Source organism: Paraburkholderia phymatum (assembly GCF_040965635.1).
Lineage (GTDB): Bacteria > Pseudomonadota > Gammaproteobacteria > Burkholderiales > Burkholderiaceae > Paraburkholderia > Paraburkholderia phymatum_B.
On the sequence record NZ_JBFRCH010000027.1, the window covers coordinates 1 to 57,671 of the forward strand.

A 57,671-nucleotide genomic window follows, 5' to 3' on the forward strand; every position below is an offset into this window, starting at 1 on the left:
TCTGGCAGACAAGAGACTCTCCCTTGGGCGTCGTTTGTGCAAGATGCCTGAGGGAGATCCCCTCCGCTACATCACGCAAGCTGCTCAAAACGCCCCGAATTCCCATCGATTTACGTGCTCACGCTCACCATGCCATCTTCGCTGAATCGCTTCTTCATTGTCGTTCCTTTTGGGAACGAACTCTACATTGTTATCGAACTAAGCGCGTGGAGCAGGTCGGCTACGGGAGCTCCCGGTTCGTCCAGCTCCGGCCACTCGGGATTCGCGGCGAGCGCCGTTTGCGACGATTCGTACTCACACTTTCAATGACGGCATTTTCTTAACTCGCGCTTTAATCAAATCCGTCATCGAACGCGGCGGCCGCTTCCCGTCGTTCGCGGCTGTCACTTCCAGATATGGGGACACGTGCTCGAGGTGCGTGTGTCAAGCGAACGACCTTGTGCTACCAGACGGCTCGCGAACGTTCGGCGCCCACTGTGCTGCTGCGTCCGGCACAGAGGCCAGCGGCACGGAACAGACCGGTGACGTACTTTGAAGGCTGTCGGCAGCAAGGTATTCGACCGTCTCACCATCGACGTTGACCCGGCCTTAACGGTCAGTTCGAATGCGCCGCCTTTCCGTGTGACGATCAGCCGAGTTTCGGACAGCACGCCGCGATACTCCCGGCGATCCAAACCAGCACCGGCACCGCGTTCGTAGCGCCATTCAACATAGCGATCGAACGCGGCAATGGGCGCTCGTGCGAGAGGTAGATACACCGGGGCGGCAGCCCTTCGCGATCGAGCCTCGCAAGCTGACCTCTTCGCTCGCGCCCCGATCGGGCGAGTACATCGCGCACTTCGAGTGCAATTTCGGTGACTCGCATCCGGATTCAAAGAAAAGGTGACGTCCAGGCTGATCGGGCCTTGACCAGCTATTTGCGCAGCGTTATTGACAGTAGGCTCCGATGCGGCGGGTCCTGAGATCACGTCTCGAGAAAGCGGTCTTATCGAACTCGAGTCCCAAAACGACCCGTTTCACAAATTGTGCCTTCGCGAGCACATTATCAGCGTGGCCCGCCATCTCCCCTTTGAAACGTGATGCAGCTTGTGACGATCAGGAACTTGCATCTGCTAGATCTCATGCGATCCTGAGCTGTCTCTGCGCCGAAACGCATGTAGAGAGCCAGTCGCCTCTTCTGCGCGTCGTTGGCAAGCGGACATCCAAAACCTACATCACCGACAATTTCATGATCCATCAAGACAACAGAAACCTGTGGCGCGTGTTCGTCAACGAATGCAAGGAACTCCTCCTCGAGTACTTCATGCCGGTCATCGGCTTGGCAAAGTGGGTAATGCGCTCCTGGCGTAAGTGAACCTCAGAAAAATTCACGGAGTCTGAAATGAAATCCAGTCGCTTTACGCTAGCAAACGGCCGAGTGGTCATCAAGCTCGTCACTGATTCCGGCATTACCGGCTATGTCGATACATGCATTCCGCCCGAAGTGATGGAGGCATGGCACCGGCGGCTTTCTGCGAGCCTGCGACGCTCGATCTACCGGTCCCGCCGCGCCCTCCGACAAGGGCGTCAACGCCGGCGAATCGCTGTGCGCCGACGCATTCGCCGTCCACGTCGGTGCCGGCGGTTGAGACTATGCGCGAGTCGACTTCCGCTCGTCCCGCGACGATAGAGGAGCAGCGTTTGCGCCGCAAGCATGTGCTTCTAAATCTGTTCCGGCGCCGCCGCCGGGATGCGTTTCCTCTTCCACTGTCCCAACGGAGTACTCAATGCACGACGATCCGCATTCCAGATCCCTGTTCGACTTCGTCCACCCAGACCATGCATGGCTTCCTCGCTCCGTCAGACGGTTCTGGAATGGCGTCGGCCTCCTCCTATTCTTCGCGCCACCATTCATGGGTTGCACGTCTGGCCTGGGGGTGGTCCTGGGACTATCGAGACTTGAGGAAATCTGTCCAGCGTTGGCACAGGGCATGGCCCTCGGCGTAATTGCACTCGTCAAGGTGTGCGCCATTGCGTTCGCCAGTCTCTTTGTTACTGCGGATATCTACGGGCGTCATGAGCTTGCCCACCTTATCCGCGAGGACATTTACGAGATGATAGAAGAACACATCGTGCCCTTGTTCCGCTAGCCGACTACGACGTTGCCACGACCAGTTCCGTCCATGGTCTTTTCATAAGTTTTCGCGCGAAGTCGCGTGTGGTGACGCATGCTGCATGCATCACCTTATTGATGCTTTCCACATCGACCAATGCCGACATCTGGCTCACAGCCCGTTCCGCACTTCTGTCTGGCTGCTGAGGCTACATGTCGGCGTTGGCAGGCGCCGCGTCGCAATCCGCGAACTGAAATGCAGTCGGCGGCGCCCCTCCTCCGCACAGGCGCAGCCAGCCTGACCTGCCCTCCTTGCGGGGACAACGATCTCTCGACCGTGCGTAATCCGTCAGCTTTAGCCTCAACGCCATGTACGGCGTTGTTGAAGTGAAGGCATGGCTGACCGGCATAGCCCCCGACATTCTCAATTCTCAGGGGCCACACTTGTCCGGCGACGGGAAAAGGTGCCGAAACGTCGTACGACCTTCGGTCAGGACAGGATCAGATGGGCACCGTGGCTGCCTGCCTTCGTGGAGCGCAGCGGGCAGTCACCCCATACATAACCGCTGTTCCCAAACAGCCAACGCTGCGTCGAATCCGAAGCCGACTTGTGTTCTGCAAAACGCGTGAGAGCATGGTTTTGAGCCTGCGAACGAACCACTGAGGTCGTGTAGATCGCAGCCCGAAATAAAAAATCCCGAGGTGCACAATGCGCGAAATTTTCCGCTATTTCTTCGATGTCTTTTTCTGGGTTCCGGCCGTTCTGCTCGCTGTGACGCTGGCTCATTCATTCGACGTGAACGGCTATCACATGAGCACGCAGACGAGCCAGTCACTGCTGGCGATCACGCTGGTTGCGGCGTGGGCGATCTGGGCGCGCCGACGCGATAGCTGGATCTGGACGCAGGTTGTATTCGGTGTGCTCAGCCTCGGCTTGCTGCGCCTGATGTTCGCGTTCAACCAGTACAGCATGTACGGCACGATCATCTGGGGCCTCGCGTTTCTTGGCATGGTCTACCAGCACCGGAAGATGCAGCGGGTCGGCACGGGTTACCCGACGTCGCCGCAGGTTGCGACCGCTACGGCGACCGCGCAAGGCCAGGCTCCGCGTCAGGAACAGCCGAAGGCACCGGCATCCGACTACGATCACAAGGTGCAGGCCGCGCGCTTTACGTTCAACCACATCGTCGGCATGGCGGATACCAAACGTCGCCTGCTTGGCGCGGCGCAGGAGATCATTGGCGGCGTGGCGTCGGAGCGCAATGGCGTAATCCTCTTTGGGGAACCCGGCAATGGCAAGACGCTGTTTTCGGAGGCGCTTGCTGGCGAGTTGGGCATTCCGTTCTTTTCGATCGCGTACGGCGATGTTGCGTCGCCCTGGATCAACGAGACGCCGATGAAGGTCAAGGCTGCGTTTGACCGGGCCCGGCGTGCTGGTGTGTGTGTATTCTTCATCGACGAGTTCGACTCGTTCGTGAAGTCGCGTGACAGCCGGTCGGCTCACTCGATGGACCAGGACCTGACGAACGTGATCCTGACCGAAGTGGTGTCGCTGCGTGGTTCGCGTGTGGTGCTGGTTGCGGCCACTAATTATCTCGAGAAGCTTGACGCCGCGAGCATTCGTGAAGGTCGCTTCGACTACAAGATTGAAGTGCCCTCACCGGACCTCGAAGCGCGTGAGGCGATCCTGCGTAAGTCGATCGGTGATGCACTGGGTTTCGCAGCGGTGGACGGCAACGTGGTCGCAAGCCTTGCCGATCGATGGGAAGGCTTCAGCGCGAGCCGGCTGGCGAAGGTTGGTGCAGAACTCAAGACCATGCGGCGCGACGGTCAGATCGGCCAGGGCAAGGTGTCGTTCGACAACGGCATGCTCGCGATGCGCCAGATGGTTGGTCGCAAGGGCAAGCTGCCGGAAAAGGTGCTGGCGATCGACGACATCATCATGCCGTTGCAGTCGCGTGACGCCCTGAAAGATCTGGCGTTCAAGATGAAGAACATCGCGAGCCTCGAAAAGATCGGTGGCCGGGTTCCGGCAGGCCTGGTGTTCATGGGCCCGCCGGGCACCGGCAAGACGGCTGCGGCAATGGCACTGGCCAAGGCGAGCGAGTGGGCGTTCCTCAAGACAACGGGGGCCGAGATCCTGTCGGACCCGGCCTCGTGGGACAAGCTGGTTCGAGAAGCAAAGGACATTCGTCCGGTCGTGGTGTTTCTGGATGAAGCTGACGATATCCTCTGCGATCGTCGCGTCTCCGCCCACGGCACGATCACGAACAAGCTGCTCACGACGCTCGACGGTGGCGGCGGCCGCGTGCGCGATATCATCTACGTGGCCGCGACGAACCACTTTGACCGGATCGATCCGGCGGCGGTGCGCGGTGGTCGATTCGATGAGAAGATTGTCTTCGACGTGCCGTCGGCAGACGATGTGCAACGGTACGCGAGGAAGAGGCTCACCGCCCTCGCTGGCAGGGAATTCCGGATTCTCCCTACGACGCTAGACACGCTCGCACTGGTTCTGTCCGGCCGCTCGATCGCCGACGCGGATGCCCTTGTTCAGAAAACCCTCGACTCGGCGGCGGTGCGCGCACTGCGGGAGCGGATCGCGGAAATCCGCCCAGACGACGTCGAAGCAGCGGCACGCACGGTGTTCGCCGTTGGGCCCTGACAGAGGTTGCAAACACGCGCGAGCAAGTCTTTGCCTTTCCTTGATGTCTACGGCCTATCGAGTTCAGAGGCATCGTATTACAAGATCGTCGCCCGCCGCCGGTGCGAGAACCTGATGGGTGGTCAACGCAGGCTCATCGACCAGAAACAAGCGGCCCTTTCGAGTCGGCAGAGGCGCGGGCAGTAAATCGTCGCTCGCGCGTCTCCCCTGGCATCTGCACTGTGCGAGGTTTTCCGGCGCATCCCGCATCTTGAACCGACCCTCATACGTTATTCTAAATTATGATTTCTCTCGGCCATGTGAATTAACATGGCCATCTGAAAACATGGCCATGTTATGTGAGGCCGGATTCAGGTGCAAGCGGCATGAAGTGACACTCTCGTGCCGTCTCGCGCGAGCAGCCAGCCACCTTCGCGGCCGCTGCTCGCGGGCCACGCGCCGCCTTCATGATTTCCGACGGCCGAATCGCGCGCCGAGTTCACAGGCGCGTCTCGCGTTCAACGCTCAACGTACCGGACAGGTATGCCTTCCCTTCCTGATGCCGCAGCCACCCGCAGAGCCGATCGCCCGACGCCGTGGACCGCGGCGACACCCATTAGCGCGCCGGTGTAGCGGCGAAGGTTTTGGCCGGTGGGGAGAAGTCGGAGGCGGCATAGCCGCCAGAGGGTTCTCCCCATCGGCGGCGCCGAGCCGGCCGGGCTCTACGACGGCTGATCGAATAAGAAAGCGATCAGCTACATGTCTGGAACCCGCATTACCGACCAACAGGTCGCCTCTACATGTCCAACCGCAAACATCTCACGCAGGAGATCGCCGCCGCCAAGGCCGGCATCTGTGTCGGCGCCGCCCGGCGCATAGAACGGGACACCGTACTGCCATCACAGAAACCGCGTCGTTACTGGCGTTCCCGTCCCTATCCCTTCGCCGACGTCCGGGATACTGACTGAAGTCGTTCCGATGCTCGCGAACGCTCCGCCACTTCAGGCGGTCACGATCCTGCGCAAGCTGCAGGGCGATCATCCCTGATGCAAGACATTGGAACGGGATGGCAGCGCGCGCAGTGTGCCCCGCGCGCCGCTGCGCGTTTCCGCTCAGAAGTCTGCCGTGCTACGGGTGAGCGCCGGCACAGGTCCGCGCGTATCCGACTCGATCACGGTACGCTTTTGCGCGCGGCGCTCGTCAAACGCGGAACCCTCCGCACCGCCAGCGGACTTGTTCCGGTCGCTGGCGCCGTTGGACGAACCCGCAACCTTCTCCGCTTCCGCGGCCCCTGCCTTCTTCTCTTCGGCCTTTGCCCTCTCCTCCGCGGACGTCGTCTCGAGATCGTCCGGATGCTTCCGGCCTGCCGGCGCATTCTTGTAATACGCACCAGGCAGACCAGAATCTGCCGACGTCGTGCGCACGGTGCCCGAGCGGGCCTGATTCGTCGGGAGACTCGCGCCGGTCGCTTCACGTGCGTCCGAGACCGGTTCGCTGACGGTGCGTTGCGGCTCAACTTGCGCATCGCTTCCGTTCACGACCGTTTCCACATCAACGGCAGCCGCTCCCAGCTGCGCCGCAGCTTCATCATCGGCTTTCTTGACGTTCTTCGGCGTCGGCCCGAAATAGCTGGCTGTGACCTGAACGCGACTATGCCCGAGGCGCTCGCTCACGCGCCTCTTCCGATTCCTCATTTCGTCGGCGTCGAATTCATCCCCCTTGCCGCCCAATGTCGTCGGGACAAAACCCTCAAAGAGCGCGCAGTTTTCTGCTTACTCCGCACGCAGGCCGTGTCCGCACACGGAGCAATTGGCCTTCGAAATGCCCAGCTTGCCCATGTGGTAGTCGTAGCGTTTTAAGTTCCGTTCGAGGTCCGCGTTGAGGCCCCGGATAGTTTTTTTCCATCCCAGGCGATCGCGTTTGCCGATGTGCTGCTTCACGTAATCCAGCACCACGTACTGAAACTGGAACTCAATGTGGATCGTGCGCTGTTTCCCGCCCTTCGCCCCGCCATAGACGATGATCGCGTTGTGCCCAAGATCACGCTGATCGCTAACCCACGGTTGAAAGCTGACCGCTTCCTTTTTGCGAAGCCCGAACGCGAGTTGCATCGCGATCACCATCCCGAATCGGTTATCAATCTCAAACGCCTCCCGCATTTTGGCTTCGACGTCGATACCGTTCGCGCTCCAGGACTTCGTTGTGTCGGCCACGGCCGTAACCTTCACACGTTCTGGACTCGCATCCGGGAGGTAGTACTGCAACGGTTTCACGAGGTTCGGCTTGCCGACCCACCGGGAGAACTTCCGCAGCACCGAAATTTCATTGCGCATCCGTCGCTGGCGCCTTGTTCTCCGTGTACCAGTATTGCGCCAGCAGTTTGATGTGAGCCTCCGCGAGATTGCGGGGATGAATCGGCCGGTTGAGCTTGTGGTGCAGCGTCCCGAAGATGGCGAACAGCACTTGCGCGTTTAGCTCCATCGTCCGGTGCGAGGCCTGCCTGTTGTTCGCGCGCTTGTGGACGTTCGCATCTATGATCTCTTGCAACTCCGCCTTCCAGCCCTTCGGCTGATCACCGCTCCTGCTGTTCGTGTCACTGGAGCGTTCGTCGAAACCACGTCCGTTCTTCGCCATACTGTTTCTTCCATAATGTGAAATGCAGCGCCGGTGCGTAGGTATGCACTGGCCGGGTATCTGGCGCATGCGCTCGTACCCAAGCATCGAAACTAGCCATTCACCACTATCCGATCTCGCAGTCGGTCGTAGTTCGGCGCGCCTGTCGCAGCACACCCGGGAGAAGGCAGACAAACAGACAAACTCCTGCATATCACATCGTGAAAAAGTCGCATAGTCGTAAAAATGTGCGATTCCGAGTGGGAAGCTGACCTGACGCTAACCACCAAGCCCGGCCCTTACGGTTACCGGGTTACCTAGCACGTGACCGTAGCTAGGCGCGGGCCCTTTAAGGGGAGCCAACCTGTGCGCGTCCATCCTCGCGGTGAGGACGGTTCTGAGATAGCGCACTTATCTCCAGGGATTAACTCTCTCGCCCTGACAGGCGAGCGAAGCCCTACCACGATCCCGCTGACGCGAAGAATCCATGGCTCGTCGGGATGACGAACAGCTTCAGTTTTTTGGTCGGTTCAGGCTGGGAATTCGGCTGCACGTATGTGTGCATTAAGGCGCCGAAACCTTCCCGCTCAGCCGCACTCGTCAAGGGTTTGCGCCTTGCCTCTGTACGGAAATGTGTCCTGAAACCGCTAGGTCGAAAAAAAAACGCCGCGAGGGCGTGATCCTACTTTTTGCGCGGATGGCTCCGCGTGATATCTGTGAAACGGGCGCCTCGTGCGAGTACGAGACTTTGCTACTGCCGCAGCGGCGGCACGGTTGAATCTGATGGGCAGCAGTAAATCACATGTCCACGATGCTTGCAAGCGGAGACTTCTTCGCCCTCGAAAATGCAGAGCCTCGCGATTTCAGAGGCTGTATTTGCCGAGCGCGGAGTCGATTCACCGCAAGACGAATAATCCTCACCACTCAGATTTGTAAAGTTGCTTCGTGTCACACTTAAGTTGTCGATGTCACACCTTAAGTTGTCGATGTCACACCTTAAGTTGTCGATGTCACGTCTTACGTTGCTTGCTGTCACGTCTTAAGTTGCTTCCGCTTGCACTTCTACCTTGTTCGTTCATCGCCAGATCACCTGCTCCATCAACGCTGAGCGCCGAATGTCGCGCCAACATCCCGGTCTTTCGACCGCCACATTGCTCCAGAGGCAGCGAAAATTCCCTGACGGCTCGTTGCCAAATGTCCCGCCTTGAGTTGCTCGATGTCACGCCTTAAGTTGCTCGATGTCACGCCTTAAGTTGCTCGATGTCACGCCTTAGGTTGCTCGTTGTCACACCTTATGTTGCGCGACCTCGCGTGAAGCAACGAGTGCGCGATGTTGTCGTGTGACATCGCACCGTTGGCAGCGCGTGGTTGACCTGCCCCCGCCAAACAGGGCCAACCGGAACCTGGTAAAGTTCGTTTTCGGAGAGGAAGACGAACATGAAGAAGCGCTTCTCGGAAGAACAAATCATTGGGTTCCTGAAGGAGGCTGAGGCCGGCATGCCGGTCAAGGAGCTCTGCAGGAAGCATGGTTTCAGTGACGCCTCGTTCTATACGTGGCGGGCGAAGTTCGGCGGCATGGAAGTCTCGGAAGCGCGTCGGCTGAAGGGTCTGGAGGCAGAGAACGCGCGGCTGAAGAAGTTGCTGGCCGAAGCGATGCTCGACATGGAAGCGTTGAAGGTGGTCGTGAAGGGAAAGCCCTGAGCCCGCAAGCCAAACGTGAGGCAGTGGCGGCGATTCGGCAGAAAGTCGATATCTCCGAACGTCGCGCCTGCCGGCTTGTCGGGCTTTCACGCAGCGTGCTGCATTACGATGCAAAACCGGACCACGGGAACGAGGCGCTGACCGCGCGTTTGGTAGAACTGGCTTATGAACGACGCCGCTTCGGATACCGGCGACTGCATGCGCTGGTGAAGCGAGAAGGAATCCACGCAAATCATAAGCGTGTGCATCGTCTTTATCGTGAGGCCGGGCTCGCAGTGCGGCGCCGTCGTCGGCGACACGGCGTGATGATTGAGCGTGAGCAGCTGTCTTTGCCCGCAGCCGCCAACGAGGTCTGGTCAATGGATTTCGTCATGGATGCTTTGTCGAACGGGCGGCGGCTGAAGTGTCTGACCATCGTCGACGACTTCACGAAGGAATCCGTCGATATCGTCGCCGACCACAGCATCTCGGGCCGGTACGTCACCCGGGTGCTTGACCGTGCAGCGCGCTTCAGGGGTTATCCGAAAGCGATACGGACTGACCAGGGGCCGGAATTCACCAGCCGTGCGCTCGACCAGTGGGCGTATGCGAATGGCGTGACCTTGAAATTGATTCAGCCGGGCAAACCGACGCAGAATGCTTATATCGAGTCATTCAATGGCAGGTTTCGCGATGAATGCCTGAACGAGCACTGGTTCAAAACGCTCGCCTACGCCCGGACAATCATTGCAGCATGGCGTCAGGACTACAACGAGCAAAGGCCGCACAGCGCATTGAACTATCTTTCGCCAGCCGCATTCGCTGTAATGCAACGCGCAACAACGGTGGCTCCTGCCGCCCAGGAGCAGGCTTGAATGGGACTTTGCTAGAACCCTATTGGCACTGTCGAAGGGGGCAGGTCATGGTCAAAAATGGCTGCAGCGCTTCTCTTTACTGAAAGAAGTCTCGGATGGATGAGAAAGATCAATTCCTAGCAAGATTGCGCGGCGCCCGCAAACAACGTAATCGCGTCCTACGACCACACACTCAGTTAATAACTGAGCTGCGCGACGGCCGAGATTTTAGTTATGCCGAGATCGCTGCTTGGCTCGCTGAGAAAGAGAAAGTCTCAGTCACCCGATACGCCGTGGAGAAGCATTACAAGCGAGCGGCCGCCCGCCGGCGCGGCGCGACCAGCGCAACGGCTACAGTGCCCCAGTCACTTAGCCAGCACCCGCACCGACCGGGACTTCAGGAGGAAGACCACGGTCAGGAAGTTGCGTTGCCAGACTCTCCACTCGCACCGGAGCGGGCCGTCACCAAGTGCGGAGATGGTCAGCAGTTGCTCCCGACCGAGTCAGGCAAGGACCCGACTCATGTTTCCTCGCAGATCCCACTACCGACCTCCGCAGCATCCCCGTCGGGACCGCCGCAACCTGTTAGACCCGTAGACCGTTTTGCGACTTCGTTCGACGATGAGCTCGACGTCACCACCCCGGAATTCATAGCCGCAAGAGCGGCGGTACGACGAGGGCAATAAGCCTCACCGTGTTATCACTTACTAAAGGAAGCAACATGACTGAAAATCTCCTGGTCGCAAATAAGGCGGGTACGCTCGGAAAATCTACCATCGCCTCCATCGTGATCGCCCCTCGATTTGGTTGTGACGAGGTTATCGCGATTGAGACGGAGAACGCTGCTGGTACGCGATACGCAGAGAAGGTTAAGCATTTCACCGCTGATCTCTATAGCGACTACGCGGCCCATGTGATGGAAACCAACGACGCGGGCCGTCGTACGGTAACGGACCTTGGGTCTTCCAACTACGTGAGGTTCGTGGACAACTTGCGGTTGGCAGGCGGGATTGCCCTGATCGACTACCTCGTCGTCATCACGGATACACAGGAACGTTCGCAAACGGATGCCGTAGAAACCATCCGGGCCTTCTATAACTATGGACTGGATCCCTCAAAGGTCCGCGTTGTCCTCAACAAGGCGTCCCTCCCGAGTCCGACGATGCCGATCGAGCGACAATACGATACGTTGTTTGCCGCGGCTCGCGTCGACCCGCGCATCAAGCTCAACGCCAACTGCTGGATGCCCTCGTTGTCGATTTACGACCATATGGTCTTCAACGGAATCCGCTGGCACGAGCTCATGGCCGACACAACGGACCACGCTGCTGCTTTGAGGGCAACGATTGCAGACGGTGCGACGCTCGAACGGGCAAAAACTGTCGCCTTCCGCCTCGCGCGGATGGGAAGGGACGCAGCCATTAACTTTGCCGATCGGCTCTACGCCGAACTGAGCATTGGCGACCCCGTGCAACTCCTCAAGAACACCCCGAAGGTCGACAATCCTCCGGCGACGGCACCGGCCGACACGAAGAGCGACACGAGTCGGCCGAACACCGCGGAAAAGGCTCCCACCGTCAAGGCTTGACATGTTCCAGGACCACTACGCATTCCTGGCGATCTTCGACGATCTCCCTAAGACCCGTGATGAGTTGAAGGCGATTGAGTCTTCGATCGCCGCGAAGGCTAAGAGCGTTGAGCAATCGGCGGACAGGATTGACGGAGCGGTCCGGCAATGGCACGCCGGGCTCAAGGAACTCGGCACGCAACTCGGGCGCGACGTACATGACAACGGGTACGCCGCGCTCGAGAAGTACGTGGATGATATTCAAGAGACATCGATCTCAGAACTGCGAGAGATCGCGAGCTCCGCGGTGGCAGAAATTCGGCAGATCACATCGACAGCAGCGACCGAGTGGCGCGCGCTTTCCAACAATCAGCAGGAGACATTGCACCGCCAACTGAAAGATATAGCGGCGGCTGCAAATGGGCTCCCCCCTCTCCCACCGCGCCCGATCGCAGCATCACCTTTCGGTAACTGCGCGTATTTTGCGAAGCTGACGCTCGTTCGCGTGCGCCGTTTCTGTATCGAAGCGAAGTCCTTCGCCACCCTTGTCCTGGCGGTCGCCTCCACGACTGCGGCTGTCGCATTGGGTTTTGATCGCGGTGCAGCTCGCGTACGGCCCGATTTCCTTGTCATCCTTAACCTTCCGTTGATGCACTGGCGGTCAGTACATTGACCGTCGTCATCTCCATGTCTAGGTTGAGCGCGCCCCGGAACGCTCGCATCAACGTGCCGGCGCCAGGCTGAACCACCGAGCCTCTTCTACGCTCCGCTGCCAGCACGAACCCAACCGAGATGCGTCCGTCGCGCACTCCTTGTCACACACTCATCCTTCCAACGCTCGCACCCTCAACAGATCGCAGAGGATCCGGCGCCCTTGCCCTTCTCTCCCGCGCCTTCGCGAAGCCTACCGCGAACGTCCGCACGCTCAATCGATCGATAGAGTCCTCACACATTTTCAGAAACTGAATGCTATATTGCCCCGTGTTCATTCGAGTCCGCCTATGCGAACAGCTTTTTGAGTGAATGCCGGCCCCTTGCGATGAGCGAAGCGGAAAACGCACCGCCGAGCGTTCGGCATGAAGTCTCAGGATCCTCTCCGATCCGTCTATTTGGGATGTCGCCCCTCAACGAGGCACAGGCGCATCCAGCAATCCCCATCTAGGTTTTTCGTGTGCATGGTCTCGTGCGTGCGCTGGGTCGACAATGCGCTCTGCGGAACGCGTCGTCTCACGCTGAGACGAAATCGACAGCAAAAACCTTTGATTTGAAACGAAAACATAGGATTGGATTCGATCCATCCGCAGGTTTTTTTGTCGCTTTCCTATCGGATTTTCATCTGGCCCGCATTGCGCAGATCAAATCTTCTAAAAATTTCAGCTTTTCGCTAAATTCCACCGGAATTGTTCGCCTCTTTTGAAATCCGAGTGGGTGGTTTTGCGGGTCAAGGGCGGGCGTGAGCCCGGCGTAGCGAACCCTTGAGGCGCCTTGAATCGACAAGCTGGGGCATGGCTGATTGCGGCAGAATGCAGCAACCAGCCATGCAAGACGAAGCGAACAATGACCAATCAACTCTTTGAATCCGCCTTGGGAATCAGGGCTCCGTGGTATGTGCAAGGCGTCGACTTTGATACGGCCAAACGACAGCTGACGATTGCTGTGGACTTTGTCGCTGGCAGTCGCTTTGGCTACCTTGGGCTCGCCGGCGAGCACGCAGTGCATGACACGCAAATCAAGCGGCTGCGCCACCTGAATTTCTTCCAGCACGAGTGTTATCTGGAAGTGCGGGTGCCGCGAGTGCGCTTGCCGGATGGCTCGGTACGGCTGGTCGAGCCGGAATGGGTCGGCCAACTCGACGGTTTCACGTTGCTGTTCGAAGCGCTGGTGCTGATGCTGGCGCAGCAGATGCCGTTTGCCGCCGTGGCGCGCATCGTCAATCTGTCGTGGCACCGAGTGCATGCCATCTGCTCGCGCTATGTGGAACCCGCGCTGGCGTCGGCGAACCTGTCTGACGTGAGCTCGGTCGCCATTGATGAGACCTCGTACCGGCGAGGCCACGAGTATCTGACGCTGGTCGCCGATAGGCAGGCTCGGCGCGTCGTGTTTGAGAGCTTTGCAGCCTACCTTGGCAAGCACCACGGCATGCCTGAGCAAGTCACCTCCGTGAGCATCGACATGTCGCCCGCGTTCGTCAAAGGCGTGGGCGAACATCTGCCCAATGCGCGAGTGACGTTCGACAAGTTTCACATCGTCGCCCATGCGTCCAAGGCGCTTGATACGGTGCGTCGCCAACAACAGAAAGCCGACCCGGAACTCAAAGGGATGCGCTGGACGCTGCTCAAGGACGCCAACAAATTGAACCTTGCGCAATTGACCGACCTCGAGGCGCTGCTCAGGCAGTACACCACCAAGCGAACGGCCCGAGCCTGGTTGTATCGCGAGCAGTTGCGCGAGATTCTCGAACGCAAGCAAATTCATGTCGTCTCTGAGATGTTGCAGCAGTGGTGCACCAACGTCATGCGTTCGAAAGTCGAACCTATGAAGGACGTCGCACGGTTGATTCGTCGACACTTCGACGGCATCGTTGCGTGGACTCAGACTCGACAGACCAACGGCTTCATCGAAGCCATCAACGGCTTGTTTCAGGCCGCCAAGCGCAAGGCGCGTGGCTATACGCGCTTCGAAACCATGCGAACCGTGCTGTTTCTTATCGCGGGCAAACTCGACTTCTCCGCATTCAACTCGCATGCCCGCTGACGGCCGGGCCGTTACCCACTGCATTTTCAAAAGAGCCAATTGTTCCGATAGTAGCTGCATGCGCCGCGCGCCCACCCGCCCGCCGCGAGACCTTACCTGTTGTTTGTTGTTTTTGATGCAGATCGGATAGAGGTGGCTAATCTGGATCGCAATACCCCAATGTGTTCGAGGAGCGTTACCTGTCCACAGCCGTTGAAGTCATCAGCACTTCTGATATTGCGTCGTACCTCCCGCTTCCGAAGGACATCGCTCGTTTGAGGCGCGACCATATGCGAGATCGAAGTCGCGGCTGAAGGCGATCGTCTGACTGCAGATGCTACCAACGCCGACACCGCGAATGCATGGCTATGGAGCGATTCAGATATATTACGTGCGAGCGTTTGCCTTGGGCTTGTTGCGCAGGAACACGAACTGGTAGAAGGAGAATGACAGATCTTTGTGGTCTAGCACGTCACTATCGCGGATCGTGTCCTGATTAAGCTTCAGTCGCTTGATAGCCAGCTTACCCGCCGCCGAAGTGATGAAAGCACGCATGAGGTCCTTCTGGGTTTTTCCTTCGGCTTCTTCGTAGATGTCTCGACCGCTCTGAGCTTCTTCCACGGCTTTTGTCTTCGTACGTTCTTCGGCTGCGGCGGCGCTCGCTGCCACAGAAGCGATTGCCTGCTCCTTCACTGTGGCTTCTAATTGTGCCTGCTCATTTTTCTTTTCAAGCACTTTCTTCATGCGACGCTCGGCCTCGGAAAGCTTGTAGCCCTCAGTGATCGCTTTCATCAGGTAGCCAGAAGGGCTCTTCTTTATTTGCGCGCCGTCGATCTTGGCCCGCGTGTATTCGATTGCGTTAAGGATGCGTTCGTCCGACCATATCGCTCTGTTCTGGGATATTGCGTTGAACTGCTTCTCGGTGAAGCCGAATTCGTTCTTTAGTGTCGTGTAGATCTCCTGCGCGCCGAGCAAGCTTGCGCGAACCGCGTCGGCACCCGCCTTACGGGAGAGTCTGAAACGGATGCGGTCAATTTTTTTAGACTTCGGACTTTCCGTTCGCGTCTCGTAACTCAATTCGATGTCTGACACTTCGTTGATTTGCTTCACAGCGGGCTCGAGGCTATCCCGCTTGAAATACTTGAAGACTGTGGCAGTAGAGCCCGCCTTACCGGGCCAACTGCGAACGATGTCAATCTCAAACCAGTCCGTGATGCCGTCCGCCAGATACGCTATGGCATGGTCATAAATAGCGCGTGCATAGGTCAGCGTGAACGCTGACGTAATGCGGAGACTCAACCAGTGGGACTTCTCCGGGTCCTTGATGTGACGAATAAGTGGCTGCGGCACCTCAAACGTTATGCGGCCCTTATCAATACCGACGATTCCGAGAAGTTGTACAGAAACCCATTTCTCGTTTTCAGGAGAAGTGCTACCCGGCGGAGTCGCTAACACTTGGATCAAGGCCTTTTGGGCTTCAGAGACGACTGCCCGTAGGTGCTTGTAGTTGTAGCTGTCGTAACGCATGAGCCAGCGAAAGTAGCTTAGCTCGACATCGTAGTACTTAGGCGTCGTTGACTCTTGCGCGACGATGAAGTGGGCGGCATCAAGAAGCCTGCGGGCCGTAACTCCCACATCAGTCACGTCTACGAAAACGTTGTTTCGTTGATAGCCAATTTCTTTGGTCGACTTGTGAATCGGCGTGTCGGACGCCAACATCTCCTCGAACAGTTCGAGCGACAACTGCCGGGATGTTGCGCGCGTCGTTACGTCTTTTGACATCGAGGCCCTCAGTCATGGTCAGCCGCGCAGACTCTATCACGTGTAGGTGAGATGTCAAAACAATAAGTCTCACCATCAGATGTGGCCGAGTTCAACAATTTGGCTCACCCACCGCGCGTCACTCCCATTCAACAATTTCCCTCACCTTCTGCCAAGGTTTTACTGCAGCCGCGCTCGCTGCCGTTGGTTTGTATTTTTAAGTTCTTAAAATACCAACCCACCTACATACAGGGACTGACAGATCACCATTAAAACAAGCAGTTATCTGAGCAAAGGTGAACTTTTTTGTGCCTAAGGTGAGACCTTTTCGTCGACGACGGTGAGGGAAAATCGTCTGTGAAGGTGAAGCGTTTACCAGCCGAAGGTGGGGGGTTTTGTTGCGGTTGGAATCATGGTGAGAAAAATTGTTGAACACCCGCAAATTGACGGAGAGCCATGCTGGACGGCTATTCGGGCGTGCTCGGGGCTGTTTGTAGGTGAGCTTTTTTGTTGCATATGGGGAAGACGAACTGGTGTGGACGGAGCCGCCACGCTTGTGGGAATGTTTCTGCCGAAACGACGACGCTCTACAAGGTGAGAAGAATTGTGGCCCCTCCTGCATGATTCTCAACAGTGGTGGTGATGAGGGTGGTGAGACATTTTGTTGAGCGCTCACTGTGCAGGAGTCCATGGTGAGCCAAATTGTTGGCGATGATGGGTACGCGGATCGCAGCATGACTACTTTCCGACCGCGCCCGCCAAGTGCTTCACCGATAGTGATTCAGATCGAAGCATGAGTCTGGTCCTGACCGTCCCGCTTTCAACAAAAACTCTCACCCACTATGACTGGTAGTGGCTTTCGGCATCAACAATTTTGCTCACCATGGCCTAGCTGCGGCACGAGTTCGAAGTTAGGATTTTCCGCACTTCCGGCTAAATATATCCCATATTGTGAAACGCGTGCCCGATTTTCGCTTCAATTCGAGCGAATTCCGATGTTTCCGGAAGAAATTACGTTAAGTTGCTAGTGCAGTTTTGCGTTTTTCTAGTATTCTACGGTTCGTCACGATTTCGGATGAAACCTTAAAATCATGTCCAAAGCTGAATTCCCGACGATAACGCGAAGAGTGACTTTAGGTGAACTCGCGGGTTTTTCGGAGACGCTCAATGCGCTCACGGAAGATTTACGGAATAGCATTCTGACGCCGAAGCCGAGGAAATCGGCTCCGATCTTTACGACAGCGGAGGTTGCGGAACTTTGTGGGCTAGACCGCACGAAGGTCCACTATCAGGCAACGAGAGAAGGGACGAATCTGCCTTCGGGGGAGGCCGCCGGTACAGGCCGCAGCCGGATCTTTACGTTGGCCGAAGCGCGGATTTACGTGCAGCAGCTATCCGAAATATACCAGTCCCCCTTGGTTACTGGGTCAAGGGACGCGGACGGGAAGGTGCTCTTGGTCGCGAACTTCAAGGGTGGCTCGACGAAAACGACGACATCGATGTGTCTTGCACAGGGACTGTCGCTTCGGGGACGAAAAGTTTTAGCCATCGACCTGGACCCACAGGCCTCCCTTTCCGAGTTGTGTGGGTTATATGCGGAAAAAGAAGTTGACGAAGACTCGACAGTATTGCCGTTTATCTACGATCAGACGATTGAAGGCGGCCTGTCGTCGTTTATCAAGCCTACATACTGGGATGGTTTGGATGTAATCGCTGCACATCCGTCGCTATTCAGTGCGGAGTTCTACATTCCGTCGATGCTTAAAGCGAAGCCCAGCTATCAATTTTGGGCAATCCTGCGCGAAGGTCTGGAACCGCTGCGCAAGGAGTACGACTACATCATTATCGACACGGCCCCCTCATTGTCATACCTGACGCTGAATGCGTTGATGGCTGCCGATTCGATGGTGATGCCTCTCGTTCCCGAAAGCCTCGATTTCATTAGCTCCGTGTCCTTCTGGGGACTCTTCTCTGACATCGCGAGAAATTTCATGGAGAAGGAGGCCAATAAGGCCTACGACTTCATTTCCGTCATCCTTTCCAAGGTCGACAACGGACCGACCTCGTCTGCGTCCGTCGTTCGCCCGTGGACGCAGCGCGCATATGGCGATTGGCTGACCACAACCGAGATTCCGGCAAGTTCGGCGATGAGCAGCGGTGCGCTTGCGCTTTCCACAGTGTTCGACCTCAGTAAAAAGGACGCAAGTTCAAAGACGGTTGAGCGGGTTCGCCAGCCGCTAAGGGAGTACTGCAAGTGGATCGATGACATGTACGTCGAACAATGGAGGCACGCATAATGAATATCCGTGCTCGAATGGCACAACAGACAGCTAATCTCCGCGCTGCCTCAGACTTCCCGAAAGACGACGTCGAGGCATCAAGGCAGGGCAACGACAAACCAAAGACTGGCCCGGGGATGGCGGCCGCCTTAGCCGCAGCTCAGATCAAGATCCAGGAACTAGAATCGCGCGGAGCTCAGTCGATGCTACTGGTGGCGGAGATCGTCCCAAACCCTTGGCAGCCCCGCCGAGTTTTCTCTGACGCGAAATTGTCTGAGCTGGCGGAGTCAATCCGCGAGGCAGGTTTGCTTCAACCAATCGTTGTTCGACGTGTTGAAGCCGGTTATCAGATTGTCGCGGGCGAACGCCGTTGGCGCGCTCATAAGCTGCTTGGCCTCGAGGAAATTAAGGCGTTGGTCGTTGATTGTACGGACCAAGACATGGCTGTGCTTGCACTCGTGGAAAACGTGAGCCGAGACGATCTGTCTGATTACGAGATTTCCGTGTCGATTAGACGATCAGAGAAGGAGTTCCCTAATCGTAAGCGGTTGGCCGAAGCGCTGGGCATGAGTCGGCGCGGATTGTACAAGTATCTCGCGTTCGGGAGCCTTCCAGACTTCATTACCACCGACCTCGATATAACGCCTACCCTGCTCGGGGGAAACGCTGCGGACTCAATTCTCAACGTGCTGAAAAAGCACGGTGACAACGGAATAGCCGCCGCCCGCGTGCTCTGGCCGGAAGTCACGGCTGGAAAGTTAGATCAAGGTAAATTCGCTCCGGCCATTTCGGCGATGGTGCAGCGGCGCGCGACAAGCACGTCGGCCCGGGAGAGATCTATTGAAAAATTTTTCTCGGGCAACACACACGCCGGCAGCATTACGAAAGATGTGGATAACTTCACGGTCAAGATTAAGGCAGGCGTCCTCTCAGACGCACAAGAGACTCGCATAAGGCAGGTTATTAGCGAGTTATTCAATGTCGGTCCTGGCAAAGAGGTCATTTAATAAAAAGCCCGCAAAAGCGGGCTTTTTTTCGCATCGACCGCGCGCACTGCCGTCGCTGGCGGCCAGTCGTGAGGTGCCTTAACTTGCGTCTGGGGACTTCTTGATGTGGTGTGCCTAAAAGGCACACTTTGCGCGTTCGAAGCCTTTTAGCAGCATCGACTTTCGTGTCTCCAACACACAAAACGCTTGCGGCCGAATTGACATCACTTTGATGTGACTCAAACCAGTGCGAACCCTGTTTCGAAGGCGGAAGGCCCAGTACAGGGAGAGTGCGCCTAAAAGGCCCACATGGCGTGCTCGAAGCCGTTTAGCAACTGACCGGCTGGACCGCGACCTTGTCATGCCGCCCGTTGATACCACGGGGCGGAAGATACGGGGAGGCGAAGGGCCTCAGTGCATAAAAGACTCGGCGCCGGGGGCTGTCCGTGTGCGATGAAGCCCCGGGGAAAATCCTCCCGACAGGTCAGCAGACTAGCTGGCTTGATCGGACCGGCGCGTTCTGTTTAATGAACCGAATCTGGAAATAAGCCTATTTTTCTACTCTTTCCGGCCGTTGAATGCGAAAGCCTTCGTAGATACTGCGTTCGCTTCGTCGGGACTTTTATGCGTAACGAAAATATCATCAACGGGCGCTGGTGCAGATGAACCTTCAGCTCACCGATGTGCTCAGCGACATCATGGGCATGACATGACAGGCGATCATCCGCGCAATCGTGACGGGCGAACGCGACCCGGGGGCTTTCGGGCCACCGCGGTATTGGCGCGGGGCTTGTCCATGCGGGCGCACAGGCGGCGATAGAACGCACCGAGCGCGGAGGCGCCGCGTGACAGGGCAATGGCAGCCATTTTCAATGCCTGCCGGCCGCGGTTGGCCGAGCGTTTGGCACCGGCCGACAGGACCTTGCCGCCCTGATCTTCGTGCCCGGGGCAGAGTCCCAGCCAAGAACAGAAGTGCTTCACCCTGGCAAAGCGGCTCAGGTCCGGGCGGATCTCCGAAAGCGGTGTCGACACAGTGCCCATATCCAAGATGCGCGTCAGATCGACGCGAGCCCAGTTCGCAAGTCTGTGCCGCAGGTCAAACTCCACCAGTTACCTTCTGCCAGATTTGCGCGCCGGCCCCAGGTCAGGCTGGTGCCGGTTGCGCTGATCGAGCAACGCCTGCAGTCTGGCATCGCATTCGCCAAGATGGCGGGCAATGTCGTCGTACATGGCGAGCGACTGTTCGAGCACAAACAGATGCTCTTTGCGCAGTTGCCCGTCAGCGCGCGCACGATATTGTCCTGGCTGCGCGTGACCCGGCCGTGACGCGTTTCTTCGCGAACACCGTACCCGTCAGGATTTGAGAAGCTATTAAGTCGCTTGGGAAGTCATTGAATTCGCTCCGCGAGGCGGCAACACGTTTGAAATCCAAATTCGACATTGTTATTGGTTTCGCTCGGATTCGGGAGGCTGTCGCTTCTCCGAACGTCCTCGGAGGTACTCGGGCTGTTCAACATAGTCGGCATAGTCAACCAGACTGCGCGGGACCTGCTGAGGGTAGCAAAGAGGACGGAGTGCCAGCGCTCCTTGACCGCGCAATGATCTGCCCCCGGATAACAGAGCAAACAGGAACCGTAAAATTCGTTTCCGGAGAAGAAGGCGAACATGAAGAAGCGCTTTACGGAACAGCAAATCATCGGGTTTCTGAAGGAAGCCCAGGTCGCTATGCGGTCAGGAACTGTCCGGGAAGTACGGGTTCAGTGACGCGTCGTTCTACACCTGGTGTGCGAAGCTCGGCGGCATGGGAGTCTCGGAAGCCCGCCGGTTGAAGGACATTGAGGCCGAGAACGCGCGGCTGAAGAAGCTGCTAGGCAGAGGCAATGTTCGACATGGAAGCGTTGAAGGTTCAGCGTGACGCCATTCGCATACGCCCACTGGTCGGGCGCGCGGCTCGTGAATTCGGGTCCCTGGTCTGTTCGCACCGCCTTGGGATAGCCACGGAAGCGAGCAGCACAGTCCAAGGCCCGAGCGACATACAAGCCTGAGATGCCGTGGTCCACGACAATGTCGACAGCCTCTTTCTCCTTCCTGAAATCGTCGACGATGGTCTCAGGCACTTCAGGCGCCGGCCGTTGGCAAGCGCATCCATCACGAAATCGATTGACCACACCTCGAGTTGCCACCCCGATCTAAATGATGCGCTGGGCGCAAGGTTCGCCTAGGAGCGACATGTGCGGGTATCAGCAGTAGCCGACCGCGTTGACCGTGTTGACCAGCCTGCCGGTTATGCTGATACCGACGTCCGACAGGGCGGCAGTGCGACGGCGGTGTCCAATCAGCTTGGAAAAGGAAAAGCTGCTTACGCCCACGAAGTACGCCCTCCAGGTGAAGCGTCGGCCGATTTCGCGGGGACGGAAGCGAGGACGCACGGTGAATAAATTTAACATTATGTCCCTAAGGTCGAATCGATCATGCCGGCCCGGAGCGGAAAAGGCGTCCTGCGAAGCTCGCGCAGTGGCCATGCGACAGACGACGGTGAGCACGTCGCAGCATTCTTACCTCAAGCAGATTATCAGGTTCGTGAAACATTCAGAATCAAAATGCAGTTTGCATAAGTTATTGATTTTGCGCGAATAAATTAACGAATGGCGGCATTGTTTCACGATAAATGCGACGCAGTTTCCGTCGGGCGGCGTCAACGGGCGATTCCGCGCCGCAATCGCGGCTGCTGCACCAGGATTTGTAGCAAATGCTACGTTTTCTGTAGTCGGGCGTATGGCCGGGCGGGCCAACGCGAAGCGTGTCTCAAGGTGAGGTCTTTGTGCCGGCAGCGATATCGTGCGTGTCGAACGCGGGGATGAGGGCTGCAGCGGATTTCGTTGCTGATGGTTGAACACGGGACATGCGGATGAGCCTGCATACGTTGATCGTCTCGCCGAGGGCATGGAATGACAAGGGGGACGAGAGGAGCAACACCAACGTCGATCCCGGGCACCAAAAGAACGGCCGATACATCAGCGCGCATGCCACCGGCGGTCGGGCCGCGCGTCTGCTGACTCAGCCTCGCTGGGCGAAGATCTTCCAGGTCTTTTTCTGCGTGGCGGCGTCGGCCGTTTCGTGCACCGAGCAGTCCAGACGCAGATCGGTGTCCGCCATCGACAGATCGAGCAGCATGCAGTGATGCGGCATCTTCTTCGGGTTTCTGCTCGGATCGAGATGCGTGCAGGTCACACACATCCGGTGCGGCGGTATATGGCCTTGCACTTCCAGCTGGCGTACGGTCTTCAGCAGCGTGCGATAGAAGAGCGACTGCTCTTCATCGCGCAGCGTGCCGACTGCCTTCGCGAGGAAGGCCGGCCATAGCGTAGCGCGCCTGGCCGCAGTGCGTCCCTTTGCAGTCAGGCGCAAGGCGAGGGCGCGGCCGTCGTCGAGCGCACGGCGCTTTTCAACCAGGCCCTTGGTCTCCAGGGTGCTCACGGCATCGCTCGTGGTCGCGGCCGTCAGTGCCGTTTCGCGGGCGATATCGCCCAGACGCATCGGCCCCTTGCGCTGCATCAGCAGCACGAGGATTTCGCCTTGCGTCGGCGTCAAACCTGCGCCTTCCGCCCACTCCCATGCCTGGCTGCGCATCGCCGTGCTGAGTCGCAACAGGCTGTGGGTCACCCGCCCGGTTGCCTGCCGTAGACAGTATTAAAAGTGACTCCGTTGCGCTAATAATTCTGTCATCCATTGAAAGGCCAAGGTCAAAGGATAAATACTTCTCGCTCAGGTTTTACCCTGCTTGGCTGAAACATCTACGCCACCCTCACCACGTCGACGCGCCTGAGCATGCATCCGGTTTTTCGCTCACCTGGTTGCAGAGCTGGTCTGCACCAGTCATCCATCGGGATCAAGGCGGAGGCCGGTGTTCTGGCTTTCGCCCCTGGCTCGCGTAGAACCCCAGAAAACCATCGGTGCCAGACCGGTGTCCACGGGAGTATTCACCAATGATCGGCTTGCTGCGTTAGCAGTGCCAGGCTCATTTCGGCTCATGGTCTGGGCATCCCAGCGATCGCTGTTGAGGGACGGCGGGAGCGCGTGGCCCAATCACTAGCCTGGGTTCACGCCAACAGAATTACCGGGCTCACGGCCCCGCCGGATCTAACCGAAGCATTTGGTCACCTCGAATGGTTTGCCGTCTCGCAACATGTAGAAGGCCGCCCGCGCGAGCTTGTGCGCGAGCGCCTTCATGGCGACCACGGGCATGCGCCGGGCTTTCTTGCGCTCGTAGAAGCGCCTCGCCTGCGGACAGCTGCGCATGGCAACAGCGGCAGCCTCAAAAGGCCCAGGAGAGATACTTGTTGCCATTCTTCGCATTGCCTTCGCCTTTCTTCCTGCCGTTCGAGACGCGCCTGCTTTCAACGCACCGGCAGTAGGAACTGAACTGGCCGACAGTGCGGAAACGGGAAATGGTGCCCGTCTCCAGCATGATCGTGGTCGCGAGTGTGTGTCCGATTCCGGGTGCAGTTTCGAGGATCACGAACTCCGGACGCAGTTTTACTTCGCGATGAAGCGTCGACTCGATTACCCTGATTTGCGCCTGCAGGGTGCGCAGGACCGCGAGATTTGCCGCCAGGGCAGTCTCGATGTGCAGCGGCAAGGCGAGTGCAGTCACGGGCTGCGCTGTCGAGGTGGCGGACCTGTTCTGCGTTGAGGTGCAGATTCAGCTGACGCGCCAGGATGTTCTCGATACTGATCGTGTTCAGCGTGCTTTGCTGCACAAGCTGCATGCGCTTGCGGGCGAGATCACGCAGGCCTCGCTCCTGGGGCGGATAGATGTAACCTTCTGGCAGGAGCCCGAGGCGGAAGATGTGCGCGAGAAACACGGCATCGCGTTCGTCGCCGGCGTACTTCAAGCCCTCGTACTGCTTGATGGCGGCGGTGTTGGCCAGATGGACGGCAAAGCCGGCCGCCATCAGTCCGTCGACAAGCCAGTACCAGTTATAGGTTGACTCCACAACTACCCCTTGCAGGTCCTCGCGGAATGGCGCGAGGACCGCGATGATTGATGACAGGTCGTTGGCCAGTCGCTTGCAGTAAAGCACCCGATCCTGATCGTCGATCACGGCGACGACGGCGTTGTTCGAGTGCAGATCGATGCCGGTATACTTCATTTGCGCCTCCTGAACGGGTCGGTTGAGCTTGGCATCTCGACTGTAGACCCTGGCCGCCCCCTTCTTTGGGCGGCCAGGAGGCCTTTCTATGATTATCACTTCGCGTTCGCATGATGCAGCGGCGCGAAAAACTTCAGCAGATTCAGGCGTTTACGGGAAACGAAATAAAAGTGTCTCCAACTGCTTTCGAGATGCCAGCGCCGACAACTCGCGACCACGCACTTCACGAGCCATCGTTCATGTCGTTGCCCGAGCGCAGCAGCCAGTGGCGACTTAGCGCCATGCGGTCCTGCCTGCGCATCGCGGGAATGGTCGACAGGAGCGAAAGTCGACCATAACTGAAATGGGAACGGCACCGTAAGCATCGAAATGGAGCCTCGATCACGCTGGCGCTGACGATGTACGGCGTCTCGCCACCGCAGTGCGGACAACGTGTGTCGAGTGATTCGTGATGTGCGGGGCAGCGATATGCATCCTCAAGCTGAAATAGCACGCTGTGGTAGCCATGCGCGGCGCACAGCCGGCAATATCGGAACGCCGCGTGAAACCGGCCGGGAAATGCGGCATCAAGCAAGGACACCCGCAACACATCTTCTGGCAGCCGGAGTATGCGGCACAGGCGCGTGAGTTCGATGTTGTCGCGCACAGGTGCAACGCCGTCATAAGGATCAACCCGTGGGCTGATCAGATGCACGAGCGCGTCTCCGGGCAGGACATTGGCGCACGCGAACTTCCACAGGATAGAGACAAGCGATTCGCCCGGCATCAGCCACTTCGGGTTGAACGCGCTTCCTCGAGAAAGCGAAAGCTCCCCCTCATCAAACGCCAGAATCGGGAAGCGCGGCCGTGTCAGCGCCACGAGATCACACCGCTGCCAGCACGCGGCCCGTCGCATGACGGGACTGAACATAGCCGCAGTGCTGAACCGCGTGAGTCCACAAGGCAGCATCAGGGCAGTGGCCCGGAGCGTCCTTGAGTTCGCTTTCCTTGAGTACGATCTCGACAGCGCGTGTAAACGACTCCATCGGAATCTCGAGATTACCCGGCAGGCTCGCCTTATGATGTGCAGCCTCAAACGCTTGCCAGAGCGTGCCCGAGTCGGCGACCAGGCGATAGCCGGCGTCAAACGCCTGCGGGATGTAGAACCGCGTGAAGCTCCAATGCGAACCTTCCGCATACGCGGTCTGATCGTAGCCATTCAGGCACGTGGCGACGTCTTCGGCGTTCCTGATGCCATAGAACGCGAGTTCCTCAACCATAAGACGCGCAACAATCTGTGTTTTGCCTGCGACCTGCAAGGCTGTCTTCTGCGCCAGCAGTTCCTGCTGGCCGACGAGGAACGTGAAGAGCTTGATCTGCTGACGATCGAGCGCATCATGCACATCACGCAGCCATTCATATTCATTCTCGTTGTAACGTTGGCTCTCATCGCAGAAGAGGAGTACGGTGCCGCTCCCGGAGCGGGCCGCGGCCTCTCGGATACGCAGCGAGAGGCGACTTCGCTTTGCGGCGCTTGTACCCGCGTGCGGAGCATGATCACCGACGGCCTCCAGAAGATTGGCGAAGAATGGGCCTTCCGCATGCCGCGGCTTGTGCTCGCACTGTGCATGGTAGCTGGACATCCTCGGGTGCTGACGCGCTAGCAGGAGCCGCACATACTCGATCGCGCGGGTTTTGCCAATGCGCGGCGGTCCATAGATAAGTGCGCCCGGGATCCGATAGCGCAGGCAGCGGGTGACAAGCTCGTAGAGCGCTTCGATCGCGGGCGTCGCCAGGCGGTAATTGCCCGTGACGAGCGGATGCAGCGAAGGATCAATCGGACGCGGCACTTCGAGCGACATGATGCACCTCCTGGCGTGAGCGACGAAATCAGAAAACCTGTCCGGTACCGATGGAGAGCTTGCGTGGGCGCACCGATAGCCGTGGCGCGAAATCGATGTCCGTCGCCGGTTGTGTGCCCGGGATTGGCGCGGCGATTGTTGTCGCAGTCTCTACCTCGACCCGACGTTTCGGCCCCACAGGCGTGCGTACCGTCGGAGCCGACGTCAGAATCCGCGTGACATTGGCGAGATCCGTCGCTGCTTTCCGGGTCTTCCTCGCCTGCGTGAGCTTTTGCTGGACGTAGGCCTCGATTGGATTGGGATCGATCGCAGCAATATGGCGTCGGCGCTTGCCAGATTGCTTGAGAATCTCCTGACGCAGCTTGAGATTGTGCGGCACCACGCCCCACGCCCCTTGCGCCTCGAGGACACCGAGTTCCTCGCCATTTGTCACGAAGGCGCGTACTGAGCGCAAATCGTCAGCGTTCATGTAGACCAGCAGATACTCGCCGATCAGATGCGTACCTGCCGCGAGCAACCGGCTCGTGTAGCGCACACCATGCAGGTTGATATGCGGACGCACGCCTTGAGAGAGATAGGCGCACACCCGGCATCGTCGGGCCGATTGCATTAGGCAGAGCGTCTGGCGACGCGCCTGGGCCAGCCATCTCACAAGCGTCTGTTTGCCGCGCACGAAATACTCCATAGCTTCGAGCGGCGTTGCGTTGTTGAGGCCCGCGTGCGGTGTGCCGTTGTCGTAGACCGAAGCAAAGTTGTCACAACTTCGCTAGTAAAGTTGTCACTTCGCGGCGTCTCGATGTCGGCGAGCCGGTAAAAGCGCTTGAAATCAGCGGCTTGCAGCAAGCGAAGCAAAGTTGTCACTGGTTTGGCGTCGCGCGGGTGTCAAGAATGGACGTTGCGAACCCGGAGCCCACGGCGTCGACGGCATTGCCTAATCGCAGAAAGACGCGACGTCTGATGGCGATGCGCTCGTGCCTGCGCATCGCAGGAAGGGTCGAGAGGAGCGAAAGTCGTCCATAACTGAAGTGGGATCGGCACGATACGCATCGAAACGGTGCCTCAATTACGCTGGTGCAGACGATGTACGGCGTCTCGATACCGCAGTGCGGACAACGTGTGTCGAGTGATTCGTGATGTGCCGGGCAGCGATATTCATCCTCAAGTTGATGTAGCACGCTATGGTAGCCATGCGCGGCGCACAGCCGGCAATATCGGAACGCCGCGTGAAACCGGCCGGGAAGTGCGGCATCAAGCAAGGACACCCGTAACACATCTTCTGGCAGCCGGAGTATGCGGCACAGGCGCGTGAGTTCGATGTCAGTGCGAACAGGCACCACGCCTTCGTGCGGATCAACGCAGGGACTAATCAGATGCACGAGCACATCGCCGGGCAGAACGTTGGCGCACGCGAACTTCCACAGGATGGAGACAAGCGATTCCCCCGGCATCAGCCACTTTGGATTGAACGCGCTTCCTCGCGAAAGTGAAAGCGCCCACTCATCAAACTCCAGAATGGGGAAGCGCGGCCGTTTGAGCGCCACGGAATCACACCGCTGCCAGCACGCGTCCAGTCGCATGGCGGGACTGAACATAGCCGCAGTGCTGAACCGCGTGAGTCCACAATGCAGCCTCAGGACAGTAACCCGGAGCGTCCTTGAGCTCGCTTTCCTTGAGCACGATCTCGACAGCGCGTGTAAACGACTCCATCGGTAAATCGAGGTTGCCTGGCAGGCTCGCCTTATGGTGTGCAGCCTCGAACGCTTGCCAAAGCTTGCCCGAATCGTTGATCAGGCGATAGCCAGCGTCAAACGCCTGTGGGATGTAGAACCGCGTGAAGCTCCAGTGAGAACCCTCCGGATACGCGGTCTGATCATAGCCATTCAGGCACGTCGCGACATCCTCGGCATTCCGGATGCCGTAGAACTCAAGTTCCTCGACCATCAGACGCGCAACGATCTGTGTCTTGCCGGCGACCTGCAAGGCCGTCTTCTGCGCCAGCAGTTCCTGCTGACCGACGAGGAACGTGAAGAGCTTGATCTGCTGACGATCGAGCGCGTCATGCACGTCACGCAACCATTCATATTCATTCTCGTTGTAACGTTGGCTCTCATCGCAGAAGAGGAGTACGGTGCCGCTCCCGGCGCGGGCGGCGGCCTCGCGTATGCGCAGCGAGAGGCGACTTCGCTTTGCGGCGCTCGTACCCGCGTGCGGAGCATGATCACCGACGGCCTCCAGCATATTGGCGAAGAACGGGCCTTCGGCGTGTCGCGGCTTGTGCTCACACTGTGCGTGGTAGCTGGACATCTTTGGGTACTGACGCGCAAGCAGGAGCCGCACATACTCGATCGCGCGGGTTTTACCGATGCGCGGGGGGCCGTAGATAAGCGCGCCCGGGATCCGATAGCGCAGGCAGCGTGTGACGAGCTCGTAGAGCACTTCGATCGCAGGCGTCGCCAGGCGGTAATTGCCGGTGACGAGTGGATGCAATGACGGATCAATCGGACGCAGGATTTGCTGCGACATGGTGGAACCTCCCATGCAAACGACAGGGCTAGAAAACCTGGCCAGTGCCAATGGTGAGCTTGCGCGGGCGCGCGCACGCAGGTGGGGATTCATTGCCGGTATCCGGAGTCAACGTGGTCGCGGACGGGGCGACGGTAGGTGAGGCGAGAGGACCCGGCGGTACTCCCACAACCGGCGCCGCGGCGAGCGTCCGCATCGCCTGTGCGAGGTCGGAGGCCGCCTTTCGCGTCTTCCTGGCCTCGGCAAGCTTGGCCTGAACGTAGGCTTCGATCGGGTTTGAGCCGAGCGTGCTTTTGTCGCCGTGCAGCTTCAGGATTTCCTGACGTAGCTTCAGATTGTGCGGTTTGACGCTCCACGCCCCTTGCGCTTCAAGCACGCCGAGCTCCGTGCCATCGGCGAGAAACGCGCGCACGCAGCGAAGGTCGTCCACGTTCATGTAGATGAGCAGAGGTTGTCCGATCAGGTGCGTACTGCAGGCGAGCACGGCATTGGTGTAGCGAACGCGATACAGATTGATGTGCGGTCGTACTCCCTGCTCGAGATACGCGCGCACGCGGCAGCGCCGCGCCGTTTGCATCAGGCACAGCGTTCGGCGATGTCGCTCGGGCAGCCAGGTAAGCAACTGCTGTTGGGAGCGCACGAAATACGTCATGGCTTCGAGAGGCGTCACGTTATTGAGACCGCTATGCGGGGTACCGTGGTAGCTGGCGATCGAATAGTCGATCAGGTCCTCGAGTTCGTTCAACGATACGTAAAGGCGCAGGTTGCCCTTTGGATCGGCAAGTGCCCGGCGCAGATCACGCGGATGTGAACCCGTAAAACCCGGCAATCGCGAAGACAGGCGCGACTGGACTGTGCCGAAAAAGCGCTCTATGTAAGGCCGGTCGTCAGGGCTGTAGTGGGGTCCAGCGTCGACACTGCAGCCAACGAATTCACACAGCGCGGCAAGCGTGTCGGCCGCAAGATTCGCCTTCGCGTTGTCGAGTTTCATCCACTCCCACGTCACGTACGCCAGTTCGGGCAGGCGCTGGGACGGAAAGCCGTCCTGTGCTCCATACGAGAGGCCCGGAATGCCGAAGGTGCGCTCACGGTGAGGCTCGAGCGCTTTCTCGATCGTCTTAATGACGTCGTAGCGACCATATTCACGCGCGAGCACGAGATGGTATGCGCAATAAGCGCGCGAAACCCAAAGATGCGCCCGTCATGATGCTGTTCGAGCGCCCGTTCAAGCAAACGATATAGCTGCCGGCGATTCACGCCGGTAGCGTCTTCGATGTCTTTGATGGACTCGCCGAGCGCGTAGCGCTCGATTGCATGCATCCGGGACCTGAAGCGTTCGCGCGCGGTCGCATCAAGCTCGGTCCATGCTACCGTTGGCCAGGTCGTCACATCGAGGGCTTGCAGTTCGGGTTTGCGGCGACTCATGATCGGGCCTCGGCAGCAGCAAAGCGCGTGAGCCAGGAAAGGGACGCGGTGCGCAACTCGGGCGCAACGATCCGGCCTGCGTGCAGCAGGGTGAACACCGCAGCGCGCGCCAGGATGGGATCGTCCGTTGAGAATTCGCGCTCGATGGCAAGTAATGGTTGAGCCGTTGCAACGAAGCGCTCGATCGCATCAAGGAGCGAAGCAGGCACAAGGCCGCGCGTGGCGGTAAGGCAGGGCAGCATGCGCTGCCAGTTGTCGATCCAGACGCGCGAGACGGCCAGGTCGGCAGGCTCAAGCAGACGCACGGCTATGGCGCCGACGTCGACATCCGCGTGGAGCTTACCGTCTTTAACCGCGACCGGATCGGGTAGGAGCAGTAGCTCTTGACGGTCAGGGTAGCAGACCTGGAAATCGGCGAGAAATCGCTGATCGCCGAACTGGACAAAGCCAGGGCGTTCACAGAAGGCACGCACCGTCGGATCCGACTCGAGCACGATCCATTCATCGACAGCGCAGCGTCGGTCGAATGTGAGCCGACGCTTGAGCTTCGGGCTGAAGACTTCGAAACGGTGCGCACCGCGCGTTCGCGCAAGCGCGACCGGTCGCATCATCTGCAGGGAATCGTCCATAAGATCAAGGTCTTACGAGCGGGATTCGAAGTCTAGGATGCGAATTGACAATTTTTATTCGTACATATGCGAATTGACGAATTTATTTCGTTGAGAGTGCAAGTAAAGTGGTCAATCGAGGCTACGGAACCACCATGCTATAAGGATACCGAATTGACATCTTTGTTTCGTTTTACGCTTGTTTTCACGGTCTCGCTGCTGCGAACAGTTGATCCGTACGGGCTTGCGCCAGATTGAATGTCGGACGTGGCCGGAGAAGCCCGGGTACGGGTCACACGCACCGCTGGCACCTACGCGTTGGGAACCGAGAATTTGAACTCCTCACCACTGGCCCCAAATGGTTCGACACGCGGCTCCAGCGTGGTGGCGGTGGCGGTATCGATCTTGCAATGCACTTACTGGCACTAGACTTCAGGCAGGCCATCACAAAGCTTAGGCAAGTGCTGTGAGATACGTCCTCGCAAACGAGAAATTGGTCGTCGCGGGACGTATCTGGAAGGGCTTTCCCCTGCTGCTTAATACACGCGGCAATCCGATGGAGCCCGCGCAGTCATTTCTCTGGGACTTGATCTCATCGAATGGTCGAGTGAGCAGTCCGAAGTCGTGGGATTCGTATGGCCGGGCTCTGTACGACTTTTTTGCCTTCGTTTTTGCCAACGGTCTGGAATGGCAGCAACCCGGCTCGGCTGGCGTGCCAAGTGCACTTGAAGCCCATGACGTATCGGAATGAAGCTAGCGTCCGCTTTGACGTGATCGGCTAGGAGCGGAAGCAACGCGTCGCAGTCCACGGATCGATATTTTTCCAGTTCAACAGCGTCGACTCGCCCTCGCGCCACCATCATTGTTCGCCTCCCCATTGCCGAAAATCCAACCCCGCTACTCGTCTGTAAAACAGACTTTGCTACTCAACGACAAGAGCGCGCACCTCTGGGAATCAGCATATATCAAAAAGGACTTTTGTCACTAACATCTTTAACTATCCTTATCATCGGAATCTCGAGACTACCCGGCAGGCTCGCCTTATGATGTGCAGCCTCAAACGCTTGCCAGAGCGTGCCCGAGTCGGCGACCAGGCGATAGCCGGCATCAAACGCCTGCGGGATGTAGAACCGCGTGAAGCTCCAATGCGAACCCTCCGGATACGCGGTCTGATCGTAGCCATTCAGGCACGTGGCGACGTCTTCGGCGTTCCTGATGCCATAGAACGCGAGTTCCTCAACCATCAGACGCGCAACAATCTGTGTTTTGCCTGCGACCTGCAAGGCTGTCTTCTGCGCCAGCAGTTCCTGCTGGCCGACGAGGAACGTGAAGAGCTTGATCTGCTGACGATCGAGCGCATCATGCACATCACGCAGCCATTCATATTCATTCTCGTTGTAACGTTGGCTCTCATCGCAGAAGAGGAGTACGGTGCCGCTTCCGGAGCGGGCCGCGGCCTCTCGGATACGCAGCAAGAGGCGACTTCGCTTTGCGGCGCTTGTACCCGCGTGCGGAGCATGATCACCGACGGCCTCCAGCAGATTGGCGAAGAATGGGCCTTCCGCGTGCCGCGGCTTGTGCTCGCACTGTGCATGGTAGCTGGACATCCTCGGGTGCTGACGCGCTAGCAGGAGCCGCACATACTCGATCGCGCGGGTTTTGCCAATGCGCGGCGGTCCATAGATAAGTGCGCCCGGGATCCGATAGCGCAGGCAGCGGGTGACAAGCTCGTAGAGCGCTTCGATCGCGGGCGTCGCCAGGCGGTAATTGCCCGTGACGAGCGGATGCAGCGAAGGATCAATCGGACGCGGCACTTCGAGCGACATGATGCACCTCCTGGCGTGAGCGACGAAATCAGAAAACCTGTCCGGTACCGATGGAGAGCTTGCGTGGGCGCACCGATAACCGCGAGTTCCGGCCCGGTTATGCCACTGCCTTGACAGCCGCATAACCCCACCGGCTTACACTCAGACACCACCTCTACAACCAACCGGGAGATGCTGTACCTCCACCGATTGCTCAGGCAAGTAACGTAGTGATGGCGACACAGGTCAGACCGTGGTTGGCGAAGCCCATCAAAGTCAGGGCACTTTGCGTGCGATTAGCTGATTGAGGAGCCGACCAGCGTATTCCATCAGGGACACCAGGCCGAACGCCTGACATCAAAGTCCGGATGTATGGCCGCAATCAACGCCTACGAACCATCGCTCACCGCAAGCCTGGCAAACCGGGGGCGTCCATGTATGGACTCAGGTATCCTTCTATCGAAGAGACTCGTGGAACCCAGAAGCAATGACAGATGTGATTCTGCCCGAAGGCGACTACCGCAATACACTCAGTGATGTTGTCGCGCTGCTTGAGGAGGGGCGGCGGGCTGCGGCACGGAGCGTCAATGCACTGATGACGGCGACGTACTGGATGGTTGGCCGTCGGATCGTCGAATCGGAGCAGGGTGGACAGGAACGTGCGGGATATGGGCAGGCACTCCTGCAGCACCTGTCGGCGGACCTGACCAGACAGTTTGGGCGGGGCTTCGGCGCGGACAATCTGGAATTGATGCGCCTGTTCTACCAGAGCTATCCGGCGGGCGACATATCCGAATCAGTGATTCGGAAATCCCGGACCCGGGCGTCCAGGGCAAATTCCGAATCGCTGGTTCGGAATTTTTCGCTCCAGCAACTCGCGGAGCGCTTCCCGCTGTCCTGGACGCATTACGTGCGGCTGATGCGACGGACGCGATCGCCCGAAGAGCGGGCGTTCTACGAAGCGGAAGCGCTGCGTGGCGGCTGGAGCGTGAGGCAGCTCGAACGTCAGATTGGCAGCCAGTTCTACACGCGCACACTGATGTCCAAAGATAAGCGCGCCATGCTCGAGAAGGGCGCCGTCGCGAAACCCGGTGACACGGTGTCTCCTGAAGAAGCGATCAAGGATCCGTATGTCCTGGAGTTCCTTGACCTGAAGGACGAGTATTCCGAAAGCGATCTTGAAGAGGCGCTCATCCACCGGCTGGAGGACTTCCTGCTTGAGCTGGGCGGCGACTTCACGTTCGTCGGGCGGCAGCGAAGGTTGCGCATCGGTGACAGCTGGTTTCGCGTGGATCTGCTCTTTTTTCACAGGCGTCTGCGATGTCTGGTGATCATCGATCTCAAACTGACCGAGCTGAACCATGCTGACGTCGGGCAGATGCATATGTACTGCAACTACGCGAAGGAACACTGGACGCTGCCCGGCGAAAATCCGCCGGTCGGCCTGATCCTTTGCGCGAGGACCAATGCAGCGATCGCACGCTATGCACTCGACGGACTGCCCAACAAGGTGCTCGCGGCGGAGTATCACACCGTACTTCCAGACGAGCAATTGCTCGCCGACGAATTGGCGAAAACCCGTCGCGAATGGGAAGCGCAACATCCCATCCTGCCGGACAGCGATTGCGCGCGCGACTGAGTAACCGGAATCCGTTCTAAAGACGGAGCAGGGCGACAAAGCTAACGCTTCGCAAGCGCTTACTTCGCGGCAGTGGAGCGCCTGACTGAAAACGAGTTGGCGCCAAGGCGCGAAATAGTGCGCACGCCATCGAAACCTCCGCCATAGTCTGAGCGAGACAGCATTTCGATGAATCCTTCCTCATGTATAGAGGCTCATGAGTCGAGTTATTCAATTATCCTGCGCACTGAATATTTGTCCCACATACGTGACAAGGAATCCAGTGCGGGAAATGCTAACCAACAGGAAGCCATAACAAATATCGGATGCATATTTATTTATTCCAGCTTCATCGCTTAGATGTTTAATTGCCTGCCGAACCCTTCTCGTATTCGTTAGGTTTCTCCGGGTCCGTTGTCCGCCGCATCTTGAGGCCATGAAACCGGTGGCGGCCTGGGCGCCGTCCGCCTTACGCGCGGCGCGTCGGTCTGCCAATCCGCTTCGTCGCGCACGTTTAACTGAGCTCCAGCGGCAGAATAGTCAAGAGAGCCTAGAGTGATTGGCCAATCTGTTGCGCAGCATTGCTGAGTAGCGGTAGGAATTTCTTTTCGAAGGTCTCGCGATTTGCGCGACTATCCATCGCACTGATATTGATTGACGCTATAGCCTGGCCTTCGCGGTTGCGTATAGGTACGGCAACCGACCGTCGTCCCTCATATACCTCGTCTTCTGTTATCACATAGCCTTTGTCACGTGTCTCGTTGACGATGCGACGGATTTCGGCAACGCTCGTGATTGTCCGGGGGGTCAGTTTCTTCGGCTGCAGCGCAGCGAAGTAGTCTTCAAGCTCTGCGTCACCCAATGCCGCCAAGAGCACACGGCCCATCGCGTTGACGTAGGCGGGCATACGTGAGCCTACCTGCATATGGATCGTGTAAATGTGTCGAGGTGGAACCCGCGCAATGTAGACCACTTCGCCTTCGTCAAGAACTCCGAGCGAGCACGACTCGTCAATCGTGTCGACGATCTCCTTCATGAAAGGCTGTGCCTTTTCCCACAAAGGAAGGGATGACAGATACGAGTAGCCCAGGTCCAGCACCTTGGGGCTCAATCTAAAACTATTTCCATCCTGGGTCACATAGCCCAGCGCCTCCAAAGTCAGGAGAAAGCGCCTTGCAGATCCGCGCGTCAGGTTGGTCCGGGCAGCTACCTGGCTGAGCGTCAGTCGATCCGCGCCGTGTTCGAAGGTACGGATGACTGCAAGGCCGCGTGCGAACGCAGTTACGAAATCTGCGTGATGTTCATCGATGGGCATGAGGCGAACTTATTCGAATGTGAGCAGATGCTTTTGGGATACGGCGAACGGTCTGATCTTACATGATCAGGAGGCGAGGGTTTTCCCCCGCTTGACCGGGTTAAGTCAAAGCATACATCATTGTCCGTAACACGTACATACGTCCGTTGGACGGACAATACCATAGAAATGAGCCATGAAGGTCGAAAAACCCAGTTTCTTCCAGTGGGAGAAGTATCCATTCGAAGTGCCGCCTGAGCTTGGTGATCGGCGCGGCAAGAAGTTCCAGGTCGCTGTCGTCGGTGCAGGCCCTGTTGGATTGGCGACAGCGTTGTCCCTGGCCCAGCAGGGCGTGAGCGTTGTCGTCCTGGAAGCGAGGGATCAGCTTTCTGATAGCAGTCGCACGCTAGCGGTATCGCGTCGTAGCGTACAGGTACTTGACCGTCTTGGCGTGGCTGAGCAGTTCAGGGCGTTGGCGGTGGTGAGAGAGCGCAACTACATCTATTGTGGCGAGAATCTGATACACAGCGCGCCTTATGAGCAGTCGCCTACCGAGAAATTCCCGGATGTGAGTGTGCTGCAGCAGCCGTGGACGGAAAAAGTTCTACTTGATGCGGTCGTGGCGCATTCAGACATCGAGTTGCGTTGGCTGAGTGCTGTAACCGGCGTTCGCCAGGACGAGGGGTCTTTCCCGACCGTGTCGGTGCAGACGGAGCGCGGTAACTACGAGTTGCAGGTCGACTATGTCGTTGCGGCTGATGGTGCGCGTGGGCAAGTGCGCCGCAGCCTTGGACTGGCATATGAGGAAGTCGGTGACGGGGTGGTGCAGCGTAACTTCGTGATCTGCGACTTCGAGATGAAGACTTCCCATCCCGTCGCGCGGCGACTCTGGATCCGTCCTCCCTATAAACCGCAGTCGGCGGTCCTCCTGCACAAGCAGCCTTTTGACACGTGGCGACTTGACTACGCGCTGGAAGATGATGAGCAGTTGGAGGACGCCCTCAGACCGGAAAACGTTGCCGAAGTGGTGGCCGACCAGGTCAGGCTCCTGATGGGAAGCGACCCGCTGCCTGAATGGCGGATCGTGTGGATCTCCTCCTATCGCCCGATGTCGCGCAGCCTGACGAACTATCGCCATGGCCGTGTTTTTTTCGCGGGAGACTCGGCGCATCAGACGCCCATCTTTGGTGGTCGGGGAATGAACCAGGGGCTGCTGGACGCGAGCAACCTTGCGTGGCGACTGGCTACGGTGCTCAACGGTGGCGCGCCCGATGCACTCCTGGATCGCTATGACGCCGAGCGCCGCCCGACCATCGTGCGCAATCTGCACGCGATCGGACAGGCGACGCTATGCATGACTGCGCCGACGCCAGGCTCGGCGCTGATGCGAAAGGCTGCGTTCGACCTGCTGCCCGATGAACCATTCATCTACCCACTGATTGATGCATTCAATGCCAACCGTGCCGAATCGTTGCTGACTCCGCCGCCGGAACAGGATCCGGTTCGTGGCGCGCAGGAAGGTAGTCCATTGCCCGACGCATCAGTGGACGACCGCGGTGATGGTCACCCCGGCTTCCTGTACGACCGGCTCGCCCGGCACGCGTTCACGGGTATTTACTTGAGCGCGGACGGAAACGTGCCACGGGAACTGCAGCACACCTTTGATGACTTGCAGGCTGGCGGGGTGCCCGTATCGACAGTCGTGCTTGCGCACACGCATGCGCCGACCGTCTTCGAGAAACTCGATGGACAAGATGGTACATGGGTACTCGTTCGCCCGGACGGGTATGTCGGGGCGCGAATCGATGCACCGTCACCGGAGACTGTCACAGCCGCTGTTGCCAGCGTGTTGTGCTTGCAGCAGCCGTCGGGGCAATGCGACGGGAATCGCACGATTTTCCGAGGCTCAAACCTGAATGCGGCGATGGAGCAATCGTTCCGTTCAGTCGCCTTGGCGCTCGACGAGCTTCAACCTGCGGATGCCGTTGACTTCCTCGCGAGATTGACGTTATTGCTCGCCGATGAAATCCGGGATGGGCAAAGGTTCGCGCACGCTGTCGATCGTGCTCGTGATATCCAGAAGCAGGGAGAACAAGCATGACGCAAACCGGGAACGATCTTCCGAGTCCTGACCGTTGGGGTGGCTATCGGATCAGTGAGTTGACGACCCCGCGAGTTCTGGCACGAAAAGCTGAGCAGAATGGCGACAAGGTATTCCTGCGCTATCTGCCCGATGGTACCGAACTGTCTTACCGTGATCTGGATCTCCAGTCCAACCGGTTGGCTCATGGGTTTTCCTCACTTGGCATCGGCCACGGCAGCCATGTGGCACTGCTGATGGAGAACAGTGTCGATCAGCTGCTGAGCTATTTCGCGTTGGGCAAACTGGGTGCGGTATCGATTCCTCTGAACACGGCCAGCCGCGGTCAGCAGTTGCGCTATCTGCTGACGCATTCGGAAGCGTCGGTGCTGATCGTCGATGCAGCGCTCTGGGAGCAGTATGCAGAGATCAGTGCAGACCTTCCGCTGTTACAGCAGGTGATCGTGCTGGGCGAATTGCCGGAACAGCGTCTTGCTGAAACTGCACAAAGCGTGGAAATTCGCGCGTTCAAGACGCTTTACCCGGAAGTTTCTTTGCCGCCAGAGACGCAAGTCCAATTCAGTGACCTTGCATACATTATCTATACCTCGGGTACCACCGGTCCATCCAAAGGCGTCATGCTTTCACAGGCCCAATGTTTTCTATGGGGCCTCAGTCACGCTATGGCGTTCGGTCAACGAGATGACGACATCGCGTACATCTGCTTGCCGATGTTCCACGTCAATGCCTTGCAAGGTGCGACATACAACGCGCTGATGGTCAATTCGAGCATCGCCGTGCAGAAGCGTTTCTCTGCATCAGGCTTCTGGTCTGACGTTCGTAGCAGCGGGGCAACGCTGACCAATCTGCTGGGCTCCATGATCAATATTCTCTGGAGTCGGCCAGCCAGCGATGACGACGTGAACAACCGGCTGCGCATGTGTATGTCTGCGCCCATTCCTGACTTCGGGCGGGACTTCGAACGTCGTTTTGGGTTGCGGTTCATCCAGAGCTATAGCCTGACAGATTTTGGCCCGTCTCACGCTTTTAGCCTCATCGATCCGGTCGGCAAGCTGGGATCTTGCGGCCGGGTGCGCAAGGGCGTTCACGCGCGCATCGTCGATGAGAACGATTTCGAGTTGCCCGCCGGGGCCCGTGGGGAGTTAGTTCTCCGACACGATGTGCCGTGGGCGCACTCGATGGGCTATTACAAGATGCCGGACGCGACCGTCAAGGCATGGCGCAATGGCTGGTTTCATACCGGCGACTGCGGATATGTGGACGAAGACGGTTATTTCTGGTTCCTGGACCGTACGAAGGACGCGATTCGCCGGCGAGGAGAAAATATTTCGGCCTACGAAGTGGAAAAGATCTTGTTGCAGCATCCGGCAGTTCAGGATGTAGCGGTGTTTGCTGTCAGATCCGAGATGGCCGAGGACGAAGTGGCGGCAGCGATTGTCTGCAAGGCGGGCGCGCAACTGGATCAGGCGGCGCTGATCGAGTTCTGCCGCGGGGAAATGGCTTATTACATGGTGCCTCGCTTCCTGCAGGTCATGTCCGATCTGCCGAGAAACGCAAGCCAGAAGATAGAGAAGTTCAAGCTGCGTGACGCCGCGAATGCGGATCTTTCCCAACTCTGGGATCGTGAGCGCGCGGGGATCAAGGTTAGCCGATGAGGGGAAGCATGGAATCGCGTCGCCTGCCGCTTCTGGACATTGAGAATCACGCGTTCTGGACGGGTGGCTCTGTAGGTGAACTGGCCATATGCCGTTGCCAGCAATGCGGGCACTTCGTTCATCCACCAAGCGCTGCGTGTCCCGTTTGCGCGTCTGTTGATGTTGAAGCCGAAACCGTCTCCGGGCGAGCGAGCGTGGTGTCGTTTTCGGTCAATCACCAGGCTTGGGTGGCAGGCCAGGCGGTGCCGTTTGTGTTGGCGATGGTCGAGCTTGACGAACAAGCCGGGCTATGGGTGATGTCGAATATCGTAGGCTGCGAGCCGTCGAAGGTGTTTATCGGACAGAGGGTACGCGTGTGCTTTGAGGCGCACGATGATGTCTGGTTGCCAATGTTTATTCCCGAGGATGTCGCGTGACTCAGTATCCGGAAAAGCAGGTTGCTATTACGGGAATAGGGCAGTCCGAGGTTAGCCGTGGCTCGCCGCTGAGTCCCCTGCGGTTGACCGTTGATGCCTGCAAGACTGCCGTGAGTGATGCCGGATTGTCACTCAGGGATATAGACGGTCTCGTCACGTACCCAAGTACGGCGGAAGGGGGGGCAGGATTTTCGCCTGTCGGAGTGCATGATTTGCGTCTCGCGCTCGGTTTGAAGCTGAGCTGGTACGAGACTCCGTCGCTGGAGTCACCGGCACAGATGAGCGCCCTGTTTGCGGGCATTCATGCACTGGTCGCCAGGACTGCGCGTCATGTTCTTGTTTTTCGCGCTACAGCCGAGGCATCGGCTCGCAAGCGCGCCCGGGATGCCGTAGCCTGGGGCGGTGCCAATTCCCGCGTTGCGGGGATGTGGCAGTGGGCAGTGCCATTTGGCGCTCATTCGCCTGCGCCATGGTACGCAATGTATGCCACGCGTTACATGTACGACCATGGAGTCAGCGAGGCGCAGTTGGGGGCGATTGCCGTGCACGCGCGCCGGATGGCCGGACTCAACCCTGCTGCCGTTTATCGTCAATCGATTACGCTTGACGACTACCTGGCGTCCCGCGTTATCGCATCGCCTTTGCGACTGTACGACTGTGATGTGCCTGTTGACGGTGCTACTGCTTTCGTACTTTCTCGTGTCGAGGACGCTCTTGACATGCCCAATCCGCTCCTGCGGGTTGAAGCCATCGGCAGCGCGTTTACGACAGGCGGACTGCGGCAGCCAACCGATATGAGTTCTTTTGGTGCCGAGGCCGCTGCAGCCATGCTGTGGTCGAGGACTGATCTCCGACCGGCTGACGTTGATGTCGCGCAAATCTACGACGGCTTCAGCATTCTCACCATGCACTGGTTGGAGGCGTTGGGACTGTGCGGCAGAGGCGAGGCTGGCGCGTTTGTCGAGGGTGGCAAACGCATTGATCTGGATGGTGACCTGCCGATCAATACGGGTGGTGGACAGTTATCGGCGGGCCGTTTGCACGGCTTCGGCCATACACACGAAGCCTGTATGCAGCTATGGGGGCGCGGGGGGGCGCGACAAGTGCCGCGAGATCCGAAAGTGGCGATTGTCTCCAACGGAGCTTACGGCCTGGGTTGTCTTTTGCTTACCAAAGAATCATGAAATCTGAATTCACCAATAACGATCGTCAGCCTGTTGTGGCCGAAAGCGACCATTCGAGCGCACTGTTCCAGCCGCTGAACTTGCGGGGTCTGACCTTGCCCAACCGCATCGTGGTCTCTCCCATGTGCCAATACAGCGCGTCAGACGGATGTGCGACTGATTGGCATCTTCTACACTTCGGTTCGATGATGACGTCGGGCGCTGGCCTGTTCATCATCGAAGCAACGGCGGTTGATCCGCGCGGGCGAATTACGCCGGAATGTCTTGGCTTGTGGAATGACGACAACGAAGAGGCTCTGCGCAATGTGCTCTCGCGCGTGCGCAAGTACAGCCAGGTACCTGTCGGCATACAGCTCAGTCATGCCGGCCGAAAGGCAGCATCACATCGTCCATTCGTGGGAAAAGGTCCTCTGAAGTCGGATCAGGGAGCATGGCCGGTCATCGGACCGAGCGCCATTCCCTTCGCCGACGGCTGGCAAATGCCTCACGCCATGAGTCGCGCAGACATGGATGAAGTGGTCAATGTTTTTGCGCAGGCGGCAAAGCGGGCGGACCGATTGGGTGTCGATCTTATTGAGTTACACGCTGCGCATGGATACCTGCTTAGCGCGTTTCTCAGTCCGCTTGCGAATCAGCGAAGCGACGAATACGGCGGCTCCCTTGAGTACCGCATGCGTTTCCCGCTGGAGGTGTTTTCGGCCGTCCGGGCGGTATGGCCTGAACATAAGCCGCTGGGGGTACGGGCGAACGGCACGGACTGGCATCCACAGGGCTTGCAGACAGAAGACGCCGTTATCTTCGCCACTGAATTGCGCAAGCTCGGTTGCGACTTTGTCGACATGTCGACAGGAGGGAACGCCTACACGAAGGTGCCGATCGGTCCGGGATACCAGGTACCGTTTGCCGAGGCGGTCCGTCAAGGTTCGGGGTTGACGACCGTTGCCGTGGGGCTGATTCAGAGTCCCCGTCAAGCAGAAAACATCGTAGCCAGTGGACAGGCTGATCTTGTGGCCGTCGGCCGTGCTCTGCTGAACAACCCGCATTGGCCGTGGCAAGCGGCAGAAGAACTCGGATGTTCGGTAGAGGTTCCGTGGCAGTACTTTCGTGCTGCGACCAAAGCTGGCGTTCCGCCGCCGTATGTGCGTTGATGATCAATAAAGGATAACAGTTATGTCCACACCTTCTTTTGCTGAGTTGCGTTTTTACAGCGTGGAACCTGGTCGCATGCATGACATGGGGGCGCGGTTCCACGGACCTCTGCAGCGTCTGTTTGAAAGGCACGGTATTTCGGTGGTGGGAGGATGGCAGAGTTCTTACGGCGCACGGTCACCGTTGTTTGTATACCTGATGCATTGGCCGAGTCTGGAGGTTCGCAATCACGCGTGGAATGGCTTTTATGGTGATCCGGATTGGTACCAGGTACGTACCGAAACGAATCGAGGCAGCGAACTGGTCGAACGTTATGACATCAATTTCCTTCGTCCGATTGTTCCGCTCAGCTCGGATGATCTGAACGAATTCGAAGATATCGAGCTTTACGTCACTCGTCTGCGGGTCGGGACATCTCGACTGGCTTCCCAGTGGATCGAGGGCACGGCGCCGGCCCAATTGGCACGTTTAGGTGGTCGTTTGCTGGGCGCCTACGAATATTTGACCGGCGATGACTTGCCTCGGGCCGCGCTATTTCTCGGCTGGAAAGGTGCTCAAGACCGTAACGGTGCGTTGTCCACAATGGAGGTCGATCCGCTTGGACGAGCCGACCGCTATCTACTCCATCACATTTGATACGGAGGTTCACGAAACCATTGAAAAGTTCGGGCACGCAGCCCAACCCTGTCTGGACTGGCTCGACAGTAGTGAGCCTGAGGCTTCGCGGACACGAGAAGCATATAACACATGGTTAGGAGAACGGTATGATTGGTGGAGACCAGGGAGCAAACGTTTTTGATAGCAGGCCGATTGGCTTGATGCAATGGCGGATATTCTTTCTTCTTGCATTGGTCGCGATGGTTGACGGTTTCAATGCTCAGGCATTATCGATTATTGCGCCTGCGTTGGCGTCCGAATGGCACTTTGATAGCGCCGTGATGACAAGGCTCTTTGTCGCTGCGCTCTGCGGCACCGCGATCGGCAGTTGCAGCTTCGGATGGATCGCCGATCGCGTTGGACGCAAGCCAGTCCTCCTGAGCGCATTGGCGGTGATGGGCATTTTTTCATTTGCCGCAGCAAATTCTTCAACGGTTTTTGAGTTAGGATCATTTCGATTCATCGAGGGAGTTGGCTTGGGCGCCGCATTGCCGAACATCCTCACCCTGACCGTGGAGTACAGCCCGGAACGGCATCGAAACATCATGGTCAACGCGGTCATGTGCGGGTTTCCCGTGGGTGGCGCGGTGGGTGGGATGATCGTCGGCCACCTGCTTCACCACTACGGGTGGCGAAGCGCACTTGTTCTGGGTGGGGTTGCTTCGCTCATGCTTGTTCCTATCCTGGCGCTTGGGTTGGTTGAATCGCTGCGGTTCCTGTCGACCAGAAACGACGCCGGCGCGAAAATCGATTCCATCATGCAGAAGATGGGCATTCGAGAAGCGATCAAATTGCCCACTCTCCGTCCTCAGCATACGCGGGTTCCGGTGCGGGCTATCCTCAGTTCGGAGTTAAGGTTTGGCACGATCGTGTTGTGGGTCATGTCAGCCTGCGCAAATATCATCCAGTATTTCCTGATCAGTTGGTCTCCATGGATGCTCAAGGCGACGGGTGTATCGGCTTCTGAGGCGGCCTACGGTGCCGTCGCGCTTGGAGTCGGCAGTACCTTGGGTGCCTTGGCAATTGGCCGCGTGATGGATCGTCTCGGGGCCTACGCGGTAGTTGCGATTGGATATCTGCTTTCTGTATTTACGATCGTCGGAATCAGCTTTGCGATTGGACTGTCGATGCAGGTTGTCTTGATAGCGATATTCGCGGCTGGGGTCTTTGTCGTTGGTGCAAGATTTGGCGTGAGCGCCCTGACAACCGGGTATTTTCCGACCCAGATTCGTGCCACAGGTGTGTCGAGCTGCTACGGGTTTTCTCAGGTCGGGTCAGTGTTGGGGCCGTTGGTTGGCGGCATGCTGATTTCCATTCCTCTTGACTACCCCTCGGTTTTTAGATTTGCAACTATTCCAGCCATTCTGAATGCGATTTTGGGCTATGCGCTCTATCGCAGGCTTCGCTCTGGTCAAGATCGCTCCATTCTCGTCGCAAATCTTGGTGGTGAGAGGTAAAGGAATACTCTGAAAAAAACCATCGACACCACGGTCGGTCTTTGCTCGACGAATTGCAAAGGTTCTGAAACGGCTGTACACGCGCTCGATGTGATTCTGAGGCGTATATATGGGACCTATGGGCCGAACCTGATAAATCTCAAAGGAATGGTGATGGCCGAGCGCGGCTTTGATGTCGATCATCAGACCGTGCCTCGGTGGGCGAGCAGCTGCTGCGCGCTTGAAAACGTGTTCCGGGTCCGCAAGCGCCATGTAGTCAGAAACTGCCGCGTAGGCAATAGAACCGTTATTTTTGCATGGAAAAGTATCCACATACCCATCAACATAATGAATGCCCCGTATGAAAAAATCCATTTCATCAATCGTTCTATTTTCGGCCATTATCTCTGCTGAAGCTGCGCACGCACAAAGCAGCGTATCGCTATATGGCATTATCGATGAAGGCTTGTCGTACACGAGTAACTCTGGCGGACATAGTCTGTATAGCCTTCAGAGTAGCGTCATGCAATCGAGCCGTTGGGGTCTTCGCGGTACAGAGGATCTTGGAGGCGGGGTGAAGACGATCTTCGTTCTCGAAAGTGGCTATGATCCCAGCACCGGTAAGCTCGGGCAAGGTGGGTTACTATTCGGACGTCAGGCCTACGTCGGTCTGGGAAACCAGGTCGGTACCGTCACACTGGGACGACAATATGATTCGGTCGTTGATTTTCTTGGACCGCTCGCGGCATCGAACCAATGGGCTGGTGCCATTGCTGACCATGCTGGCGACATCGACAATTTCAACAATACTTACCGAACTAATAATTCAGTGAAGTTTAGTAGCGTGCCTTTCGCTGGCCTCCGTTTCTCGGCTCTCTATAGCTTCGGTGGAATTGCCGGTGACGCCTCTCGCAATCAGGTGTTCTCGGGCGGGGCCGGGTACACCGGCGGACCCCTTACCCTTGGGATCGGCTATCTGAATGTCCGCAACCCCAATGTTAGTTTCTTTGGCAACAGCACATCAGGTACCGCATCGCCGACGACTGCCAATATTTCGTCGCCGATTTATAAAGGTTTCGCATCTGCGCACACCTATCAGGTGATTGGAGCAGGTGGGGCATACACCTTCGGAAAGGCGACTCTCGGTGCGACGTACTCGTGGGTTGCGTTTAGCAGTTTAGGCGATACGAGTTCTGGGCCTATTCCGGGTTCCGTGGCAGCCTACACAGGATCCGCACACGTCAACAACGTAGAAGTGAACTTCAAGTACATGTTGGCTCCCACATGGCTGATCGGCGTTGCCTATAATTATACGAATGTGAGTGCGGTTGCCGGAAAAGATGGCGCAAAATACAACCAGATCGACGCAGGTATTGACTACTTCCTGTCCAAGCGAACGGATGTGTACATGATCGGGGTCTACCAGAAGGCGTCGGGAATCAACTCTCTCGGTGCACCGGCGGTCGCTGCGATCAATCTCGCGACCGCGTCAACCAGTAACAGGCAGCTTCTTGGCCGCGTAGGTGTCCGCCATAAGTTTTGATAGTAGCTTACTTGCGGTAGCTCAGCTGGGCCCGCAAGCCCAGCTGACGGACAACATTTGCGGCAAAAAAAATCCAACCGTTAAATAAGAAAAGTTATCTAAATAGCCGCGTTTTTTTCAGATCACTTTTTGTTGGAACAGTTGAGTCCGACCGTTCATCTTCCATGTCATGCAGCCTTTGGCTGCCGACGGTCATCAACGATGTGCCGGTGGACAAGTCGCGTGACGCCGAGTAGCCGACGTCGGGTGCTCATCTACATCGGGCAAACCAGCGCGGAATGTCGAGGGTACGAAAGTTGGGGCTTTCATACCCTTCGTTTGCGGACATTCATCCATGCGGCGACGCCTTGCCCAAATGAAGGGGTGCCTAGTTGCTATCTACCCCTTCATTTCGGGACATTGGTTGACGAGTCAACGGATTTTTACCCATAAGGGCTTGAAATTGAGCTTTCATACCCTTCGTTTCAGGACGCGGGGCGGCAGGAATATGCGTTGCCGCCTGCAACTCCAGCGATCTTCGGATGGGGAGGAGCCACTTGCCTTAAACCCATGCCGGGCGGACGCTTCGCGACGTGGCGAAACACGACTAATCCGCCAAGCAATCATTCGCGATAACGCCGGTTATCAGATGTGGCGACTGTTACGTGGCCGGCACCACTGCTTGTGCTTGAAGCGCGGCCGTTTTTTCCTATGTTGGTAGGAGCAAGCGCCGCTGCAGCAACCTCACGCCGGTCCGAGGGGCAGGCCTGGCGCAGGGAGACAGCGATGGTCCAGGCAATTGCGGCACTGTGTCTCGCACTCGCACTGCTCCTGACGAGCGGCTGCGCCGCGAACAGGGGCGTGCTCGATCCGGAAGATCCGCAACTTCTGGAGGTGAGAGACCCGCTATACACTGTCCCGGCCTCTGAGGCCATGCCGCCGCCGATCCATAAAGACAACCGGGACGCGGGCGGAAGTGGCCTCTGGGACATCCCGAGCGAACCGTCGGGCGCAGGCGCGGTGAAGGGCTCGGGCACGCAGGCCGCCGCACAGACACTGCCTGTTCCCGGGCCGCCCGCTTCTTGGGAACCCGCAGCCAATAACGACGTTTCGTACGGAATAGTCACGCGCGGCTTCGGACTGTCAGGCAAACCTGCACAGGCGGTGCCGCCGAAAACAGCGCCGAAGCGGGCAGGGGCGAACGGCCGCTACGACGTCGTGCGCGTGTTCTTTGGCACCGACCGGGTCGTCTCCGTCCCGAAAGACGGTCCGCTGCAATTCACCAGCGATCATGCGCCGGCTGTGACCTTCGGCAGCGTGGATGTCAGCATCCCGCGGAACCACGTGACGGGTGCCATCGAGTCGCCATCCGTGCTGCGCATGGAGTTTCATCGCGATCCCGAGCGCGACGTCACGATCCTGCACGTTGCGCTGAGCCCGTACGAGCAGTTCCGCGCGGAAATGCGCACCAAGGCATTGAACGCGTCGACGCCGGGCGTGCTGCTGTTCATTCACGGCTATAACGTCAGCTTCGAGGACGCCGCGATGCGCACCGCGCAGATGGCCTACGACCTCGATTTCCCGGGCGCCCCCGTCTTCTTCTCGTGGCCATCGCGGGGCCGGCTCGCGGGCTATTTTGATGACGAGCAGTCGATCGAACGTGCCGAGGCCGATATCGAGCAGTTCGTCACGCAGGTCCTCGCGTCGTCGCCGGGCGCCTACCTGTATGTGATCGCGCACAGCATGGGCAACCGGGGCATGACGCGCGCCTTGATGAACTTTGCCCGCAACCACCCTGACGAGGGCTACCGGCTGCGTGAGGTGGTGCTCGCCGCGCCGGATATCGACACGGACGTGTTCGTCAACCAGATTGCACCCGGCCTGATCGCGATTGGCGCGCCCGTGACGCTGTACGCGTCGTCCACCGACCGGGCGCTCTCCATTTCCAGAATGATCCATGGCGGCCCGCGGGCAGGAGACTCCGGCGAAAATCTGGTGCTGCTGAAGGGAATCGAGACGATCGACGTCACCAATGTCGATACGGATCTGACGGGCCATTCGTATGTCGGCGACCGGCGCACGATCCTGTCGGATCTGTACTACATCATCCAGGCCGACACGCGGGCCAGCAAACGGTTCGGGCTGTCCCACAGGACCCGCAACGGCAGCGACTACTGGGTTTTCAATCGGTAACTGTGTATCGGCCCTCGTCGGACTGGGCACTCATCGAACCGTTACTACCACCGCCTAAACCTCGGCGGTCGCGCTGTCCGGGGCGCAAGCCACTCGACAATCGCGCGGTGTTGACGGGCATCCTGTTCATTCTCCAGACCGGTCTGCGCTGGGACCTGCTGCCACGCGAAATGGGCTGCGGCAGCGGGACGAGTTGCTGGCGCCGCCTGCGCGACTGGCAGGAAGCCGGTGTGTGAGACCAACTGCCCGAAGTGCTGCTTGCGCAGCCGACCAGATCGACTGGTCCCGTGTTGCTGACGCTGGTTCAGTTACTTGACCACTTGACCGTCACGGCTTCACGCCGGGCGAACGGAGCGATGTGCTGACGCACGTGAGGACGAGCAGTTCGCACTGACAGACCGTTCGGGGACGCTCGGACCATCGGCAGCGAAGACGACACCTGAGAATGCTCAGCAGGCGGCGTAGACCGCAATGATTCTGTCAACAGCTGAGCAACGGCACGACGCGGGAAGGCGGCGCTCCGTTGACAGTTTTGCTTCCGTTCAAAACGTAATGAATGTGTCACTTCGCCTCAGTCCGAATTGAATTTGTCACTTCGCATCGCGAGGGCGGGATTGCCCGCCAGGGCGTCGATTCAACGGGAGAAGTTATGGCGGTTAGAGTTAGAGGTCGAGAAGCCGGCGAAGGCGCGGCGCGAAGTGCCGCAGGCCGGTTATGACCGAAAACGTTACGAGCGACGCGGCCGACCCTTGACGACCCCGTTGCCGTCATCCGGATCGCGGCGACAGCAATGGCCGTTCTCAGAGTCCAACGGTCATTCGCTTACTACGGTCCTCTTGTGATTTGTCAGCCGAAGCATGTGTTCGCGTCAGATCGTTACCAGCAGCGAACGACTGCTTTCCGGCGTTACTGCTATTGGGCAGAAAGTCGGCGATCTATGGACGTCCGCGCTTGCTATCACATGGACATGCGGCGTTGACCGCCCCGTCCGCTCTTGCGACCACCAGCAGCAAACGGCGCTTCTTCTGTTACCTCATACGCGATCGAGTGCGCATCGAGAAACGCGGGCGTGGCGCTCCCGCCCGCCACGCGGTGTTCATAGTCACGGGACATGGCTTAGAAATTCGCGTGTGCGAGGGTCCTGCGGCGCATCGAAGAAATCCTTCGGCGATCCGGATTCGACGATAAGCCCTTTGTCCGTGAAAAAAACCTGATGCGCGACCTCGCGTGCGAAGCGCATCTCATGCGTCACAAGAATGCTGGTCATACCCTCTGCAACGAGATCCCGGATCGTGTTCAACACTTCTTTTACCGTCTCAGGATCGAGCGCTGCAGTCACCTCGTCGAACAGCATCACGTCTGGCCGCATCGCCAGGGAGCGCGCGATCGCGACGCGCTGTTGCTGCCCTCCCGACAACTGCCCAGGAAAGGATTTTTCTTTGCCGGCGAGACGCACTTTCGCGAGAAGTTCGACCGCGCGCTGCTCGACCTCTTCCTTCGGCTGCTTCAGAACGTTGAGTGGCGCGAGCATCACGTTTTCCAGCACGGTCATGTGCGGGAAGAGGTTGTATTGCTGAAATACCATGGACACGTCCTTGCGCAGCGCGATGCGCTCCGTGTCGCCGCGCAGGGTGTGAACGGCATGTCCCGCTGCGTAGACTTCACCTCCGTCGATGTCGACCAGGCCGTTGATGCAGCGCAGAAGCGTTGATTTGCCGGACCCGGACGGACCGATCAAGGCCGCTGCCGTCCCCTTCTCTACTTCGAGAGACACGCCGCGCAACACCTGGTGTGTACCAAACGCCTTCTTCACATCCCGCACCGACACGATCGCCTCCGCTACGGCGGAAGGTGAGGGGGGCGCGCTCGATAATGTATTTTCAATTCGCTGAGTGGCAAGCATATCTGTCTCCAAAATTTGCTGTATTTGATTGGGCTGGTCGCCGGCTTATCGGTAGCGACGCTCAAGTTGCTTGGTCAGCATCGCAATCGGTGCGCAGTATGTGAAGAAGAGCACGAGAATGAGGCCGTATACGGGCATCATCAGGGCGGGATTGGCGAGTGCGGACAGTACTGAACTCGCCATGCTGACGCTGTCATCGACGCCCACGATCGAAACCAGCGGCGTAGACATCATCAGGATTGCATAGGTGTTCATCCAGGGCGCGGCCATGCGCCTGACGGCTTGCGGGAGGATGCAGAGGCGCAGCGTTTGCTTGCGCGTGAGCCCGAGCGCCGCGGCTGCCTCCCATTGGCCGGTCGGCAATGACTGAATGCCGCCGCGGACGACTTCGGACACATTGCCCATCACCGGGAAGGAAAGACCTACGATACCCTTGGCCCAGGCAGGGAATGGCACCGCCAAACCCAATACGTTGATCTCATACGGCATCAGATAGATGCAGAAGAACAGTACGACGAGCCATGGTGCGTTCCTGAAGAACTGTGTGATCCAACGGCTCGCAATGCGTACCCCTTTGTGGTGAGACACCTGGCCGATACCGGCTACCGTGCCCAGCGCAGTCCCGATGGCCATTGCGACGAAGCTGATCAATACGTCGAAGGCAAAGCCCTTGAGGATAACCGGGAGCCACGGAATCACCGTGGCCCAGGCAATGCCGTCCGCGCTGACCGTGGAAGTCTGCGCGACAGCCAGACCAGGGCACGTCGAGACGAACACTGCGGCAGTCCCGAGCAGCAGCGATGAAGATGACAAGAAAGGATGGCGAGTGCTCATGCTTTTCCCCAGCCTGGTACGGCGATCGACTTTTCGAGCATGTTCATCAGCACCACAAAGGCGCCGATGACCCCTAGGTAAAAGACCAGCAAAACGATCATCATCTCCAGAGTGTTCAGGTTCTGAGCCCATATTTGGGACGATACGTACAGAAGCTCGGGTACGGCGATCGCGTATGCGTTGGTCGTCGTCTTGATCAGATTGATCAGGTTATTGCCCAGCGCGGGCAAACTGATCCGTACCGCGAGCGGCATCACCACCTTTCTGAAGGTTTGCAAATGACTCATCCCAAGCGACGAGGCCGCCTCCAGCATCGAAAATGGCACCGCCTCGATTCCGGAGCGGAAGATCTCCACATTGAACGCCCCGGCAAACAGGATCAGCGACACCACCGCCCATCCGATATTGCCAAGTAGCGGCGTGGGAGAGCCGGCCAGATGACTGAGGAAAGGGCCCAGTGCAAAGTAGAAGAAGTACAGCTGCACAAGCGGCGGAGTATTGCGGAACACCCACACATAGGCGTCAGCGCACATGCGCAGCCCACGTGAAGGCGAACGCTGGAAGAACGCGCCAACCGCGCCCAGCATCACGCTTCCGACGATGGACGCGATCGAAAGCATGAATGTCATCGCGATGCCGTGCACAAACGTGTTCCATTCGAACGCGTCGTAGAACACCGAAAAGTTGACGCCGAAGTGGCTGTTCAACCACTGAAAGAATCCGGCGATGCTAGTCATATCGTTGCTCCTCATCGAGGCGGCGTTCGATTTGAATCATGTTCACCGCTGTGTCGCCTCTGATCTCCACCAATTTCCGTAGCGCGAAACATCAGAACGCCGGATGCGTCGATTCCTCGATATGACGGCGAGCCTCCGTCGCACTGAGCACTCCCGTCTCCTCAAGAATTTTGAGCAGCGGTTGCCCCTGGTGCACAGACTTGCGGGCCAGCTCGCTGACCTTGGCGTATCCGAGCGTAGGCACGAGCGCCGTTGCCACCGCCATCGATTCAAAGAGGTGCCGCTCATTGACCTCGACGTTTGCCCGAATCCCTTGCACGCATTTTTCCCGGAACAGGCGCACTCCATTCGTCAACAATCCCACCGATTCGAATATCCGGTCGGCGACCACGGGTTCAAAGTGGTTGATCTCCAGTTGTCCATACTGCACAGCCTGCGCGACACACGTATCGTTGCCGACGACCGCCATGCCCAACTGCACGATCGACATCGGCACGACGGGATTGACCTTCCCTGGCATGATCGATGAACCCGCTTGAACCGCCGGCAACGTGATCTCCCCGAGTCCACCGACAGGCCCGGACGACAGCAGGATCAAATCCGCAGCGATCTTGCCTAGAGACGTGCCACACACGCGCAATTCCGCGGAAACGCGCGAGAACACATCGAGGTTCTGCATGGCGTCGAAGGAATCGTCCGGCGCGGAATAGGCAATGCCGCTCAGCTCGACCAGATGGGCAAATACCGCGCGCCGGTAGCCGGCCGGCGAACCAAACCCCGTACCGATGGCGGTACCTCCAAGCGGCAGCACGAGCAGCTTTGCGCGGACAGCCCGCAACTCGTCGGCGAGGCGGTTCGCAAGCGCGGCATAGCCGCCGAAGACCTGGCCCAGTCGCATCGGCTGCGCGTCCTGCAGGCACGTTCTGCCCAGATGCAGCACGTCGCCGAATTCACCGGATTTGGCTTCGAACGCCTGCGTCAGCACGGACAGCTCGTCGATGAGCGGCGCGAGCAGATCGTACACCGCCATCTTCATGGCCGCCGGGTAGACGTCATTGGTCGATTGCGAACGATTGACGTGATTGTTCGGATGCACGAGGTCGTAGTGGCCGGGAAGGCCTCCGAGCAACTGTTGTGCGCGATTGGCAATCACTTCATTGAAATTCATGTTGGTGGACGTACCACCCGAGCCCTCCAGCAAGTCAACGACCAGGGAGGCAGCGTGTTGGCCATCCGCGATCTCGCGGCATGCGCCGACGATCGCGCGGCACTGGTCATCCGTCAGCACGCCGAGGTCGCGATTCGCAAGCGCCGCTGCCCACTTGCATAGTGCGAACGCCTTTACGAATTCAGGCACATCCGCGATGGTCCGCCTGGACACGCTCAGATTCTCTACGCCGCGCACAGAATTCACGCCATACAGCTTTTGGCGCGGAATGCTGACATCGCCCCAATAATCGCTCTCCGTTCGCGTCAAGGCCTCGGTGCTACTGCTATTGCTCATCTTCGGTCTCCGTTTCAATGTCAATCAGTTTGGGAAGTTCGGCATGGATTTCTGCAAGCCGTTGCAAGAGTGAAGTCGACACGATCGAATGGGCGATCGCGTAGACTTCATCGAACAGATGGCTGTACTCATCGCGGCGCGCGAGGAGGTATAGCGAGCGGCCCGTATGCGATGCGCTCAGGAAGTGCAGCTTCACCTTTCTTGCGTATTCACCCGCTTGCAGCAGACACATGGGTGTGGTGATCGCCCACCCGATGTCGCCCGCGACCAACGACGTAAGTGTGTCGGCCGTGTCGACTTCCAGACGACGCGGAATTCGGACGTCAATACGACGCAGGTAGCGCTCGATCTGCGCCCCAATGTGCGACTGCCGGTTAAAGCGAACGATCGGCAATGCCTCCCCAAGCTCGCGCAGATCCGCCGGAGTACGGATGGCCGCCTTGTGCTGCTTTGGCATGATCACCACAAACTGTTCGGATAGCAGGCGCCGACGCTCGATCCCGTCGAGGTCCGCCAAAGGATCTGACGAGACGACGATATCGAGGTCGCGACCGACGAGCGCTTCGCTGTGAAAGGGCGTCAGGCCTGTGCGAATCGAAAGCGTAGTGGACTCGTTCAACATCGCTTTGATGAACGCCGGCCCGCACGTCCCCGCAAACGAATCGACAAGACCGACGCGCACATCCGGTTTGATGCCCCTGCTTGCATCGATGACGTGAGCCTTCAGACGACTCATATCCTCGAGCAGTGTCATACCGCGATTGCGCAGCGCCAGGCCTGCGGCCGTGAGAGTCAGCGGGCGCCGCTCACGATTGAACAGCACCACACCGAACTGATCTTCGAGCTGCCGGATGCTTTGTGAGACTGCTGACTGGGTCAGGCCGAGCCGTCTTGCGGCGCTCGACATGTTCCGCTCCTCGGCGGTGGTCACAAAAATCTGAAGGGTTTGCATATCCAGAAACTTGACGGCGGGCATGGGTGATCCCTCTCTTGGCTAGACTATGCGCGATCCAGTAGCAGATCAAATGTTGAGCACCGAGCATCAATGATGCTAATACTTATCCATAGCCTTGCTAATAGCGGGCCGCAACTATTTGAAAACCGGTATCTGCGCGCCTAGGCTCGAATCGCTCGGACGCGTGTGTCTGTCCGATGGGAAGGCCATAGAAAACTGGCACGAGTCAAAAACCTGGAGGAGTCCATCGTGAAATCGGTGTTTGGAATTGTCCTGTCGCTCTGTGTGGCGGCTTTCAGCATGCAGACGCATGCAGGCGGGGACGCGTTAAATCAGGTCAAAAACGCGGGGGTAATCAAGATTGGCGTGAATACGGACTACCGACCGTTTGGCATGCGCGACCAAACCGGCCAAATCGTCGGGATCGAGCCTGACCTGGCTCGCGATATCGGCAAGCGGCTGGGCGTGAAGGTCGAGATGGTGCCGGTTCAGCCAGCCAACCGCATTCAGTTTCTGCAGCAGGGACGCATCGACGTCATTCTTGCGAGCATGACGTACAACCAGGAGCGCGCAAAGGTCGTCGACTTTATCCAGCCTTTCTACTATGCAGGCGGTACCGGCTTCGTTGCCCACAAGGGCTCGGGATTCAAGAGCTGGACCGATCTGCACGGGAAAACCGTGTGCGGCGTGCAAGGCACCTACTACAACCGGGCTGTCAGCGAAAAGTACGGCGTGAACGTTGCCGCGTTCGCGGACCTCACGCAAGCGATCAACGCGTTGCTCAACAACTCCTGTGTAGGCTTCGTCGAAGACAGCACAGTGACTGCGCAGTTGCTCAGCGACAGCAAGCTCAAGGACTTCGATGCGCCGCTACCCCCGGACGACGTGCAGCCATGGGGCCTGGCCGTTGCGAAGGAGAACGCGAACACGCCGTTAAGCAAATTCTTGTCGGACACGGTTGCCTCGTGGCACAAGAGCGGCGAACTGATCAATCTGGAAAAGAAGTGGGGCTTGCCGTCCTCAGAGTGGCTTCAGACGGAGCACAAGAAGGTGATGTAAGGCACTATCGTGTGCGCATGGTGCATGGCGCGTCGAATTGTGACGCGCCATACTGATTGACCACGTGAGGGGCGTGGGTCCGCGAGATGTGCCGGGCACGAATTGCCCGACGCGGAAAGGCGAATGGATCTTTGAGGTCAACCGTGTCAATCTCAACGACGAATGGTTCGGCGACGTCGACGGGAGCAGAAGGCTCATAGTGAGCGCCTCGATCCTGCAAGATTTCGGGAATTCGCGACTCAATCCTCGTCTGCACTCGTTGCTGCTTTCGTAGCGGTCGATCGCCTGCGTATCGATGATGACAAAGGGCGCGTTACGTCTCGGCGCGCCATCTGGTCCGACCACTTGCCGTTCGACAACGACATGGTTCGGCGCGCTCCCTTCAGGAAATTCAGCGTCAGGCGGGAATTCGTCGGGGAAGCGGTCGGGACGACGGCGATGGGGAAGTTGTTCACGGCCGAAAATGGCCGAACCCGGTCCGACGTCGAACTGGCGCCGTAGTCTGCCGTTGATCGACCTACATCGGGCAGCTTCGGCCGTGGCACATTTATTTCGCATCATTGGAGCCCTTGTCGCGCAAGGCTGAGCCAGCATCCACGTGCGTCGAGGTCGCGAGTTGACAAAATTATTGTCGCAAGATTGACAGAATTAATACGTTCTACGTCTGCCGACATTCGCCGTCCCGGGAAGCGCGACACATACGATACGAGGCTGACTGGCACCTGCAGATCGCTGACAGGTCGGAAGCACACGGGATAGGCGATGCCCAATGCGCGGGACGCACCGACCAGCCATTCGACGGTACCCGTCGCGTGACGACAGCATGCCCTGTCAAGCTGCGCCGGCCGGATCAGCAGGGACATTGCATCCAGCCACTGCGCGACAGGATCGAGTGCGCGAGTCTGCTCTGCCGGCAGCGTCGGTCGGCGGCAGGTCTCACGCGTGAAAAAATGCAGCCGGTCGCATCGGCAGCCACCGGCCGGGCCGTCCGCACTCCATGAACGCAGGCCCCCGGAAAAGGGCGTACCACAGTGGCACCGATCAACAAGCGGCGCGCCATGAATCGGGCAGGCGTCAATCTGCACATAGTTACGATCTGCCCTATGCAGACGTTTACATAGCGACCCTGAACTGCCGCTCGACTCGGCGCAGTATCAACGGCAATTCCCAGAGGTGCAGCGGCCATTTGGCTAGCAGTATCAATCGGCGAGTTCTCGGCAAATAGAAGTACTCAGTCCCGCGTTCGAAGTAGAGCTGTTGCTTGACCCGTCAAGTTGATCGACAGGTGCTGAGCTGCGCGAGGGCCTTTACAAGCTGTTGAAGACGTTGGACAAAATATCGGAGCAAGCATGGAGACACTGGAGCTTTGGCCAGTGATTAGCTCAGTTCGGCAGCAGCGACCCGCTCCGAACAGGCTTGGCATCGACGATACGCGCCACCTCCAGCCCCGCAGTGGTGAAGCGCGGTGCCGCATATACAGCACGCACACCGGCTATGGAGTTCGTGATCGTGACGACGCGATCGGTCAGCGGGTCGAAGACCTCGGCAGATCTGCTGGCCGGGCTCGACCCAGACGCCGACCGGCGTGTAAAACACGAGCACGCCGGAGATCGGCGCGAGGAGCGGCTCGGTGCCGGCGAACGGCGTTGGCCTCGAACTCGAACTGCGGCAATGGCTCCGGGGGCGTCCATGCATGACAAAGCCCTGAACCGCGCTTGCATGGCTATCTGACGGGGTATGCTGTCAGTCGGGGGCGCGGTTGATCATCGCATGTGCAAGGAAGGCGGCCAGCACCGCTTCGGTCAGTTCATCGGTCATGTACCGCGGATTCGTGGCGTAGCAGGACTGCACGCCGTCGCATAGTCCCATCAGGCCGAGCGCCAATACCTCGGCGGGCAGCGACAACGGCGCACCGGTGCGCTCCGCGAACGTGACGATGCAGGCCGTTATCTGCTCCAGCTTTTTGTTTAGAAGCGGGTCGAAGTGCGCGCAGAAACGCAAATCGCGGGCCGCGTGCAGCTTCGCTTCCATCCAAAGCAGAAATGATGCGTGCCGGCGATACAGCTTCCGATAGCACGCGAGCACTGCGCTCCCCATCTCTTCCCATGTACCGCTTGCGTCGAAGATGCTCTGAAGCTCCGCCTGAACCTCGTCCTGATCGCGTGCGAGGAGTTCAAGCAGCAACTCTGTTTTGCCACGGAAATTTGAGTAAAAGGCCCCGCGCGTGTATCCGGCCGCAGTAGCGATTTCCTCGACGCTCGCCGCGACGTACCCTTTTTTCAGAAAGCTCGCGCGCGCAGCACTCAGCAGACGCTCGCGTGTCTGATTCTTGCTCTGCTCCCTGGTCAAGCGTCGTGGTTTCATGGAATAGCTTCGCTTTACATGAGCCGCGAACCCTTACAGCCGGGGCTCGAAGGCTTTCAGACGGGCTGGCAGTGGTTTACCGAATTGCTTCTGCAACCCTTGCCGGTCGCCCTCATTCCCGCAGAACTCGCGTGCCGACGGCAGCCGCCTACATGTCGCCAAATGGTTTTTGCACGGTCAACTTGTTGATGACCGACGTCACCCCAGGAACGCCCTTCGCGATCTCCGCGACCTGGCCGATCTGGGAAGCGTCCGTGACCGTGCCTTGCAGCGTCACCGCGCCGTCTTTTGCGATGACACTGATATTCCCGGCGCTGATCTCCTTGTGCTTCCCGATGGCGGCATAAACCTTCCGGCGCAGGGTGCGATTCGCTTTCTTCCCGTTGGCGGGTGACCCCGCGCCGGACGCCGCCATCGTTGATGCGCCCGTGGCGCTGGCAGGTGCACTGGCCGTCTGCCCCGGCTGCGACCACGCGCTCATGGACACGGCAACGATCAACGTAGAGACCAACAGCATGATTACCCG

General features: G+C 58.4%; 43 protein-coding genes and 6 pseudogenes (1 of these 49 running past the window's edge). 24 read left to right on the top strand and 25 right to left on the bottom strand.

Annotated elements, in window-relative coordinates; genetic code table 11:
* The first annotated feature begins 1,069 nt into the window (after window positions 1-1,069).
* Window positions 1,070-1,354 carry a hypothetical protein gene (locus AB4Y32_RS30575; RefSeq protein WP_368724902.1) on the top strand — a complete coding sequence of 95 codons (285 nt, stop codon included), beginning with the start codon at window positions 1,070-1,072 and terminating at the stop codon, window positions 1,352-1,354.
* A 412-nt stretch (window positions 1,355-1,766) separates the two neighbouring features.
* Window positions 1,767-2,129 (top strand): hypothetical protein, encoded by a 363-nt coding sequence (locus AB4Y32_RS30580; protein ID WP_368724903.1) that lies wholly within the window; start codon window positions 1,767-1,769, stop codon window positions 2,127-2,129.
* 453 nt (window positions 2,130-2,582) lie between these two features.
* Here AB4Y32_RS30580 and AB4Y32_RS30585 read toward each other — a convergent pair whose 3' ends face one another.
* A complete protein-coding gene (locus tag AB4Y32_RS30585) occupies window positions 2,583-2,879 on the bottom strand; it encodes a hypothetical protein (protein ID WP_368724904.1) in 297 nt (98 codons plus the stop codon).
* Window positions 2,880-3,011: 132 nt separating this feature from the next.
* Here AB4Y32_RS30585 and AB4Y32_RS30590 point away from each other — a divergent pair, with 132 nt between their 5' ends.
* Both AB4Y32_RS30590 and AB4Y32_RS40740 read left to right on the top strand, forming a co-directional pair.
* Complete coding sequence (locus AB4Y32_RS30590; RefSeq protein WP_368724905.1) at window positions 3,012-4,757, top strand: AAA family ATPase; 1,746 nt, start codon at window positions 3,012-3,014, stop codon at window positions 4,755-4,757.
* Window positions 4,758-5,536: 779 nt separating this feature from the next.
* On the top strand, window positions 5,537-5,704 hold the full coding sequence (locus AB4Y32_RS40740; RefSeq protein WP_439899861.1) for a hypothetical protein: 168 nt from the start codon (window positions 5,537-5,539) through the stop codon (window positions 5,702-5,704).
* 144 nt (window positions 5,705-5,848) lie between these two features.
* Here AB4Y32_RS40740 and AB4Y32_RS30600 read toward each other — a convergent pair whose 3' ends face one another.
* From AB4Y32_RS30600 to AB4Y32_RS30610, 3 genes are all read right to left on the bottom strand, one after another.
* Window positions 5,849-6,409 (bottom strand): hypothetical protein, encoded by a 561-nt coding sequence (locus AB4Y32_RS30600; protein WP_368724906.1) that lies wholly within the window; start codon window positions 6,407-6,409, stop codon window positions 5,849-5,851.
* 99 nt (window positions 6,410-6,508) lie between these two features.
* Window positions 6,509-7,069 (bottom strand): integrase domain-containing protein, encoded by a 561-nt coding sequence (locus tag AB4Y32_RS30605; protein ID WP_368724907.1) that lies wholly within the window; start codon window positions 7,067-7,069, stop codon window positions 6,509-6,511.
* On the bottom strand, window positions 7,059-7,370 hold the full coding sequence (locus AB4Y32_RS30610; protein WP_368724908.1) for a hypothetical protein: 312 nt from the start codon (window positions 7,368-7,370) through the stop codon (window positions 7,059-7,061). The genes AB4Y32_RS30605 and AB4Y32_RS30610 overlap by 11 nt, the downstream gene beginning before the upstream one ends.
* A gap of 1,416 nt (window positions 7,371-8,786) precedes the next feature.
* Between AB4Y32_RS30610 and AB4Y32_RS30615 the strand changes: the two genes are divergently transcribed.
* From AB4Y32_RS30615 to AB4Y32_RS30630, 4 genes are all read left to right on the top strand, one after another.
* A protein-coding gene (locus AB4Y32_RS30615; RefSeq protein WP_368724909.1) for an IS3 family transposase occupies window positions 8,787-9,904 on the top strand; the annotation gives its coding sequence in 2 pieces (ribosomal slippage) (window positions 8,787-9,045 and window positions 9,045-9,904; 1,119 coding nt in all).
* Window positions 9,905-10,604: 700 nt separating this feature from the next.
* Complete coding sequence (locus AB4Y32_RS30620; RefSeq protein ID WP_368724910.1) at window positions 10,605-11,471, top strand: hypothetical protein; 867 nt, start codon at window positions 10,605-10,607, stop codon at window positions 11,469-11,471.
* 1 nt (window position 11,472) lies between these two features.
* The gene (locus AB4Y32_RS30625; RefSeq protein ID WP_368724911.1) at window positions 11,473-12,123 is read left to right on the top strand and encodes a hypothetical protein; all 651 of its coding nucleotides are present in this window, start codon (window positions 11,473-11,475) and stop codon (window positions 12,121-12,123) included.
* 884 nt (window positions 12,124-13,007) lie between these two features.
* Window positions 13,008-14,204, top strand: a complete 1,197-nt coding sequence (locus AB4Y32_RS30630; RefSeq protein ID WP_368724912.1) for an ISL3 family transposase — start codon at window positions 13,008-13,010, stop codon at window positions 14,202-14,204.
* Between the two features lie 366 nt (window positions 14,205-14,570).
* On the opposite strand, the gene AB4Y32_RS30635 is transcribed toward AB4Y32_RS30630, so the two are convergent.
* A complete protein-coding gene (locus AB4Y32_RS30635; RefSeq protein WP_368724913.1) occupies window positions 14,571-15,965 on the bottom strand; it encodes a replication initiation protein in 1,395 nt (464 codons plus the stop codon).
* 1,070 nt (window positions 15,966-17,035) lie between these two features.
* On the opposite strand from AB4Y32_RS30635, the gene AB4Y32_RS30640 reads away from it, so the two are divergent.
* Both AB4Y32_RS30640 and AB4Y32_RS30645 read left to right on the top strand, forming a co-directional pair.
* Complete coding sequence (locus AB4Y32_RS30640) at window positions 17,036-18,241, top strand: ParA family protein (protein ID WP_368724914.1); 1,206 nt, start codon at window positions 17,036-17,038, stop codon at window positions 18,239-18,241.
* Window positions 18,238-19,230, top strand: coding sequence for a ParB/RepB/Spo0J family partition protein (locus AB4Y32_RS30645; RefSeq protein WP_368724968.1), 993 nt, complete (start codon window positions 18,238-18,240; stop codon window positions 19,228-19,230). Before AB4Y32_RS30640 ends, AB4Y32_RS30645 begins: the two co-directional genes overlap by 4 nt.
* A gap of 738 nt (window positions 19,231-19,968) precedes the next feature.
* Here AB4Y32_RS30645 and AB4Y32_RS30650 read toward each other — a convergent pair.
* Window positions 19,969-20,537 (bottom strand): annotated as a pseudogene (locus AB4Y32_RS30650) (transposase); the annotation flags it as partial.
* 337 nt (window positions 20,538-20,874) lie between these two features.
* On the opposite strand from AB4Y32_RS30650, the pseudogene AB4Y32_RS30655 reads away from it, so the two are divergent.
* Window positions 20,875-21,079 (top strand): annotated as a pseudogene (locus AB4Y32_RS30655) (transposase); the annotation flags it as partial.
* A 31-nt stretch (window positions 21,080-21,110) separates the two neighbouring features.
* Here the strand turns inward: AB4Y32_RS30655 and AB4Y32_RS30660 are convergent.
* From AB4Y32_RS30660 to AB4Y32_RS30715, 10 genes and pseudogenes are all read right to left on the bottom strand, one after another.
* Window positions 21,111-21,376, bottom strand: a pseudogene (locus tag AB4Y32_RS30660) (DDE-type integrase/transposase/recombinase); the annotation flags it as partial.
* Between the two features lie 890 nt (window positions 21,377-22,266).
* Complete coding sequence (locus AB4Y32_RS30665; RefSeq protein ID WP_368724969.1) at window positions 22,267-22,839, bottom strand: MarR family winged helix-turn-helix transcriptional regulator; 573 nt, start codon at window positions 22,837-22,839, stop codon at window positions 22,267-22,269.
* Window positions 22,840-23,349: 510 nt separating this feature from the next.
* Window positions 23,350-24,362: pseudogene (locus AB4Y32_RS30680) on the bottom strand (IS110 family transposase).
* 223 nt (window positions 24,363-24,585) lie between these two features.
* Window positions 24,586-25,221 (bottom strand): hypothetical protein, encoded by a 636-nt coding sequence (locus AB4Y32_RS30685; protein WP_368724918.1) that lies wholly within the window; start codon window positions 25,219-25,221, stop codon window positions 24,586-24,588.
* 4 nt (window positions 25,222-25,225) lie between these two features.
* Window positions 25,226-26,203 (bottom strand): AAA family ATPase, encoded by a 978-nt coding sequence (locus tag AB4Y32_RS30690; protein WP_368724919.1) that lies wholly within the window; start codon window positions 26,201-26,203, stop codon window positions 25,226-25,228.
* 28 nt (window positions 26,204-26,231) lie between these two features.
* The gene (locus AB4Y32_RS30695; RefSeq protein WP_439899862.1) at window positions 26,232-26,888 is read right to left on the bottom strand and encodes a hypothetical protein; all 657 of its coding nucleotides are present in this window, start codon (window positions 26,886-26,888) and stop codon (window positions 26,232-26,234) included.
* 172 nt (window positions 26,889-27,060) lie between these two features.
* Entirely contained in the window at window positions 27,061-27,744 is a 684-nt protein-coding gene (locus AB4Y32_RS30700; protein ID WP_368724920.1) for a hypothetical protein, read from the bottom strand.
* Between the two features lie 4 nt (window positions 27,745-27,748).
* A complete protein-coding gene (locus tag AB4Y32_RS30705) occupies window positions 27,749-28,726 on the bottom strand; it encodes an AAA family ATPase (RefSeq protein WP_368724921.1) in 978 nt (325 codons plus the stop codon).
* Between the two features lie 28 nt (window positions 28,727-28,754).
* Window positions 28,755-30,151, bottom strand: a pseudogene (locus tag AB4Y32_RS30710) (integrase).
* Window positions 30,148-30,780: a hypothetical protein gene (locus AB4Y32_RS30715; protein ID WP_368724922.1), complete on the bottom strand. Its 633-nt coding sequence runs from the start codon at window positions 30,778-30,780 to the stop codon at window positions 30,148-30,150. Before AB4Y32_RS30715 ends, AB4Y32_RS30710 begins: the two are co-directional and overlap by 4 nt.
* Before the next feature lie 445 nt (window positions 30,781-31,225).
* Between AB4Y32_RS30715 and AB4Y32_RS30720 the strand changes: the two genes are divergently transcribed.
* Window positions 31,226-31,510 carry a hypothetical protein gene (locus AB4Y32_RS30720; RefSeq protein ID WP_368724923.1) on the top strand — a complete coding sequence of 95 codons (285 nt, stop codon included), beginning with the start codon at window positions 31,226-31,228 and terminating at the stop codon, window positions 31,508-31,510.
* Window positions 31,511-31,724: 214 nt separating this feature from the next.
* Here AB4Y32_RS30720 and AB4Y32_RS30725 read toward each other — a convergent pair whose 3' ends face one another.
* The gene (locus AB4Y32_RS30725; RefSeq protein WP_368724924.1) at window positions 31,725-32,585 is read right to left on the bottom strand and encodes an AAA family ATPase; all 861 of its coding nucleotides are present in this window, start codon (window positions 32,583-32,585) and stop codon (window positions 31,725-31,727) included.
* Window positions 32,586-33,051: 466 nt separating this feature from the next.
* On the opposite strand from AB4Y32_RS30725, the gene AB4Y32_RS30730 reads away from it, so the two are divergent.
* On the top strand, window positions 33,052-34,203 hold the full coding sequence (locus tag AB4Y32_RS30730) for a YhcG family protein (RefSeq protein ID WP_368724925.1): 1,152 nt from the start codon (window positions 33,052-33,054) through the stop codon (window positions 34,201-34,203).
* Window positions 34,204-34,732: 529 nt separating this feature from the next.
* Here the strand turns inward: AB4Y32_RS30730 and AB4Y32_RS30735 are convergent.
* The gene (locus AB4Y32_RS30735) at window positions 34,733-35,497 is read right to left on the bottom strand and encodes an IclR family transcriptional regulator domain-containing protein (RefSeq protein WP_342942369.1); all 765 of its coding nucleotides are present in this window, start codon (window positions 35,495-35,497) and stop codon (window positions 34,733-34,735) included.
* Between the two features lie 175 nt (window positions 35,498-35,672).
* Here AB4Y32_RS30735 and AB4Y32_RS30740 point away from each other — a divergent pair, with 175 nt between their 5' ends.
* The 10 genes and pseudogenes from AB4Y32_RS30740 to AB4Y32_RS30785 form a co-directional block, all read left to right on the top strand.
* Complete coding sequence (locus tag AB4Y32_RS30740; protein WP_368724926.1) at window positions 35,673-37,577, top strand: FAD-dependent oxidoreductase; 1,905 nt, start codon at window positions 35,673-35,675, stop codon at window positions 37,575-37,577.
* Window positions 37,574-39,232 (top strand): AMP-binding protein, encoded by a 1,659-nt coding sequence (locus AB4Y32_RS30745; RefSeq protein WP_368724927.1) that lies wholly within the window; start codon window positions 37,574-37,576, stop codon window positions 39,230-39,232. Before AB4Y32_RS30740 ends, AB4Y32_RS30745 begins: the two co-directional genes overlap by 4 nt.
* An 8-nt stretch (window positions 39,233-39,240) precedes the next feature.
* Window positions 39,241-39,648 carry a Zn-ribbon domain-containing OB-fold protein gene (locus tag AB4Y32_RS30750; protein ID WP_368724928.1) on the top strand — a complete coding sequence of 136 codons (408 nt, stop codon included), beginning with the start codon at window positions 39,241-39,243 and terminating at the stop codon, window positions 39,646-39,648.
* Window positions 39,645-40,832, top strand: a complete 1,188-nt coding sequence (locus AB4Y32_RS30755; protein WP_368724929.1) for a thiolase family protein — start codon at window positions 39,645-39,647, stop codon at window positions 40,830-40,832. Before AB4Y32_RS30750 ends, AB4Y32_RS30755 begins: the two co-directional genes overlap by 4 nt.
* Complete coding sequence (locus AB4Y32_RS30760) at window positions 40,829-41,980, top strand: NADH:flavin oxidoreductase/NADH oxidase (RefSeq protein WP_368724930.1); 1,152 nt, start codon at window positions 40,829-40,831, stop codon at window positions 41,978-41,980. The genes AB4Y32_RS30755 and AB4Y32_RS30760 overlap by 4 nt, the downstream gene beginning before the upstream one ends.
* A 22-nt stretch (window positions 41,981-42,002) precedes the next feature.
* A complete protein-coding gene (locus tag AB4Y32_RS30765; RefSeq protein ID WP_368724931.1) occupies window positions 42,003-42,617 on the top strand; it encodes an NIPSNAP family protein in 615 nt (204 codons plus the stop codon).
* Window positions 42,618-42,745: 128 nt separating this feature from the next.
* Entirely contained in the window at window positions 42,746-44,095 is a 1,350-nt protein-coding gene (locus tag AB4Y32_RS30770) for an MFS transporter (protein ID WP_342942376.1), read from the top strand.
* A 340-nt stretch (window positions 44,096-44,435) separates the two neighbouring features.
* Window positions 44,436-45,617 (top strand): porin, encoded by a 1,182-nt coding sequence (locus tag AB4Y32_RS30775; RefSeq protein WP_368724932.1) that lies wholly within the window; start codon window positions 44,436-44,438, stop codon window positions 45,615-45,617.
* Between the two features lie 840 nt (window positions 45,618-46,457).
* Window positions 46,458-47,789 carry an alpha/beta hydrolase gene (locus AB4Y32_RS30780; RefSeq protein ID WP_368724933.1) on the top strand — a complete coding sequence of 444 codons (1,332 nt, stop codon included), beginning with the start codon at window positions 46,458-46,460 and terminating at the stop codon, window positions 47,787-47,789.
* Between the two features lie 2 nt (window positions 47,790-47,791).
* Window positions 47,792-48,022 (top strand): annotated as a pseudogene (locus AB4Y32_RS30785) (transposase); the annotation flags it as partial.
* An 869-nt stretch (window positions 48,023-48,891) separates the two neighbouring features.
* Here AB4Y32_RS30785 and AB4Y32_RS30790 read toward each other — a convergent pair.
* The 5 genes from AB4Y32_RS30790 to AB4Y32_RS30810 form a co-directional block, all read right to left on the bottom strand.
* Entirely contained in the window at window positions 48,892-49,692 is an 801-nt protein-coding gene (locus AB4Y32_RS30790) for an amino acid ABC transporter ATP-binding protein (RefSeq protein WP_368724934.1), read from the bottom strand.
* Window positions 49,693-49,737: 45 nt separating this feature from the next.
* Window positions 49,738-50,526 carry an amino acid ABC transporter permease gene (locus AB4Y32_RS30795; RefSeq protein ID WP_368724935.1) on the bottom strand — a complete coding sequence of 263 codons (789 nt, stop codon included), beginning with the start codon at window positions 50,524-50,526 and terminating at the stop codon, window positions 49,738-49,740.
* Window positions 50,523-51,263, bottom strand: a complete 741-nt coding sequence (locus tag AB4Y32_RS30800) for an amino acid ABC transporter permease (RefSeq protein ID WP_368724936.1) — start codon at window positions 51,261-51,263, stop codon at window positions 50,523-50,525. The genes AB4Y32_RS30795 and AB4Y32_RS30800 overlap by 4 nt, the downstream gene beginning before the upstream one ends.
* Window positions 51,264-51,354: 91 nt before the next feature.
* Window positions 51,355-52,767 carry an aspartate ammonia-lyase gene (locus tag AB4Y32_RS30805; protein WP_368724937.1) on the bottom strand — a complete coding sequence of 471 codons (1,413 nt, stop codon included), beginning with the start codon at window positions 52,765-52,767 and terminating at the stop codon, window positions 51,355-51,357.
* Window positions 52,757-53,743 carry a LysR family transcriptional regulator gene (locus AB4Y32_RS30810; RefSeq protein ID WP_368724938.1) on the bottom strand — a complete coding sequence of 329 codons (987 nt, stop codon included), beginning with the start codon at window positions 53,741-53,743 and terminating at the stop codon, window positions 52,757-52,759. The genes AB4Y32_RS30805 and AB4Y32_RS30810 overlap by 11 nt, the downstream gene beginning before the upstream one ends.
* Window positions 53,744-53,908: 165 nt before the next feature.
* Here AB4Y32_RS30810 and AB4Y32_RS30815 point away from each other — a divergent pair, with 165 nt between their 5' ends.
* Window positions 53,909-54,781 (top strand): transporter substrate-binding domain-containing protein, encoded by an 873-nt coding sequence (locus AB4Y32_RS30815; RefSeq protein WP_368724939.1) that lies wholly within the window; start codon window positions 53,909-53,911, stop codon window positions 54,779-54,781.
* Window positions 54,782-56,524: 1,743 nt separating this feature from the next.
* Here the strand turns inward: AB4Y32_RS30815 and AB4Y32_RS30825 are convergent.
* Window positions 56,525-57,145, bottom strand: a complete 621-nt coding sequence (locus tag AB4Y32_RS30825) for a TetR/AcrR family transcriptional regulator (protein WP_368724940.1) — start codon at window positions 57,143-57,145, stop codon at window positions 56,525-56,527.
* 148 nt (window positions 57,146-57,293) lie between these two features.
* On the bottom strand, window positions 57,294-57,671 hold the 3' portion of the coding sequence (locus AB4Y32_RS30830; RefSeq protein WP_368724941.1) for a BON domain-containing protein. It continues 12 nt past the right edge of the window; only the last 378 of its 390 coding nucleotides appear in the window; its start codon lies off the right edge, out of view; its stop codon occupies window positions 57,294-57,296.

What these genes read in the sequence shown, in the direction of transcription:
- AB4Y32_RS30625 (WP_368724911.1), top strand. Translation starts at nt 11,473, where the DNA reads ATGTTCCAGGACCACTACGCATTCCTGGCGATCTTCGACGATCTCCCT.
- AB4Y32_RS30725 (WP_368724924.1), bottom strand. Translation starts at nt 32,585, where the DNA reads ATGTCGCTCGAAGTGCCGCGTCCGATTGATCCTTCGCTGCATCCGCTC.
- AB4Y32_RS30790 (WP_368724934.1), bottom strand. Translation starts at nt 49,692, where the DNA reads ATGCTTGCCACTCAGCGAATTGAAAATACATTATCGAGCGCGCCCCCC.
- AB4Y32_RS30610 (WP_368724908.1), bottom strand. Translation starts at nt 7,370, where the DNA reads ATGGCGAAGAACGGACGTGGTTTCGACGAACGCTCCAGTGACACGAAC.
- AB4Y32_RS30810 (WP_368724938.1), bottom strand. Translation starts at nt 53,743, where the DNA reads ATGCCCGCCGTCAAGTTTCTGGATATGCAAACCCTTCAGATTTTTGTG.
- AB4Y32_RS30630 (WP_368724912.1), top strand. Translation starts at nt 13,008, where the DNA reads ATGACCAATCAACTCTTTGAATCCGCCTTGGGAATCAGGGCTCCGTGG.
- AB4Y32_RS30730 (WP_368724925.1), top strand. Translation starts at nt 33,052, where the DNA reads ATGACAGATGTGATTCTGCCCGAAGGCGACTACCGCAATACACTCAGT.
- AB4Y32_RS30695 (WP_439899862.1), bottom strand. Translation starts at nt 26,888, where the DNA reads ATGGAGTATTTCGTGCGCGGCAAACAGACGCTTGTGAGATGGCTGGCC.
- AB4Y32_RS30635 (WP_368724913.1), bottom strand. Translation starts at nt 15,965, where the DNA reads ATGTCAAAAGACGTAACGACGCGCGCAACATCCCGGCAGTTGTCGCTC.
- AB4Y32_RS30690 (WP_368724919.1), bottom strand. Translation starts at nt 26,203, where the DNA reads ATGTCGCTCGAAGTGCCGCGTCCGATTGATCCTTCGCTGCATCCGCTC.
- AB4Y32_RS30705 (WP_368724921.1), bottom strand. Translation starts at nt 28,726, where the DNA reads ATGTCGCAGCAAATCCTGCGTCCGATTGATCCGTCATTGCATCCACTC.
- AB4Y32_RS40740 (WP_439899861.1), top strand. Translation starts at nt 5,537, where the DNA reads ATGTCCAACCGCAAACATCTCACGCAGGAGATCGCCGCCGCCAAGGCC.
- AB4Y32_RS30605 (WP_368724907.1), bottom strand. Translation starts at nt 7,069, where the DNA reads ATGCGCAATGAAATTTCGGTGCTGCGGAAGTTCTCCCGGTGGGTCGGC.
- AB4Y32_RS30740 (WP_368724926.1), top strand. Translation starts at nt 35,673, where the DNA reads ATGAAGGTCGAAAAACCCAGTTTCTTCCAGTGGGAGAAGTATCCATTC.
- AB4Y32_RS30825 (WP_368724940.1), bottom strand. Translation starts at nt 57,145, where the DNA reads ATGAAACCACGACGCTTGACCAGGGAGCAGAGCAAGAATCAGACACGC.
- AB4Y32_RS30750 (WP_368724928.1), top strand. Translation starts at nt 39,241, where the DNA reads ATGGAATCGCGTCGCCTGCCGCTTCTGGACATTGAGAATCACGCGTTC.
- AB4Y32_RS30745 (WP_368724927.1), top strand. Translation starts at nt 37,574, where the DNA reads ATGACGCAAACCGGGAACGATCTTCCGAGTCCTGACCGTTGGGGTGGC.
- AB4Y32_RS30735 (WP_342942369.1), bottom strand. Translation starts at nt 35,497, where the DNA reads ATGCCCATCGATGAACATCACGCAGATTTCGTAACTGCGTTCGCACGC.
- AB4Y32_RS30765 (WP_368724931.1), top strand. Translation starts at nt 42,003, where the DNA reads ATGTCCACACCTTCTTTTGCTGAGTTGCGTTTTTACAGCGTGGAACCT.
- AB4Y32_RS30665 (WP_368724969.1), bottom strand. Translation starts at nt 22,839, where the DNA reads ATGCGCAGCCAGGCATGGGAGTGGGCGGAAGGCGCAGGTTTGACGCCG.
- AB4Y32_RS30795 (WP_368724935.1), bottom strand. Translation starts at nt 50,526, where the DNA reads ATGAGCACTCGCCATCCTTTCTTGTCATCTTCATCGCTGCTGCTCGGG.
- AB4Y32_RS30760 (WP_368724930.1), top strand. Translation starts at nt 40,829, where the DNA reads ATGAAATCTGAATTCACCAATAACGATCGTCAGCCTGTTGTGGCCGAA.
- AB4Y32_RS30640 (WP_368724914.1), top strand. Translation starts at nt 17,036, where the DNA reads ATGTCCAAAGCTGAATTCCCGACGATAACGCGAAGAGTGACTTTAGGT.
- AB4Y32_RS30580 (WP_368724903.1), top strand. Translation starts at nt 1,767, where the DNA reads ATGCACGACGATCCGCATTCCAGATCCCTGTTCGACTTCGTCCACCCA.
- AB4Y32_RS30775 (WP_368724932.1), top strand. Translation starts at nt 44,436, where the DNA reads ATGAAAAAATCCATTTCATCAATCGTTCTATTTTCGGCCATTATCTCT.
- AB4Y32_RS30620 (WP_368724910.1), top strand. Translation starts at nt 10,605, where the DNA reads ATGACTGAAAATCTCCTGGTCGCAAATAAGGCGGGTACGCTCGGAAAA.
- AB4Y32_RS30800 (WP_368724936.1), bottom strand. Translation starts at nt 51,263, where the DNA reads ATGACTAGCATCGCCGGATTCTTTCAGTGGTTGAACAGCCACTTCGGC.
- AB4Y32_RS30770 (WP_342942376.1), top strand. Translation starts at nt 42,746, where the DNA reads ATGATTGGTGGAGACCAGGGAGCAAACGTTTTTGATAGCAGGCCGATT.
- AB4Y32_RS30805 (WP_368724937.1), bottom strand. Translation starts at nt 52,767, where the DNA reads ATGAGCAATAGCAGTAGCACCGAGGCCTTGACGCGAACGGAGAGCGAT.
- AB4Y32_RS30585 (WP_368724904.1), bottom strand. Translation starts at nt 2,879, where the DNA reads ATGAGCCAGCGTCACAGCGAGCAGAACGGCCGGAACCCAGAAAAAGAC.
- AB4Y32_RS30715 (WP_368724922.1), bottom strand. Translation starts at nt 30,780, where the DNA reads ATGGACGATTCCCTGCAGATGATGCGACCGGTCGCGCTTGCGCGAACG.